The sequence below is a fragment of the Variovorax sp. 10N412 genome (assembly GCF_056394985.1).
In genome coordinates this window covers 109,526-162,683 of sequence record NZ_JBFTIO010000005.1, presented here as the reverse complement: position 1 = coordinate 162,683, position 53,158 = coordinate 109,526, and the positions used below count along the sequence as shown (strand labels likewise).

General features: G+C 68.1%; 58 protein-coding genes (2 of these 58 cut by a window edge). 29 read left to right on the top strand and 29 right to left on the bottom strand.

The features are described 5' to 3' along the window. Window positions 1-62, top strand: the 3' portion of a protein-coding gene (locus AC1DJH_RS14870; RefSeq protein ID WP_478186146.1) for a DUF2272 domain-containing protein. Its footprint begins 811 nt before the window's first position; 62 of the gene's 873 nt are visible here — the last part of the coding sequence; its start codon lies off the left edge, out of view; it ends in the stop codon at window positions 60-62. Window positions 63-87: 25 nt separating this feature from the next. Here AC1DJH_RS14870 and AC1DJH_RS14865 read toward each other — a convergent pair whose 3' ends face one another. The 6 genes from AC1DJH_RS14865 to AC1DJH_RS14840 all read right to left on the bottom strand — a co-directional run bounded on the left by AC1DJH_RS14865 (window position 88) and on the right by AC1DJH_RS14840 (window position 4,544). Continuing rightward, window positions 88-336 (bottom strand): DUF3297 family protein, encoded by a 249-nt coding sequence (locus AC1DJH_RS14865; protein ID WP_435439288.1) that lies wholly within the window; start codon window positions 334-336, stop codon window positions 88-90. Window positions 337-396: 60 nt separating this feature from the next. Further along, window positions 397-855 (bottom strand): ribonuclease HI family protein, encoded by a 459-nt coding sequence (locus tag AC1DJH_RS14860; RefSeq protein ID WP_478186145.1) that lies wholly within the window; start codon window positions 853-855, stop codon window positions 397-399. Window positions 856-867: 12 nt separating this feature from the next. After that, on the bottom strand, window positions 868-1,335 hold the full coding sequence (locus AC1DJH_RS14855; RefSeq protein WP_478186144.1) for a DUF4124 domain-containing protein: 468 nt from the start codon (window positions 1,333-1,335) through the stop codon (window positions 868-870). 89 nt (window positions 1,336-1,424) lie between these two features. Beyond that, a complete protein-coding gene (locus AC1DJH_RS14850) occupies window positions 1,425-2,351 on the bottom strand; it encodes a Bug family tripartite tricarboxylate transporter substrate binding protein (protein WP_472116150.1) in 927 nt (308 codons plus the stop codon). A gap of 95 nt (window positions 2,352-2,446) precedes the next feature. Next, the gene (locus AC1DJH_RS14845) at window positions 2,447-3,391 is read right to left on the bottom strand and encodes a hydroxymethylglutaryl-CoA lyase (protein ID WP_478186143.1); all 945 of its coding nucleotides are present in this window, start codon (window positions 3,389-3,391) and stop codon (window positions 2,447-2,449) included. Continuing rightward, a complete protein-coding gene (locus tag AC1DJH_RS14840) occupies window positions 3,384-4,544 on the bottom strand; it encodes a CaiB/BaiF CoA transferase family protein (protein ID WP_478186142.1) in 1,161 nt (386 codons plus the stop codon). Before AC1DJH_RS14840 ends, AC1DJH_RS14845 begins: the two co-directional genes overlap by 8 nt. Window positions 4,545-4,676: 132 nt before the next feature. Between AC1DJH_RS14840 and AC1DJH_RS14835 the strand changes: the two genes are divergently transcribed. The 9 genes from AC1DJH_RS14835 to AC1DJH_RS14795 all read left to right on the top strand — a co-directional run bounded on the left by AC1DJH_RS14835 (window position 4,677) and on the right by AC1DJH_RS14795 (window position 12,908). Next, window positions 4,677-5,576, top strand: a complete 900-nt coding sequence (locus tag AC1DJH_RS14835) for a LysR family transcriptional regulator (RefSeq protein WP_478186141.1) — start codon at window positions 4,677-4,679, stop codon at window positions 5,574-5,576. A gap of 47 nt (window positions 5,577-5,623) precedes the next feature. Then, the gene (locus tag AC1DJH_RS14830; protein ID WP_478186140.1) at window positions 5,624-6,364 is read left to right on the top strand and encodes a glutamine amidotransferase; all 741 of its coding nucleotides are present in this window, start codon (window positions 5,624-5,626) and stop codon (window positions 6,362-6,364) included. 126 nt (window positions 6,365-6,490) lie between these two features. Further along, the gene (locus AC1DJH_RS14825; RefSeq protein ID WP_472115753.1) at window positions 6,491-7,123 is read left to right on the top strand and encodes a CDP-alcohol phosphatidyltransferase family protein; all 633 of its coding nucleotides are present in this window, start codon (window positions 6,491-6,493) and stop codon (window positions 7,121-7,123) included. A gap of 26 nt (window positions 7,124-7,149) precedes the next feature. Further along, window positions 7,150-7,725 (top strand): glutathione S-transferase family protein, encoded by a 576-nt coding sequence (locus AC1DJH_RS14820; RefSeq protein WP_472115755.1) that lies wholly within the window; start codon window positions 7,150-7,152, stop codon window positions 7,723-7,725. 95 nt (window positions 7,726-7,820) lie between these two features. Next, entirely contained in the window at window positions 7,821-10,226 is a 2,406-nt protein-coding gene (locus tag AC1DJH_RS14815; RefSeq protein WP_472115758.1) for a penicillin acylase family protein, read from the top strand. A 34-nt stretch (window positions 10,227-10,260) separates the two neighbouring features. Continuing rightward, on the top strand, window positions 10,261-10,905 hold the full coding sequence (locus AC1DJH_RS14810; protein ID WP_472115761.1) for a histidine phosphatase family protein: 645 nt from the start codon (window positions 10,261-10,263) through the stop codon (window positions 10,903-10,905). A 66-nt stretch (window positions 10,906-10,971) separates the two neighbouring features. Continuing rightward, on the top strand, window positions 10,972-11,934 hold the full coding sequence (locus tag AC1DJH_RS14805) for a DnaJ C-terminal domain-containing protein (protein ID WP_472115764.1): 963 nt from the start codon (window positions 10,972-10,974) through the stop codon (window positions 11,932-11,934). A gap of 2 nt (window positions 11,935-11,936) precedes the next feature. Continuing rightward, window positions 11,937-12,260 carry a chaperone modulator CbpM gene (locus AC1DJH_RS14800; RefSeq protein ID WP_472115767.1) on the top strand — a complete coding sequence of 108 codons (324 nt, stop codon included), beginning with the start codon at window positions 11,937-11,939 and terminating at the stop codon, window positions 12,258-12,260. A gap of 135 nt (window positions 12,261-12,395) precedes the next feature. Next, complete coding sequence (locus tag AC1DJH_RS14795) at window positions 12,396-12,908, top strand: MerR family DNA-binding protein (protein WP_472115770.1); 513 nt, start codon at window positions 12,396-12,398, stop codon at window positions 12,906-12,908. Here AC1DJH_RS14795 and AC1DJH_RS14790 read toward each other — a convergent pair. Then, window positions 12,892-14,634 carry a dipeptidase gene (locus AC1DJH_RS14790; RefSeq protein WP_478186139.1) on the bottom strand — a complete coding sequence of 581 codons (1,743 nt, stop codon included), beginning with the start codon at window positions 14,632-14,634 and terminating at the stop codon, window positions 12,892-12,894. The genes AC1DJH_RS14795 and AC1DJH_RS14790 overlap by 17 nt on opposite strands. A 59-nt stretch (window positions 14,635-14,693) precedes the next feature. On the opposite strand from AC1DJH_RS14790, the gene AC1DJH_RS14785 reads away from it, so the two are divergent. Continuing rightward, window positions 14,694-15,272, top strand: coding sequence for a DNA-3-methyladenine glycosylase I (locus AC1DJH_RS14785; protein WP_435439298.1), 579 nt, complete (start codon window positions 14,694-14,696; stop codon window positions 15,270-15,272). A gap of 77 nt (window positions 15,273-15,349) precedes the next feature. On the opposite strand, the gene AC1DJH_RS14780 is transcribed toward AC1DJH_RS14785, so the two are convergent. The 3 genes from AC1DJH_RS14780 to metE all read right to left on the bottom strand — a co-directional run bounded on the left by AC1DJH_RS14780 (window position 15,350) and on the right by metE (window position 19,183). Next, window positions 15,350-15,697, bottom strand: a complete 348-nt coding sequence (locus AC1DJH_RS14780; RefSeq protein WP_478186138.1) for an alpha/beta hydrolase — start codon at window positions 15,695-15,697, stop codon at window positions 15,350-15,352. 208 nt (window positions 15,698-15,905) lie between these two features. Further along, window positions 15,906-16,769 carry a hypothetical protein gene (locus AC1DJH_RS14775; protein ID WP_478186137.1) on the bottom strand — a complete coding sequence of 288 codons (864 nt, stop codon included), beginning with the start codon at window positions 16,767-16,769 and terminating at the stop codon, window positions 15,906-15,908. Between the two features lie 59 nt (window positions 16,770-16,828). Then, the gene (gene metE / locus AC1DJH_RS14770) at window positions 16,829-19,183 is read right to left on the bottom strand and encodes a 5-methyltetrahydropteroyltriglutamate--homocysteine S-methyltransferase (protein WP_472115784.1); all 2,355 of its coding nucleotides are present in this window, start codon (window positions 19,181-19,183) and stop codon (window positions 16,829-16,831) included. A gap of 100 nt (window positions 19,184-19,283) precedes the next feature. Here metE and AC1DJH_RS14765 point away from each other — a divergent pair, with 100 nt between their 5' ends. After that, window positions 19,284-20,210 carry a LysR family transcriptional regulator gene (locus AC1DJH_RS14765; protein ID WP_472115787.1) on the top strand — a complete coding sequence of 309 codons (927 nt, stop codon included), beginning with the start codon at window positions 19,284-19,286 and terminating at the stop codon, window positions 20,208-20,210. 167 nt (window positions 20,211-20,377) lie between these two features. Then, complete coding sequence (locus AC1DJH_RS14760) at window positions 20,378-20,599, top strand: hypothetical protein (RefSeq protein ID WP_472115790.1); 222 nt, start codon at window positions 20,378-20,380, stop codon at window positions 20,597-20,599. On the opposite strand, the gene AC1DJH_RS14755 is transcribed toward AC1DJH_RS14760, so the two are convergent. Then, on the bottom strand, window positions 20,539-21,210 hold the full coding sequence (locus tag AC1DJH_RS14755; RefSeq protein ID WP_472115792.1) for a DUF1345 domain-containing protein: 672 nt from the start codon (window positions 21,208-21,210) through the stop codon (window positions 20,539-20,541). The genes AC1DJH_RS14760 and AC1DJH_RS14755 overlap by 61 nt on opposite strands. Before the next feature lie 177 nt (window positions 21,211-21,387). Between AC1DJH_RS14755 and AC1DJH_RS14750 the strand changes: the two genes are divergently transcribed. Continuing rightward, entirely contained in the window at window positions 21,388-21,546 is a 159-nt protein-coding gene (locus tag AC1DJH_RS14750) for a hypothetical protein (protein ID WP_435487723.1), read from the top strand. A gap of 12 nt (window positions 21,547-21,558) precedes the next feature. Here the strand turns inward: AC1DJH_RS14750 and mmsB are convergent, their stop codons facing one another. The 5 genes from mmsB to AC1DJH_RS14725 are packed head-to-tail and all read right to left on the bottom strand — an operon-like array spanning window position 21,559 to window position 26,740. Then, window positions 21,559-22,455, bottom strand: coding sequence for a 3-hydroxyisobutyrate dehydrogenase (mmsB, locus tag AC1DJH_RS14745; RefSeq protein WP_472115797.1), 897 nt, complete (start codon window positions 22,453-22,455; stop codon window positions 21,559-21,561). 33 nt (window positions 22,456-22,488) lie between these two features. Further along, complete coding sequence (locus AC1DJH_RS14740; RefSeq protein WP_478186136.1) at window positions 22,489-23,604, bottom strand: enoyl-CoA hydratase/isomerase family protein; 1,116 nt, start codon at window positions 23,602-23,604, stop codon at window positions 22,489-22,491. Between the two features lie 27 nt (window positions 23,605-23,631). Further along, a complete protein-coding gene (locus AC1DJH_RS14735; RefSeq protein WP_472115802.1) occupies window positions 23,632-24,786 on the bottom strand; it encodes an acyl-CoA dehydrogenase family protein in 1,155 nt (384 codons plus the stop codon). Further along, window positions 24,783-25,196, bottom strand: coding sequence for a lysozyme inhibitor LprI family protein (locus AC1DJH_RS14730; protein WP_472115805.1), 414 nt, complete (start codon window positions 25,194-25,196; stop codon window positions 24,783-24,785). The genes AC1DJH_RS14735 and AC1DJH_RS14730 overlap by 4 nt, the downstream gene beginning before the upstream one ends. Beyond that, a complete protein-coding gene (locus AC1DJH_RS14725; RefSeq protein WP_478186135.1) occupies window positions 25,193-26,740 on the bottom strand; it encodes a CoA-acylating methylmalonate-semialdehyde dehydrogenase in 1,548 nt (515 codons plus the stop codon). The genes AC1DJH_RS14730 and AC1DJH_RS14725 overlap by 4 nt, the downstream gene beginning before the upstream one ends. Before the next feature lie 169 nt (window positions 26,741-26,909). On the opposite strand from AC1DJH_RS14725, the gene AC1DJH_RS14720 reads away from it, so the two are divergent. Continuing rightward, window positions 26,910-27,803 (top strand): LysR family transcriptional regulator, encoded by an 894-nt coding sequence (locus tag AC1DJH_RS14720; RefSeq protein ID WP_472115811.1) that lies wholly within the window; start codon window positions 26,910-26,912, stop codon window positions 27,801-27,803. A 9-nt stretch (window positions 27,804-27,812) separates the two neighbouring features. On the opposite strand, the gene AC1DJH_RS14715 is transcribed toward AC1DJH_RS14720, so the two are convergent. The 5 genes from AC1DJH_RS14715 to AC1DJH_RS14695 form a co-directional block, all read right to left on the bottom strand. Next, the gene (locus AC1DJH_RS14715; RefSeq protein ID WP_435439312.1) at window positions 27,813-28,136 is read right to left on the bottom strand and encodes a hypothetical protein; all 324 of its coding nucleotides are present in this window, start codon (window positions 28,134-28,136) and stop codon (window positions 27,813-27,815) included. Between the two features lie 16 nt (window positions 28,137-28,152). Beyond that, window positions 28,153-29,229 (bottom strand): DUF4241 domain-containing protein, encoded by a 1,077-nt coding sequence (locus AC1DJH_RS14710; RefSeq protein ID WP_478186134.1) that lies wholly within the window; start codon window positions 29,227-29,229, stop codon window positions 28,153-28,155. Between the two features lie 12 nt (window positions 29,230-29,241). Further along, window positions 29,242-30,636 carry a CoA transferase gene (locus AC1DJH_RS14705; protein ID WP_472116153.1) on the bottom strand — a complete coding sequence of 465 codons (1,395 nt, stop codon included), beginning with the start codon at window positions 30,634-30,636 and terminating at the stop codon, window positions 29,242-29,244. Window positions 30,637-30,731: 95 nt separating this feature from the next. Continuing rightward, entirely contained in the window at window positions 30,732-31,370 is a 639-nt protein-coding gene (locus AC1DJH_RS14700) for a 3-oxoacid CoA-transferase subunit B (protein WP_478186133.1), read from the bottom strand. Window position 31,371: 1 nt separating this feature from the next. After that, on the bottom strand, window positions 31,372-32,184 hold the full coding sequence (locus AC1DJH_RS14695; RefSeq protein ID WP_478186132.1) for a CoA transferase subunit A: 813 nt from the start codon (window positions 32,182-32,184) through the stop codon (window positions 31,372-31,374). 93 nt (window positions 32,185-32,277) lie between these two features. Between AC1DJH_RS14695 and AC1DJH_RS14690 the strand changes: the two genes are divergently transcribed. The 5 genes from AC1DJH_RS14690 (at window position 32,278) to AC1DJH_RS14670 (ending at window position 37,039) form a co-directional block, all read left to right on the top strand. Further along, entirely contained in the window at window positions 32,278-32,844 is a 567-nt protein-coding gene (locus AC1DJH_RS14690; protein ID WP_435487734.1) for a LuxR C-terminal-related transcriptional regulator, read from the top strand. Window positions 32,845-32,982: 138 nt separating this feature from the next. Beyond that, the gene (locus AC1DJH_RS14685) at window positions 32,983-33,129 is read left to right on the top strand and encodes a hypothetical protein (protein WP_472115820.1); all 147 of its coding nucleotides are present in this window, start codon (window positions 32,983-32,985) and stop codon (window positions 33,127-33,129) included. A gap of 348 nt (window positions 33,130-33,477) precedes the next feature. Continuing rightward, window positions 33,478-34,320: a class I SAM-dependent methyltransferase gene (locus AC1DJH_RS14680; RefSeq protein WP_478186131.1), complete on the top strand. Its 843-nt coding sequence runs from the start codon at window positions 33,478-33,480 to the stop codon at window positions 34,318-34,320. 221 nt (window positions 34,321-34,541) lie between these two features. Beyond that, on the top strand, window positions 34,542-36,140 hold the full coding sequence (locus tag AC1DJH_RS14675) for an OpgD/OpgG family glucan biosynthesis protein (RefSeq protein WP_478186130.1): 1,599 nt from the start codon (window positions 34,542-34,544) through the stop codon (window positions 36,138-36,140). 146 nt (window positions 36,141-36,286) lie between these two features. Then, window positions 36,287-37,039: an SDR family oxidoreductase gene (locus AC1DJH_RS14670; protein ID WP_472115829.1), complete on the top strand. Its 753-nt coding sequence runs from the start codon at window positions 36,287-36,289 to the stop codon at window positions 37,037-37,039. Between the two features lie 3 nt (window positions 37,040-37,042). Here the strand turns inward: AC1DJH_RS14670 and AC1DJH_RS14665 are convergent, their stop codons facing one another. Beyond that, window positions 37,043-37,453 carry an FKBP-type peptidyl-prolyl cis-trans isomerase gene (locus AC1DJH_RS14665; protein WP_435439336.1) on the bottom strand — a complete coding sequence of 137 codons (411 nt, stop codon included), beginning with the start codon at window positions 37,451-37,453 and terminating at the stop codon, window positions 37,043-37,045. A gap of 158 nt (window positions 37,454-37,611) precedes the next feature. Between AC1DJH_RS14665 and eat the strand changes: the two genes are divergently transcribed. From eat to AC1DJH_RS14640, 5 genes are all read left to right on the top strand, one after another. Continuing rightward, window positions 37,612-39,054, top strand: coding sequence for an ethanolamine permease (eat, locus tag AC1DJH_RS14660; RefSeq protein ID WP_435495052.1), 1,443 nt, complete (start codon window positions 37,612-37,614; stop codon window positions 39,052-39,054). 17 nt (window positions 39,055-39,071) lie between these two features. Next, window positions 39,072-40,466, top strand: coding sequence for an ethanolamine ammonia-lyase subunit EutB (locus AC1DJH_RS14655; protein WP_478186129.1), 1,395 nt, complete (start codon window positions 39,072-39,074; stop codon window positions 40,464-40,466). Continuing rightward, window positions 40,463-41,251, top strand: a complete 789-nt coding sequence (gene eutC / locus AC1DJH_RS14650; protein WP_478186128.1) for an ethanolamine ammonia-lyase subunit EutC — start codon at window positions 40,463-40,465, stop codon at window positions 41,249-41,251. Before AC1DJH_RS14655 ends, eutC begins: the two co-directional genes overlap by 4 nt. 66 nt (window positions 41,252-41,317) lie before the next feature. Then, window positions 41,318-41,662, top strand: a complete 345-nt coding sequence (locus tag AC1DJH_RS14645; RefSeq protein WP_435486145.1) for a helix-turn-helix domain-containing protein — start codon at window positions 41,318-41,320, stop codon at window positions 41,660-41,662. Next, window positions 41,652-42,905 carry a type II toxin-antitoxin system HipA family toxin gene (locus AC1DJH_RS14640; RefSeq protein WP_435486144.1) on the top strand — a complete coding sequence of 418 codons (1,254 nt, stop codon included), beginning with the start codon at window positions 41,652-41,654 and terminating at the stop codon, window positions 42,903-42,905. The genes AC1DJH_RS14645 and AC1DJH_RS14640 overlap by 11 nt, the downstream gene beginning before the upstream one ends. A gap of 121 nt (window positions 42,906-43,026) precedes the next feature. Here AC1DJH_RS14640 and argC read toward each other — a convergent pair whose 3' ends face one another. Beyond that, window positions 43,027-43,962, bottom strand: a complete 936-nt coding sequence (gene argC, locus AC1DJH_RS14635; protein ID WP_478186127.1) for an N-acetyl-gamma-glutamyl-phosphate reductase — start codon at window positions 43,960-43,962, stop codon at window positions 43,027-43,029. An 82-nt stretch (window positions 43,963-44,044) separates the two neighbouring features. Here argC and AC1DJH_RS14630 point away from each other — a divergent pair, with 82 nt between their 5' ends. Then, the gene (locus AC1DJH_RS14630) at window positions 44,045-44,935 is read left to right on the top strand and encodes a LysR family transcriptional regulator (RefSeq protein WP_478186126.1); all 891 of its coding nucleotides are present in this window, start codon (window positions 44,045-44,047) and stop codon (window positions 44,933-44,935) included. Between the two features lie 69 nt (window positions 44,936-45,004). Here AC1DJH_RS14630 and AC1DJH_RS14625 read toward each other — a convergent pair whose 3' ends face one another. Next, window positions 45,005-45,583 (bottom strand): dihydrofolate reductase family protein, encoded by a 579-nt coding sequence (locus AC1DJH_RS14625; RefSeq protein WP_478186125.1) that lies wholly within the window; start codon window positions 45,581-45,583, stop codon window positions 45,005-45,007. A gap of 218 nt (window positions 45,584-45,801) precedes the next feature. Between AC1DJH_RS14625 and AC1DJH_RS14620 the strand changes: the two genes are divergently transcribed. Then, window positions 45,802-46,071 carry a hypothetical protein gene (locus AC1DJH_RS14620; protein ID WP_472115852.1) on the top strand — a complete coding sequence of 90 codons (270 nt, stop codon included), beginning with the start codon at window positions 45,802-45,804 and terminating at the stop codon, window positions 46,069-46,071. A 17-nt stretch (window positions 46,072-46,088) separates the two neighbouring features. Here the strand turns inward: AC1DJH_RS14620 and AC1DJH_RS14615 are convergent, their stop codons facing one another. Together AC1DJH_RS14615 and AC1DJH_RS14610 are read right to left on the bottom strand one after the other, a co-directional pair. After that, window positions 46,089-46,445, bottom strand: a complete 357-nt coding sequence (locus AC1DJH_RS14615) for a hypothetical protein (RefSeq protein ID WP_478186124.1) — start codon at window positions 46,443-46,445, stop codon at window positions 46,089-46,091. 84 nt (window positions 46,446-46,529) lie between these two features. Further along, the gene (locus AC1DJH_RS14610) at window positions 46,530-46,805 is read right to left on the bottom strand and encodes a hypothetical protein (RefSeq protein WP_472115857.1); all 276 of its coding nucleotides are present in this window, start codon (window positions 46,803-46,805) and stop codon (window positions 46,530-46,532) included. 417 nt (window positions 46,806-47,222) lie between these two features. Here AC1DJH_RS14610 and AC1DJH_RS14605 point away from each other — a divergent pair, with 417 nt between their 5' ends. Then, complete coding sequence (locus tag AC1DJH_RS14605; RefSeq protein WP_478186123.1) at window positions 47,223-48,491, top strand: HAD family hydrolase; 1,269 nt, start codon at window positions 47,223-47,225, stop codon at window positions 48,489-48,491. 27 nt (window positions 48,492-48,518) lie between these two features. Here AC1DJH_RS14605 and AC1DJH_RS14600 read toward each other — a convergent pair whose 3' ends face one another. Genes AC1DJH_RS14600 through AC1DJH_RS14590 form a run of 3 tightly spaced genes read right to left on the bottom strand, consistent with a single transcriptional unit; the run spans window position 48,519 to window position 52,455 of the window. After that, a complete protein-coding gene (locus tag AC1DJH_RS14600) occupies window positions 48,519-49,931 on the bottom strand; it encodes a c-type cytochrome (protein ID WP_472115864.1) in 1,413 nt (470 codons plus the stop codon). After that, window positions 49,928-51,700, bottom strand: coding sequence for a GMC family oxidoreductase (locus AC1DJH_RS14595; protein ID WP_472115867.1), 1,773 nt, complete (start codon window positions 51,698-51,700; stop codon window positions 49,928-49,930). Before AC1DJH_RS14595 ends, AC1DJH_RS14600 begins: the two co-directional genes overlap by 4 nt. A gap of 14 nt (window positions 51,701-51,714) precedes the next feature. Then, window positions 51,715-52,455 carry a gluconate 2-dehydrogenase subunit 3 family protein gene (locus AC1DJH_RS14590; protein WP_472115870.1) on the bottom strand — a complete coding sequence of 247 codons (741 nt, stop codon included), beginning with the start codon at window positions 52,453-52,455 and terminating at the stop codon, window positions 51,715-51,717. A 154-nt stretch (window positions 52,456-52,609) separates the two neighbouring features. Between AC1DJH_RS14590 and AC1DJH_RS14585 the strand changes: the two genes are divergently transcribed. After that, window positions 52,610-53,158: the 5' portion of a peroxidase-related enzyme gene (locus AC1DJH_RS14585; protein WP_435439353.1), read on the top strand. The gene runs 33 nt beyond the window's last position; only the first 549 of its 582 coding nucleotides appear in the window; the start codon lies at window positions 52,610-52,612; its stop codon lies beyond the right edge, outside the window.

The following is a 53,158-nucleotide window of genomic DNA, read 5'->3' as shown; positions in this document are numbered from 1 at the left end:
CAGGCTGCATCGATCGCCACATGAGCCGCCAGCCTTGGTCGCTGTTGCTGCAGTGGCGCTGATCGATTGAAAAAACGGCTTGCTGGCTTACTTGTAGAACGCTTCTACGGTGCCCTTGAGCTTGAGCAGCAGGGGCTTGCCCTTGCGGTCGACGGTCTTGCCGGCGGGCACCTTGACCCAGCCTTCGCTGATGCAGTATTCCTCGACGTCGAGGCGTTCCTTGCCGTTGAAACGAATGCCGATGTCGTTCTCGAAGGCGGCCGCCAGGTGGTGCGGGCTGCGCGGGTCGCTGGAGAGGTGGTCGGGAAGGGGTGGGCGGGAAGTGGCTTCTGTCATGGCGCGTGATGATAGGGGCTCCCGGGCGCCCTGCCGCGCGAGGGCTGTCCATCTGCCCTTCTATCGACGCTTCTTCTGGGGCCGCGGCGGCGGCTTGGGTCCGAAGCCCAGCGCCCCACGGGCGAGCGCATCGGCCTCTGCGTTGCGGTGGCGCGGAATCCAGTGCACGCGCGCGTCGTCGAACCCGCCGAGCAAGGCGCGCGCCTCGTCGAACAGGCCGGCCAGGCGGGCGATGGGTCTGGCTTGGGGCCCGACGAGCTGTTCGACCAGCGTGCTGTTGTCGCTGTACGCCCGCACGGCGGTCGCGCCGCGCTCACGCAGGTCTTGCAGCGCCAGGGTCAAAGCCAGCAGTTCGGCCTCGTTGTTGCAGCCGGTGGTGTGCGTGGCCCGCGAGAGCGTGTGGCGCGTGCCGTCGGGCGCGGTGATGACGGCGCCGACGCCCATGCGGCCCGGGTTCGGCATGGCGCTGCCGTCGCAGTACACGGTCCACGGCGTGCCCGCAGGCACGGTTTCGCTCATGCTGCGTGCCGCTCAGCAGTTGCTGCGCTGGATGCCCGCCAGGTTCTGGCAGGGCCGCTTGCCGGGGGGCGGCCCGGGGTCGCGCAGGTGGGGTGGCGGCCGGCGGACGGGCCGCACGCGGTCGTCATATGGGTCCGGGCCCAGGATGTAGACGGGCGGCGGGTCTGCCGCGGGCTGGGTGTCGGCGGGGTAGCGCGGGATGACGGCAGGGCCGGAAGGCGGGTTGGGCGGGTTGCCGGCGACCTGGCTGGGCGGCGGCGGCGCAGCGACGGGCGCCGGCGTGTAATCCCGGCGCGTTTCATCGGCCGGCGGCGGCGTGAGAATCTGCACGGGCCGCGCCTGCTTGCTCCCGGGCGGGCAGGCGACGTTGGTGTACGAGATGGCCCCGCTGGCATCCGTGCACCGAACCACGTCCGCGTGCGCGCCCAGCGCGGCGCCGAAGATCGACAGGAAAAAAGCCAGGGAGCGCATCGGTCGCATGGGGTGGGGGGTGACGAGAGTTGCGCCAACTGTAGCCGCAGCGCACCCGCCCGGCGAGCCTTGCGCGCACGCCCCCACGCGGTGCATCGTCATTCGGGCTCGATGCCGGCCGCGCGAATCACCCGCCCCCACTTCTGCGATTCGGCCGCCTGGAACTTCGCCAGCCCTTCGGGCGTGCTGGTGACGGCCTCGCCGCTGGTGGTCGCCTGGTAGGCCGCCACGGCGGGCGCGGCGGAGACCTTGATCATCATTTCATTGAGCTTTTGCGTGACGGCGGCGGGCACGCCCGGCGGCAGGTAGACCGCCGTCCAGTACGACATGTCGTAGCCCTTCACGCCGGCCTCCTCCACCGTCGGCAGCGCCGGCACCGCGTCCAGCCGCTTGCTGCCGCTGACGGCCAGCGCGCGCAGCTTGCCGCCCTTGACCTGGGGCAGCGCGGTGGGTGCATCGGCGAACATGAAATCGACCTGCCCGCCCAGCAGGTCGGTGATGGCCAGCGGGTTGCTTTTGTACGGCACATTGACCACGTCGATGCCCGCCATCTGCTTGAGCAGTTCGCTGGCCACGCGGCTCGACGAGCTGCCGCTGCCGAAGTTGAGCTTGCCGGGCGCCTTCTTCGCCGCGGCAATCAGCTCGGCCACGGACTTGATGGGCGAATCGGCGTTCACCAGCAGCAGCATGTGGCCCTTGGACAGCAGCGTGACCGGGGTGAAGTCTTTCACCGGGTCGTAGGGCAGCTTCTTGAACAGGTGCTCGTTGGCCGCGTGCGTGGTGTTGGTGGTCATGAGCACCGTGTAGCCGTCGGGCGCGGCCTTGGCCACGTACTGCGCGGCGATGAAGCCGCTGGCCCCTGCCCGGTTGTCCACGATGACGGGCACCTTGTACTCGGCGCCCAGCGCCTGCGCCATGCTGCGCGCCTGCTGGTCGGTGCCGCTGCCCGCGCCGAAGGGCACGACGATGGTGATGGGCTTGCTTGGGTACGCCTGGGCGTGCACGGGGCCGGCGGCCAGCGCCATCGCACAAAGCGCCGCCGGCGCAACCAGTCGGAAGAAGAAAGTCGGCACGGTATGGTCTCCTGTGGAATGTCTTTTTTCTGGTTTCTTCGCCCGGCTCAGCGCCGGAACCTGGCCAGCGTGCCGGCCCGCATGAGCTTGCCCGGCAGCGGGTGGCCGACGATCTCCTCGGCCAGCCGTGCGCAATCGATGAGCGCGTCGAGGTCCACGCCGGTCTCGATGCCCATCTCCTCGCACATGAAGGCGAGGTCTTCGGTGCAGATGTTCCCGGCCGCGCCGGTGTGGCCCGCGAACGGGCAGCCGCCCAGGCCGCCGCAGGCGCTGTCGAAGGTGTCGATGCCCATCTGCAGGCCCATGAGCGCATTGGCCATGGCGGTGCCGCGCGTGTCGTGCAGGTGCAGGCCCAGCCGCAGGTCGGGCCAGCGCTCGCGCACGGCACCGACCACCGAGGCGATGGCGTTGGGCTGGGCCCAGCCCACGGTGTCGGCGAGCCGGAGAATGGGCAGGCGCAAGCCGAACTCGGCCATCACGTCGAGCATCTGCGCCACGCGCTCGACGACCGTGGCAGGAGAAATGGCACCTTCGAGGTTGCAGCCGAAGGCCGTGGTGACGATGCCGCGCGTGACCGGAATGCGGCGGTCTACACAGTAGGCGAGCGTTTCGCGCTGGGCGTCGCGCAGCGCGGCCAGGCTCTTGCCGCTGTTGCGTATCGAAAAGGCCTCCGACGCGTTGGTGGTGATGGCGCCTTCGATGTCGAGCTGCGTGCGCATGGCGCGCTGCATGCCGCGCAGGTTGAGCCATATGCCGGTGTAGCGCACGCCTTCGCGCTTGCGGATCGACTGGGCGACCAGCTCGGCATCGGCCATGCCGGGCACGCGCTCCGGGTTGACGAAGGACACGCACTGCACCTCTTCGAGCCCCGTGCCGGCCAGCGCCTCGATCAGGCGCACCTTGTCGGCCGAGGCAATGTGCCGGGCCTCCATCTGGAAGCCCTCGCGCGGGCCTTCCTCGTGCAGACGCGCGCGTCGTGGAAGGTCAGACATTCGCATCTCCTTGCCGTGGCTGTTGAACGGGTGCGCCGAACTCCGCGTTGTGCTGGCCCAGCCGCGGCGCGACCACGCGGTGCGACGGGCGCACGCCGTCGATCGACAACGGCAGCGCGGTCAGCCTGAAGTCTTCGCCCGGCACGGCCTGCAGCATGCCCAGCGCCTCGACCTGCGGATGCGCGATGGCCTCGGGCACGGTGTGCACCGGCGCGCAGGGCACGCCGGCCGCAGTGAAGCGCGCGGTCCACTGCGCACGGGTCTGCGCGCGCAGCAGCGGCACGACCTGCGCGAACAGTTCGGCCTTGTGGCGCAGCCGCAGCCGGTTGGTGGCAAAGCGCTCATCGGCGGTCCAGTCGTCGCGCCCGAGCTCGTGGGCGAACTTGGCGAACAGCCGGTCGTTGCCGCAGCACACCAGCAGCGGCGCGTCGGCGGTGTCGAAGGATTCGTAGGGCACGAAGCCCGGATGGCCCGAGCGGTGGCGCTCCGGCAGGCGGCCTTCGTTGGCATAGGCATCGGCCTTCTGGCCGGTCCAGACCAGCGCCGTTTCGAGCAGCGATGCGCTGACCACGCCGCCCTTGCCCGTGACATGGCGGCGCTGCAGCAGCGCCAGCGCGCCGATCACCGCCCACATGCCCGTGCCCTGGTCGCACACCGAGGCGCCGGTGCGCATGGGCGGATCGTCCGGGCCGCCGTTGATGCTCGACAGGCCGCTGAAGGCCTGGATCAGAGGCTCGTAGCCCGGCTGCATGGCGAGCGGCCCGGTGTGGCCGAAGGCGGAGATTTCGCAGTAGACCAGGCGCGGATGGCGCGCGCACAGCGTGGGACCGTCGATGCCCATCGATCGCGTGACCCCGGGGCGCAGGTTGTGAACAAGGATGTCGGCCTGCGCGGCAAGCCGCTCGAACGCCGCCATGCCCTCGGCGCTTTTGAGGTCGATGGCGACGGACTTCTTGCCACGGTTGAACACATGAAAGTTGAGCGCGTCGCCATGGCGAAAGGCAGGCCCCATGTGGCGCGCGTCGTCGCCGCCCTCTGTGCGCTCGAGCTTGACGACGTCGGCCCCCAGGTCCGCGAGGATCGCGCCGGCGAACGGTCCGGCCAGCACCTGCCCGAGTTCCACCACCCGGATGCCTTCCAGTATTTTTTGCATGTCTCGAGCCCTGGGCCGGGCCTTTCCCGTTGTTCGATGGCCGCAAGTCTGGTCTCCGGCCATTGATCTGGGAAGACGAATATTTGTATATCTGTGATAACTTGAACGGATCAATCCCGACGGGCCGAGTCCATGCGAATCGACATCACGCTGCAGCAACTGGAGGCCTTCGCCGAGGTGGCGAAGACCTTGAACTTTCGCGCCGCCGCGCTCGCGCTGCACGTGTCGCAGCCCGCGCTGAGCCGCACGGTCCGGATCGTCGAGGAACTGGCCGGCGCGCGGCTGTTCGACCGCGACACGCGGCACGTGGCGCTCACGCCCGCAGGCCGCGAGCTGCTGCCGATCGCGCTGCGCATCCTGGAGAACTTCCACAGCTCGTTCAGCGAGCTGTCGCAGTTTCTGGAGGGCCGCAGCGGGCACCTCACCATCGCCGCGCTGCCCTCGACGGGTGTTGCGTTGCTGCCCCATGCGATCGCCGCGTTTCGCCAGAGCCACCCGCAGGTGACGTTCTCGCTGATCGAGGGACCGGCCGACCAGGTGCGCTGCGCGGTGGACGAGGGCCGCGCGGACTTCGGCATCACCGTGCGCCCCGCGCCGCAGGAGCCCATGCTGTACCGCCACCTGATCGACGACCCCTTCGTGCTCCTGTGCCGGCACGACGATGCGCTGGCGGGCAGGGCCTCGGTGGCATGGTCGGTGTTTGCGACACGGCCTTTCATCGCCAGCGGTTTTCACAGCAGCATCCGCCCGATCACCGACGCGGCCTTTCTGCAGCGCGGACTGCAGGTGGTGCCGGCGCTGGAATACCCGAGCGTGGCCGCGGCCGGCGCGCTGGTCGCCGCGGGACTGGGCATCACGGCGCTGCCGCGGCTGGCGCTGCAGCTCACGCGCAACGACGACCTGGTGACGGTGCCGCTGCAACGGCCCGCCATGTCGCGGCCCATCGGGCTGGTGACGCGGGCGGGCCGGTCGCCGTCGCCGGTGGGGCGGGCGTTCATGGACCTGCTGCTGCACAGCGGCACCCGGCGCTGAACCCGAGCACTCAAGTTGGGCCTTCAGGCTGCGGCATGATCGCGAGCATGCAGAACACGCCCCCTCATCCGCTCGTCATCGTCAAGGTCGGAAGCACCTTCGAAGCCCTTCGCGCACAGCGCGGTGACTTCGAACACTGGATTGCCGACGGGCTCGGCACGCAGGCGCTGCCGATCGTGGTGGTCGACCCGCGCCGGGGCGACACCCTGCCCGATGCAGGCGCGGTGTCGGGCGTGGTGGTGACGGGCTCGCATGCGATGGTGTCGCACCGCGAACCCTGGAGCGAAACCACCGCCGCCTGGCTCGCGCAACTGGTGGCGCGCCACACGCCGGTGCTGGGCATCTGCTACGGCCACCAGCTGCTGGCGCACGCACTGGGCGGAGAGGCAGGCAACCACCCACAGGGCGCGGAGGTCGGCACCGTGAGCGTCACGCTCGACGACGCCGCCGCCACCGACGAACTGATGCGCGGCATGCCCGCGCAGTTTGCGGCGAACGTGGTGCACTGGCAAAGCGCGCTGCGGCTGCCCGAGGGCGCGGTGCGGCTCGCCGGCAACGACCACGAGCCGGTGCAGGCCTTTCGCGTAGGCGACAACGCCTGGGGACTTCAGTTCCATCCCGAGTTCGACGCCGACACCATGCGCGCCTACATCGACATGCTGGCCGAAGAGCTGCGCCGCGAGGGCGCGGACCCGTCCGCGCTGCGCGAGCGCGTGACGCCGACTGACGCGGCGGCCGGACTGCTCGGGCGGTTCGCGCGGATCGTCGAAGCGCACCAGGGCGTCTGACCGGGCCTGCAGCGGCGGGCCCGGCCGCCGCGGCTCGCCGGCTTTTCGTCGGACCGCGACTACAAAAGGCGCCCCGCGCTTGGGTTAAGGTGCGGTCCATTCACCGTTTCCGAGACCTCCCCCTTCATGACCACGCCTTCCCCCGTGCGCAAGCACTTCTCGATGATCCGGGAGTTCCACCTGGCCGATGTATTCACGCTCGGCAATGCCGCATGCGGGGTGGGCGGTGTGTTCCTGGCGATGGCCTACATGGCGAGCCAGTCGCTCACGCAGTTCCTGTGGGCGGCGGCACTGGCACCGGCGGCCTTCATCTTCGACGTGTTCGACGGACGCATCGCGCGCTGGCGCCAGACGCAGTCGGCGCTCGGGCGCGAGCTCGATTCGCTGGCCGACATCATCTCCTTCGGCGTGGCGCCCGCCGCTCTGGGCTTCGCGGCCGGCCTGAACGGCGGCTGGGACTGCGCCATCCTGGTCTACTTCGTGTGCTGCGGCGTGAGCCGGCTCGCGCGCTACAACGTGACGGCCGAGTCGCTGTCCGAAGGCGCGAACAAGGTGAAGTACTTCGAGGGCACACCCATTCCCACCAGCGTGGTGCTGGTCGGCGTGCTGGCGTACGCGGCCTGGCAGGGCCACATCGGCAGCGCGCTGTGGGGCGGCGCATGGGTCGTCGGGCCGTGGCAGTTGCATCCGCTCACGCTGATGTTCGCGTTGTCGGGCACGCTCATGATCAGCAAGACCTTGCGCATTCCCAAGTTCTGAGTTTTCACGACGAAGGAGACAGGCTCATGAAGCTGTATTTCGACCCGCACAGCCGCTCGCAGGTGGCCAAGTGGATGCTCGACGAGGCAGGCGTCGACTACGAGATCGTCACCACGCTCATCAAGGACCAGGCACACAAGAAGCCCGAGTTCCTGCAGATCAACCCTGCCGGGAAGCTGCCCGCGCTGGTCGACGGGCGCACGCGCGTCTTCGAGAACGCGGCCATCTGCATGTACGTGGCCGAGAAGTTTCCCCACACGCGGCTCGCACCGCCGGTGGGTTCGCCCGAGCGCGGGCGCTACCTGTCGCTGATGGTCTATTCGACGTCGCAGCTGGAGCCCGCGATGGGCGACAGCCTGATGAAGATCCGCAGCAACAACAGCGCGCGCGGCTGGACCGATTTCGAGCACGCCAAGGATGCGGTGGAGCGCGAACTCGGCGAAGGGCCGTACCTGTTCGGCGCGCGGTTCACCGCGGCGGACGTGATGATCGGCTCCATGTTCATCTGGCACCGCGCGTTCGGCGGGCGCTCGAACCGGCCGAAGATCGACGCCTACATCGACCGGCTGCAGGCCCGCCCGAAGGGCATGAAGTTCGGCTGAACAGCGCGCGGCGTGCCGCAACGGTGACAGACGCGGCGGCGGGCACGCCCTTTAATCGGCTTGCCGATTTTTTCAAATAACAACACGCCCGCACCATGACACCCAAGAAGACAAGCTCCTTTCCCCGGTTTTCTCTGACGGTTCTTGCCGTCGGCGCAGCCACCCTGCTGGCCGCCTGCGCCAGCGCGCCGCCGCCCGGCGGGCGCAACGTGACCATCGAGCGCACCACCTTCGGCATCGCGCACATCACGGCGCCCGACTACGAAGGCCTGGCCTACGGCAGCGCCTACGCGCACGCACAGGACAACGTCTGCCAGACCGCCGAGCACCTGCTCACGCTGCGCGGCGACCGTTCGCAGTTCCTGGGCGCGCAGAACACCGGCGAGCTGGGGCTGGGCCGCATGCCGAACGCGCAGATCGACCTGTTCATCCGCTACCACATGGACGACGCCGCGCTGGCACGCGCCGGCGCCACCACCGGCCCCGACGTGAAGGCCGCGCTGCGCGGCTACGTGGCGGGCTACAACCGCTACCTGCAGGACGCCGGCCAGAACGGTTTGCCGGCCGCTTGCCGCGGCAAGCCCTGGGTGCGGCCGATGACCATGGCGGACCTGTCGCGCGCCACGGAGCAATCGATGATCCAGGGCGGCCTGGGCGCGCTGGCCGGCGCCGTGCTGGCCGCCGTGCCGCCAGCACCGGGCGCCAGGACCAGCGCTGCGCCCGTCGACCTGAAGGAAGCCGTGGCCGAAATCGGCCGCCACAGCTTCAACGCCAACCCCGAGGGCGGCGAGATGGGCTCCAACGGCTGGGCCTTCGGGCGCAACGCCACGCCGGACGGCAAGGGCCTGCTGCTGGGCAACCCGCACTTCCCGTGGAACGGCACCAACCGCTTCTGGCAGATGCACCTGACCATTCCCGGCCAGCTCGACGTGATGGGCGCCACCGGCGGCCTGAGCCCGGTGGTGTCCATCGGCTTCAACAAGGACGTGGCCTGGACGCACACGGTGTCCACCGGCAAGCGCTTCACGCTGTACGAGCTCAAGCTCGACCCCGCCGACCCAACCGTGTACTGGGTCGACGGCCAGCCGAAAAAGATGGTCGCGCGCACCGTGGTGCTGCCCGACGCCGCCACCGGCGGCAGCGGCGCGCCCGCGCAGCACACCTTCTACGCGACCGACTGGGGCCCGGTCATCTCGCTGCCGCGCGCCGGCCTGGGCTGGACCGCGCAGAAGGCCTACGCCATCCGCGACGCCAACACGCTCAACGTGCGATCGGCCGAGAGCTGGATGAAGATGGCCCTGGCCCGCAATGTGGGCGAACTGCGCGCCGCCATGGGCAACCAGGGCATGCCGTGGATCAACACCATCGCTGCCGACCGCGACGGCAACGCCATGTACGCCGACCTGTCGGTGGTGCCCGACGTGTCGGCCGACATGCTGCGCGCCTGCGCGCCCTCGCCCGCCGCCGCGGCGCTGCTCAACGCGGCCGGCCTGCCGGTGCTCGACGGCTCGCGCAGTGCCTGCGCCTGGAACCGCGACGCCACGGCCGCCGCGCCCGGCATCATCGCGCCGGCGCGCATGCCGGTGCTGGTAACGCCCGACTACGTGCAGAACAGCAACGACAGCTTCTGGCTCTCCAACCCGAGCGTGGCGCCGATGGCGGGGGTTTCTCCGCTGGTCGGCCCCATCGGCGTGCCGCAGCGGCTGCGCACGCGCAGCGCCATCATGGAAATCGAAGGCCGCCTTGCCGGCAGCGACGGCCTGGCGGGCAACCGCATGGGCGCGACCGAACTGCGCAGCGTGATCTTCCGCGACAGGAACCTGGCCGGCATGCTGGTGATGGACGACCTGCGGGCCGCCTGTGCCAGCGCGGGCACCTCGCTCAGCGTCGAGCAGGCGCAGGGCTGCCGCGTGCTGACGGCGTGGGACCGCACCAGCAACGCCGATTCGAAGGGCGCCGCGCTGTTCCGCGAGTTCTGGCGCAAGGCCAAGGACGTTCCTAAGGTGTGGCGCCAGCCCTTCGACCCCGCACAACCCGTGACCACGCCGGCCGGGCTGGACATGGCCACGCCCGCCACGCGCGAGGCCGTCTTCAAGGCGGTCGGCGACGCGGTGACCACGCTGCGCACCGCCGGCTTCGCGGCCGACGTGGCGCTGGGCGTGCCGCAGTCGCGCCTGGTGCGCGGCCAGCAGATCGCGCTGCACGGCGGCGACGAGTTCGAGGGCGTGCTCAACAAGCTGGAGTCGCAGGGGCAGTCGCTCATCGATCCGAAGGGCTACAACGTCAACTACGGCAGCAGCTACATCCAGGTCGTGACCTTCGACGCGAGCGGCCCGGTGGCCCAAGGTCTGCTCACCTACGGCCAGAGCAGCGACCCGGCTTCGCCGCGCGCCTACGACCAGTTGCCGCTGTTCGCGGCCAAGCAGTGGCATCCGCTGCCGTTCCACCCGGCCGACGTGCAGGCGCAGCGCGAAGGCAAGCCGCTGCAGCTGGCCTACTGAGCCGGTACTGAGCGGGCCTATTGATTCGGAATCCATGTCCACACAGAACCCTTCCTCCCACACCGCCGCAGGCGGGCTCGACCAGCTGGTGCGCCTTGCGCAGGCGCAGCCGCTCGCGCCGGCCTGCGACCACTTCTACTTTCTGCGCCACGGCCAGACCGGGCGCAACGCGCTGCGCGTGTTCCAGGCGCCCGACGAGCCGCTGAGCGAACTGGGCCTGCAGCAGGCCGCGCGCGCCGCCGAGCTGCTGGCGGGCGAGCCGATCCGCACCATCGTGTGCAGCGACGCGCGGCGCGCCTTCGACACCGCGCACACCGTGGCCGCCGCGCTGCGCCTCACCCCCACGGCGCATGAAACGCTGCGCGAGCGCAACTTCGGCGCGCTGATCGGCACGTCGTCGGCGAACATCGACTGGGCCTGCGAGCCCGAGGGCGGGGAAACGCTGGCGCAGTTCGTCAGCCGCAAGCGCGCCGCGCTCGACGCGGCGCTGCAGCAACCCGCGCCGGTGCTGGTGGTGGCGCACGGCGGCACGCTGTATGTGCTGGCCGCGCTGCTGGGAGTGCCGGTCGATTTCACGGTGCTTGGCAACGCGCAGCCATTGCGTTTCCAGCGCACCGGCCCCACATGGGCGGTTACGCCGCTGCTGCGGCATGCAGACGGCGAGGCCTCCCTGGCGTAAAACTGCCCCCAAGCCCACAGCGCCCGGAACCCGCCAAGCCGTCCACCCAACGAACAGCCACACACCATGGATTTCAAGGACTACTACAGCGCTCTGGGCATCGAACGCACCGCGTCCGACGACGAGGTGCGCAAGGCCTACCGCAAGCTCGCGCGCAAATACCACCCCGACGTCAGCAAGGAGCCCGACGCCGAGAAGCGCATGCGCGACATCAACGAGGCGAAGGACGTGCTGGGCGACAAGGAAAAGCGCGCCGCCTACGACGCCCTGGCCGACCGCGTGGCGCGCGGCGGCAGCCCCGAAGGCGGTTTCCAGCCCCCGCCCGGCTGGGACGAAGGCTACGAATTTCACCGCGGCCCGCGCCAGGGCCCGGCCGACCATGCGGACTTCAGCGAGTTCTTCGCCTCGATGTTCGGCGACGCCGAGCGCCGCGGCGCCGCGCGGCAGAACTTTCGCGCGCGCGGCGAAGACCACCACGCGGCCATCGAGATCTCGCTGGAAGACGCGCTCAACGGCGCCGAGCGCGAGATCACGCTGCGCGCGCAGACCGTCGACGCGCAGGGCCATCCGAAACTGGAGAACCGCACGCTCAGCGTGAAGATCCCGCCGGGCATGCACCCGGGCCAGTTCATCCGGCTCGCGGGGCAAGGCATGCCCGGCCACGGCGGCGAAGCCGCGGGCGACCTGTACCTCGAGGTGCGCATCGCGCCGCACAAGCTCTACCGCGTGGAAGAACGCGACCTGTACATGACGCTGCCCGTCACGCCCGCCGAGGCGGCGCTGGGCGCGCAGGTGGAGGTGCCCACACCCACCGGCGGCGTGGTCGAGGTGACCGTGCCGCGCAACGCGCGCAGCGGCCTCAAGCTGCGCCTGAAGGGCCGCGGGCTCGCGGGCAAGACGCCCGGCGACCTGTACCTGCTTCTGGACATTGCGCTGCCGCCCGCCGACAGCGAAGACGCGCGCCAGGCCTATGAGCAGTTGGCCAAGGCCACGGCATCGTTCAACCCACGCCAGCATCTGGGAGCCTGAGCATGGTGAATTTCACCCTCACAACCGCCACCGCCATCAGCGCCTCGCAACCGCTGGCGGCCGCCGAACTGGCGCACGCCGTGGGCGCGGACACCGCCTGGGTCGTGCAGCTGGTCGAGGTCGGCATCCTGCACATCGAGACGACCGAGGCCCAGACCCCGCCCGAGCGCTGGCAGTTCTCCAGCGCCGACCTGCAGCATGCGCTGGAAGCGCGCCGGCTGGAGCGCGATTTCGGCGTGGGGCTCGATGCGGCCGCGCTGATTCTCGATCTGCAGCACGAGGTGCGGCGGCTGAAGGCCACGCTGCAGGCACGCGGCCTGCGGTAGGCCGACCGAGGTTCGTCCCAGTCCTCCTTCGTCGCCCTCGCATTTCCCTCCAGCCGCCAAGGGAAAGGGGGCCGACCGCTTGACCTTGACACCGTGCGAGGCCGAACACTCCGAAGCTCTTCAACAGGAGGTCGGATGAACCCTTGCACCCATGCACCACAGCGGCGTTCGGAATTGCCCGAACCGGCAACCGTGCCACGTACCCCGGCACGTCGCCTGGGGATCGGCATCGACGAGCTCATGGCGCGCGCGGGCGTCTCGCAAAGGCTGGTTCGCCAATGCGAGGCGCGCGGCCTGATTGCGACGGACGAGCGGGCCGGTGCCGCCGGGCCCCGCTACACGCTCGAGGACATCTGCGTGCTGCGCTTTGTTCGAAGAGCGCACGCCCTGGGCTTCGGGATGGACGAAGTCGCCCGCCTGCTCGCCCTTTGGCAGGATGCGCATCGCGCGAGCTGCGACGTGAAGCGCATTGCCGTGAGCCGGACCGAGGACCTCGAATTGCAGATCGAGGCGCTTCAGACGAAGAAACGGCTGCTGGAGCGCCTGGCGGACCTGTGCCTGGGCGACCACCAACCCGCGTGCCCCATCCTGGACGAGTTGCTGGCGCTGAAGGGATTTGCCTGCGGGCCGCTCAGTCCATCTGCTTGAGGTTGCCAATGCGCACCAGCATCTCGGTGAACATCTGCATGTCGGCGTCGAGGTCGGGCACTTCCTTGTATTCCTTGGCGTTGTGCGCCGTGTACTTCTTGCCAGGCATCGCGGGCCCGAAGTTGATGGCGTTGGGCATCAACTTGGCCGTGGTGCTGCCGGCCGTGGGCACGGGTTTGGCTTCCAGTCCGGTGGTGTCGCCGTAGATGTTCAACAGCGTCGAAAGCCACGCGCCCCGGGGGTCGCGCGCCATCCAGTTGCCCTGGTCGTAGGCCACTTCGAGCTTCACGCCGTTCGTGCTCGCCCACGCGTCGATCTTCGCGCTGACCTGCGCCTTCAGCTCCTCGGGCGTGCGGCCGCGCGGCATGCGCACGTTGACCGTCACTTCAAGTTTGCCGTCGCTGCCCGTGCGAACGAGATTGGGCGAGAAGGTCAGCGGGCCCATGAAGTCGTCGGCGTAGCCCAGCCCCATCTTCTCGCCGAGGTAGCCGGTGCCATAGAGCGCGTCGATGTACTTCGCGGCCTTCAGGTAGTGGTTGGCGGCCAGCGGCACGCCCGACTCCTGCAGGAACAACGCGAGGCGGGGAAGCGGGTTCACGCCTTCTTCGGGGCGCGAGCCATGCGCCGAGACGCCGGTGACCTTGATTTCGATGGCGTCGGCGCCGCGCGCAATGTCGATGGCGAACTTGCCGCCCTGACCTTCGTACGTCTGCAAGAAGGTGGACTTGGCGGCTTCGAGCTTCGCCGCCGCCGCGGCGAGGTCGCCGCCCTTGAGCGTGGCGGTGGCCGTCTGCGAAATGGCGTTGGCCGATGCCGCGCCGGTCATGGCCGTGATGGCCGTCGATGCGCCGTCTGCCTGCTCCGCCGGGAACAGCACCTTCAGCGCGCCCGAGCCCTTCTCGGCCACCACCGCCGGATACTTGCTGTCGAGCACGATGTTGTAGGCCGGCAGCTGGGTCCTGGTGCGGTAGTACTGCATGGCGTCGCCGCCGGTTTCCTCGGTGGTCTCGATCATCAGCCGCACGCTGCGCTCGATCGGCAGGCCGCTGTCTTTCACGGCCTTCATGGCGTAGAGCACGGCGGCGATGGAGCCCTTGTCGTCGATGGTGCCCCGGCCGTACAGGAAGTCGCCCACACGGGTCATCTTGAAGGGGTCGAGCCGGGTGCCGTCGTCGAGCACCCATTCGGACAGCACCGCGGGTACCACGTCGGCGTGCGTGAGGATGCCGAATTCTTCGCTCCCCATGCCCTTCAGGCTGACTTCGAAGATGCGGTTGTCGACGTTGCGGTACGACAGGCCGAAGTCGCCCGCCATCTTTTCGACCAGCTTGCCGAACTCGGCGATCTGCGCGCTTTCGTGCGGCGGCACCTGCACGTTGCGCACCGTCGGAATGGCCACCATGGTGCCGATGCTCGCGATCACGGCCTGCTGGTTCTGCAGGCGGTTGTACAAACCGAGCAGGCGCGCGATGTTGACGAGGTCGTCTCCGGCGAGCGGTTTCTTCGCCCGGTACGCGGCCACGCCGGGTTGCAGCGCGGGATGGGCCTTGGCGGCCTGAGCGAGAAAGGCGTTGAAATTCGCGGGCCGCCTGCCGCCTTGCCATGCGGCGGCAAGCTGGTCGAGTTGGGGCTTTCTGAGCGTGTCGGCGTGCACGGGCGCACCAAGGCCGAGCACGGCCACGAGACCCATCGACAGGGTCGACAATGGAAATTGAAAATGCGGCATGTAGCTGACTCCCTCAATGCTGAACACCACCCGACGATAGCCGAGCAACGAACCGAACAATGAGCAACAGCACCGACAAGATCCGCTGCGCCTGGGCCCAGACCGACCCGCTGCTGGCGGCCTACCACGACGCCGAATGGGGCGTGCCCGAGCACGACAGCCGCGCACTGTGGGAAAAGCTCATGCTCGACGGCTTCCAGGCCGGGCTGTCGTGGCTCACCATCCTGCGCAAGCGGGACGCCTTTCGCAAGGCGTTCAAGGGCTTCGTGCCGGAGAAGATCGTCAAGTTCACCGAGGCCGATGTCGACCGGCTGATGCAGGACGCGGGCATCGTGCGCTCGCGCGCGAAGATCGAGGCCACCATCGGCAATGCGCGCGCCTACCTCGCCATGCAGGCAGCGGGCGAAGACTTTTCTGCGTTCGTGTGGGGCATGGCGGGCGGCAAACCCATCGTCAACCGCACCGGCAGCGTGCCGACGAAAACGCCTCTGTCGGAAGAGATGTCGGCGGCGCTGAAGAAGCGCGGCTTCAAGTTCGTGGGGCCGGTCATCGTCTATGCGTGGCTGCAGGCCACGGGCGTCGTGGACGACCATGCGCCCGACTGCCACCGGCACGGCACCCGACGCAAAGCCCCATGAAAAAACCGGACGCTGCTTTCGCAGGGTCCGGTCTGGGGCGCGTGGCTTGAATCGAAGCGGCTTGCGCCGCCTTCCGATTACAGGCCGGCTTGGCGCGTGAAGGTGCGGGCCTGGGCTTGAGCAGGCACCACGCTGCCGGCGAACGATTCGCGACGCAGGTTCTGGCCAGGAGCGTGGGCAGCGGCCACGGCTTCGGTGCGGATGGTGGCACGGTCGGCCGAAGCGGTCAGGGCGGGAGCCACGGTCGACGACACGCCGTCGCCGTACACGTTGCCGGCACGAGCGGCAGCAACGGCTTGCGGTGCCACGTCGGCACGGCTGTAGCCGGAGGTGATGGCTTGCACGCCTTCGTAGGTTTCTGCGTGTGCGCCAGCGGCGGCGAGCAGGGACAGGGCAGCGGCGGCGAGGATCTTCGAGGTCTTCATATCAATTCCTTATTAACTTGGCTTTTGTGTTGCGCAAGTGTGCACGACGATTCCTAGGGAAAACCCTATTCAATCGAATCGCAGTGTTCACGAAATTGAAACAATGAAGAGGAACTTTCTGACGACGCTAACCCAACTGTCCTTTCGGTATGTCAAACGGTCATGATGCTCCGACCATGCAAGCATTTTTCATGCCATTGAGCGCTACTCAGGACCGCGGCCAGGCGCGCACCAGCGTGCGCAGCGCGACGCCTCCGCTGCCCTTGACCTCGGCGCGGTAGGTGCCCACCAGCGCCTCGCGCTCCGCCGCCGCCTGCGGGTCGTTGCGCCACGCCAGCAGGGCGGCCACGTCGGCATCGGGCAAGGCCGCCAACAGCGCCTGCGTGATCTGCTTTTCGAACTCGCGCGCCACGGTCATCAGGTTGCGCGGTCGCGTGGAGGTGACGCCACGCGACCACAACGTGTCCAGCGCCATGTCGAGCGTGCTGTCGGGCAGGCCGCTGAGTTGGCCGCCGTTGCCGCGCGCCAGTTGCTTGACCACCGCGCTCATCAGCAACTGGCTGGAGAAGTCGATCTCGCGCACTTCGCCCACCGCCATGCGCTCGAGCAGCTCGGTGCGGGCCGGGTCGGCGGGGCGCGCGCGTTCGCGGTTGAAGAACTCGGCCTTGCCGGCTTCGCTCATGGCGGCGTAGTCGGTGCGCAGCTTCGCCAAGCGGGCCACGGCAGCCCGCACTTCAGGGCTGGGGGCGGCGGCGCCCTTGCCTGCGGCATCCACTTCCTGCTGGATGGCTGCCACCGACGCCTTGGCATTGAATGCGCGCGAGGCGGCCGCGTCCAGCGCCTTGAGCGCCTTGCCGGCAATGGCCGCGTCGTCGGGGTCCAGCAGTTCCTTCGCGCCGCGCGCGACGGCGCCGGGCGCATACGACGCCTGGTAGCGCGCCGGCACGCCTTCGAACTGCAGCAGCGCCTCGGCACGGCTTTGCGCCCAGCCCACCAAGGGGGCCAGGAACAAAAGGACAAACAGGGAGCAACGAGGCGCGAAGAGCGAAGAAAGGCGGTTCAGTGCAAGCATGGCGCCATTATTGGCGCGCATGCATCGGCAGTGGAATTGGCCCCGAGGCCCTCGGGCCGTCAGGCCCCCGCGAGTTCCTTGCGCAGCAGCTTCGCTGCCGCAACCATGTTCGACAGCGCCGCCTCGGTCTCGGGCCAGCCTCGGGTCTTCAGGCCGCAGTCGGGGTTGATCCACAGGTTCTGGTGGGGCACCACGGCCGCGGCCTTGCGCATGAGGCGCACGATCTCGTCGACCGACGGCACGCGCGGCGAATGGATGTCGTACACGCCCGGGCCGATCTCGTTCGGATAGCGGAAGCCCCCCGCGTTGTTCTGGCCGCCCGATCCGCCGAACGCGCGCAGCAGCTCCATGTCGGAGCGGCTGGTCTCGATGGTGATCACGTCGGCGTCCATCGCCGCGATCTCCGGCAGGATGTCGTTGAACTCTGAGTAGCACATGTGCGTGTGGATCTGCGTCTCGTCGCGCACGCCCGAGGCGCTGATGCGGAAGGCGCGCGTGGCCGACTTCAGGTAGGCGGGCCAACCGGCGCGGCGCAGCGGCAGGCCCTCGCGGATGGCGGGCTCGTCGATCTGGACGATGCCGATGCCCGCGCCTTCGAGGTCGACCACCTCGTCGCGAATGGCCCAGGCGATCTGCTCGCAGGTGGTGGCGCGCGGCTGGTCGTCGCGCACGAAGGACCATTGCAGGATGGTCACAGGGCCGGTCAGCATGCCCTTCATCGGCAGCTTCGTGAGGCTTTGCGCATACGCGGTCCACTCGACCGTCATGGCGGCGGGGCGCGCCACGTCGCCGAAGATCACCGGCGGCTTCACGCAGCGCGAACCGTACGACTGGACCCAGCCGTTGGCGGTGAAGGCGAAGCCGGCCAGCTGTTCGCCGAAGTACTCGACCATGTCGTTGCGCTCGGCCTCGCCGTGCACCAGCACGTCGATGCCCAGTTCTTCCTGCTTGCGAACCGCCAGCGCGATTTCGGCGCGCATCTTCTCGCGGTAGCCGGCGGCGTCGAGCTCGCCGCGCTTGAAGGCAGCGCGCGCGGCGCGGATGTCCGCCGTCTGCGGGAACGAGCCGATGGTGGTGGTCGGCAGTGCGGGCAAAGCGAAGCGCGTGCGCTGCACCGATTGGCGTTGCGTGAAGACCGACGTGCGGGCGTCGTCGCCCACCACGCTGCGCGCCAGGCGCAGTGCCACGTCGGCGCGGTGCACGCGCAGGCTGCTGCGGCGAGCGGCGACCGCAGCGCGGGCGGCCCTGAGTTCTTCGGCGACGGCGGCTTCGCCGCCATCGAGCACGGCGCGCAGCACCCGCAGCTCGCCGAGCTTCTCGACGGCGAAGGCGAGCCACGATTTCAGCTCGGCGTCGAGCTTCGCCTCGGCCGCAAGGCTGAACGGCACATGCAGCAACGAGCACGACGGCGCGATCCACAGCTCGCCCTTGTGCTTTTCAGCAACCGGCTTCAGCTTGGCCAGCGCGGCGTCGACGTCGGTGCGCCAGATGTTGCGCCCGTCGACCACGCCGACCGACAGCACCTTGTGCGCCGGCAGCCAGTCGGCCACGCCCGTCAGCTCCTGCGGCGAACGCACGGCGTCCACGTGCAGGCCGGCCACCGGCAACTGGCAGGCCAGGCGCAGGTTGTCCGACAGCGGCGAGAAATAGGTGGCCAGCAGCAGCTTGGGCGCGCTGCGGGCGAGCTGCCAGTAGGCGCGCTCGAAGGCGTTGCGCCAGGCCTCGGGCAGGTCGAGGCCGAGGATGGGCTCGTCGATCTGCACCCACGCCACGCCCTGCTGCTTCAGGCGCGCGAGCACCTGCTCGTACACGGGCAGCAGCTGGTCGAGCAGCGAGAAGCGGTCGAAGCCGGCTTCCTTCTCCTTGCCCAGGTACAGGAAACTCAGCGGCCCCAGCAGCACGGCCTTGACCGCATGGCCGGCCTGCTGCGCCTGCGCCACTTCGTCGAACAGGCGCGTCGATGCGAGCTTGAACTGCGTGGCCGCGTTGAACTCGGGCACCAGGTAGTGGTAGTTGGTATCGAACCACTTGGTCATCTCCAGCGCGAAGGTGCCTTCGTTGCCGTGACTGCAGCTTTCGTCATGCACGTGGCCCACTTCGTCCTCCACGCCGCGCGCCATCTTGAAGTAGCGCGACAGCTCGGGCTCGTCGCCGCGGAAGTCGAAGCGCGCGGGCTCGCAGCCCAGCAGCTGGACGTGGTTGGCCACATGGTCGTAGTACGCAAAATCGCCGACCGTCACGAAGTCGAGCCCGGCGTCGCGCTGGGCCTGCCAGTGGCGCGCGCGCAGTTGCTCGCCGACGGCTTCGAGCGCGGCGCGGTCGATCTCGCCGCGCCAGTGCTGCTCCAGGGCGAACTTCAGTTCGCGTTGGGCGCCCATGCGCGGAAAGCCGAGGGTGTGGATACGGGTCGTCATTGCAGGTGGTCCGGTCGCTGATCTTGGGAATCCACGATCGTCTGCGTTTACGGAATATGATTCAAACGAAACCTTTTGCCCGTTCGCTTGAATCATTTTCATGTTGCAGTCCGTCCTTGAAATACGTCATCTGCGCACGCTGATCGCGCTGCGCGACACCGGCAGCCTGGTGCGAGCGGCGCAGCTGCTCAACCTCACGCAGTCGGCGCTGTCGCATCAGATCAAGCTGCTCGAAGACCGCTATGGCGCCCAGCTGTTCGAGCGCAAGTCGGTGCCGCCGCAGTTCAGCACCACCGGCCTGCGGCTGCTGCAGCTGGCCGACACCGCACTGCCGCTGATCGAGGAAGCCGAGCGCGATGTGGCGCGCCTGGCGCTGGGGCGCAGCGGGCAGTTGCGCATCGTGGTCGAGTGCCACACCTGCTTCGACTGGCTGATGCCGGCCATGGATGCGTTCCGCCAGCGCTGGCCCGAGATCGAACTCGACATCGTCTCGGGCTTCCACCCCGACCCCATTGCGCTGGTAATGCAGAACCGCGCCGAAGTGGCCATCGTGTCGGAAGAAGACCCCGACGAAACGGTGGACTACCACGCGCTGTTCCGCTTCGAGATCATGGCGCTGCTGGCCAACGACCACCCGCTCACGGCCCGCGCGCACCTTACGGCGCGGCACTTCGCCGACCAGACGCTGATCACCTACCCCGTGCCCGACGAGATGCTCGACATCGTGCGTCAAGTGCTCGCGCCCGCCGGCGTGAAGCCCGCGCACCGGCGCACCACGGAACTCACGGTGGCGATGCTGCAACTGGTGGCCAGCGGGCGCGGCGTGGCGACGCTGCCGCTGTGGGCGGTGCAGAACTACCTGGACCGCGGCTATGTCACGGCGCGGCGCGTGGGCGCCAGGGGGCTGACGGGACGGCTGTACATGGCATGCACGCAGGGCACGTCGGGGCAGCCGTGGCTGGCGGACTTCGTGCGGATCACGCGGGAGAGTTGCTTCAAGAGCCTGCCGGGGATCGAGCTGCTGTAGAGGTTGGTTTCTCGGTCTTGGTCTTGGTCTTGGTCCTGGCTCCTTCCCCCTCTGGGGGAAGGCCGGGATGGGGGCGCGCCTCGAACAAGCGCCATGCTTCATTCCACGCCGTCGAGCCCCCACCCTGGCCCTCCCCCAGATGGGGAGGGAAAACTTCCTGGAACCGCGTGCCCACCGACAACCGCACCATGTTCTGCGCGGCGGATGAACTGCCCGTCGACCGTGAGCTTGAACGGCAGCTCGGCCAGGTCGTCGTCCGCCCAGGCAGCGGGCGCAAGGCACAGCAGTGCGACGGCGGCGAATCGGTGGCGCGCGCGTGCCATGGCGCTCAGAACAGGCTCGCGCCGATGTTGATGAGCAAGGCCAGCACCGTCGTGTTGAACAGGTAAGCCAGGATGCAATGCACCGAGCCGATGCGCCGCATGGGCTTGGAAACGAAAGCCACGTCGGCCGTCTGCCCCGACGTGCCGATCACCGCCGAGAAGTAGAAGAAGTCGCCGTAGGTCGGCGCGTCGTCGTCCGGAAACTGGATGCCGGGCTTGCGCCCCTGGCTCGTGACGGCGTAGTAGTCGTGCGCATAGTGCAGCGTGAACATCACCTGCGTGAAGGCCCACGACGACACCACGGTGAGCCCGGCCAGCGCGACGTGCGCTATTTTCTCCAGGCCGTGCATGTCCTTCACTACCGCGAGTTCGCCGCCGATCGCCGCCAGGCTCGCAATGGCCGACACCACCACCAGCACGAGGATGACGGTCTGCCCCTCGTCCTGCAACTTTGCGCGCACGCGCATGAGCTGCTGCGTCGAACGGGTCATCATCACCGCGGCCAGCAGCACGTACAGGCAGGCGCCGGTGTTCCAGGCGATCAGCAGGCGCGTGACTAGGTGCGCTTCGTTGGCAGACGGCAGCAGCACACCCACCGCGATGGCGATGGCCGCGGCAATGAACAGGCGCGGGCGCACGACCATCTGGCGCAGGAGTCGGTGTCTTGGAAGTTTCATGAAGGCTTGGGGGTCCTGGGAGCGACACGCCGGCGTTGCGGCGGCAGGAAGGCCTGCCCTTCGACTGTCGGCGAAGCTGTCTTGCGGCGACCTGACGAAGAGGGCTTTTTACGGGCCGCTTCGAGCATCCCTCACGAAAGCCCCCGTCGCCAGCGCTGGCGGGGGGTACAGTCGGGAATGACTCCAACACCGCCCGCCGTCTCCAGCCCGCCCCCCGCGGCTGCGCCCGAACCCATCACCGAGACCCAGGCGTTCACCCGTGCCTGGGTCCTGTTCTTCGTGCTGTTCGTCGTGGTGATCGGCATCCTGTGGGGCCTGAAGGCCCACTTCGGCTGATCGAGCGCAGCTTCAGGAAGGCTTCTGCACCAGCTTCAGCACGCTCGAGAAATCGAGTGCGCCATGGCCCGCGAGGCTGTGGGCCGCATACAGGCTGCGCGCCAGCCCGCCCAGGGGCGTCGCCGCGCGCACGGCGGTGGCGTTCTCTTGCGCCAGCCCCAGGTCCTTGAGCATCAGATCGGTGCCGAAGCCGCCCGCGTAGTTCTTGGACGCCGGCGACGTTTCCATCACGCCCGGCATCGGGTTGTACTTTTCCAGCGCCCAGTTGCCGCCCGAGCTGCGGCGCATGATCTCGCTGAGCACTTTGGGGTCGAGTCCGTTGGCCACGCCCAGCGCCAGTGCCTCCGACGTGCCGATCATCAGGATGCCGAGCAGCATGTTGTTGCAGATCTTCGCCGTCTGGCCCGCACCGGCCGCGCCGGCGTGGAAGATGTTGGCGCCCATCTTCTCGAGCACCGGGCGTGCGCGCTCCAGGTCTTTGGGGTCACCGCCGACCATGAAGGTCAGCGTGCCCGCAATCGCGCCGCCGGTGCCGCCCGACACGGGCGCATCGATCATCGCCACGCCCTTGGCGGCGGCCGCTTCGGCCACCTTGCGTGACGTGGCCGCGGCGATGGTGCTGCTGTCGATCACCAGCGTGCCGGCCTGGATGCTGTCGAGCAGGCCGGGCTTGCCCGCGCCGCCGAGGAACAGGCCCTCGACGTGCGCGCTGGCCGGCAGCATGCTGACGACCACCTCGGCGTCGGCCACCGTCTCGGCGGCCGACTTGGCAATGGGCAGCCCTGCGGCAGCGAACTTCTTGCAGGCCTCCGCCGAGAGGTCGAAAGCGCTGAGCGTGTGGCCGGCCTTGAGCAGGTTCAGGGCCATCGGGCCGCCCATGTTGCCCAGGCCGATGAATGCGATCTTCATGTGTTTGTCTCCGTCGTCTTTATGAATGCAGTGTCAGACCAGCGATGCGAGCTCGGCCGGCATCTCGCCGCGCGGGCGCAGGTGGTCTTCGATGAAGGCGGGCGTGATCTCCTCGAGCGTGGCCGGACTCCAGCGCGGGTTGCGGTCCTTGTCGACCAGCACCGCGCGAATGCCTTCGGCAAAGTCCTTGTGCGCACAAAAGCCCAGCGACGCCCAGTACTCCAGGCGGAACACCTCGGCCAGCGACATGCGGTACACGCGCTGCCAGAGTTCGAAGCTCAGCGCGGCCGAGCTCGGCGCGCCCTTGGCGAAGGTCTTGGCCGCGGTCTGCAGCCAGGCGTCGTCGCTCTGCAGTTCGCGCAGACGCTTCGCGATGTCGAGCAGGTCGTCGCCGGCCATCAGCGCATTGATGGTGTCGTAGTGCTCGCGCACCTTCGACACCGGCATTTCCGCGCCCTCGCCCGCCTTGGCGAGGATGCGCGATAGCGTGGCGCGGTCGGCCTTGCCTTCCCCGGCCCAGGTGGTCGAGGCGATGGCGTCGATCACATCGCCCTTGCGCTCCTGCGGCACCAGCACGTCGGCCAGCCCGCAGAAGATGGTGTCGTGCGCGTTGATGTTCGCGGCCGTCAGCGCCAGGAACAACCCGGTGCGGCCCGGCGTGCGGCGCAGGAACCAGCTGCCGCCCACGTCGGGGTACAGGCCGATGTTGATCTCGGGCATGGCGATGCGGCTTTGCAGCGTCATCACGCGGTGCGACGCGCCGGCCAGCAGGCCCACGCCGCCGCCCATCACGATGCCGTGGCCCCAGCACAGGAAGGGCTTGGGGAAGGTGTGGATCAGGTGGTCGAGCTCGTACTCTTCGCGGAAGAAGTCTTCGGCGTAGGTGTTGCGCTCGGGGCCGCAGTCGAGCAGCGTCTGGTAGAGCTGGCGCAGGTCGCCGCCGGCGCAGAAGGCCTTCTCGCCCGCGGCCTGCAGCAGCACGCCGACGATGCCGGCGTCCTGCGCCCACTCGCGCAGCTTGGGCGTGAGCAGGCGCACCATCGCCACCGAGAGCGAGTTGAGCGAGGCCGGCGAATTGAGCGTGGCCACGCCGAAGCGCTGGCCGCCAGCGGTCTTGATTTCGTCGAAGAGAACTACGTTGTCGGTCATTGTTTTCAGGTCCTGGATGCGGCGCGTTCAGCGGATATCGCTGTCGCCTTCCAGCAATTTTCGCGCAACGATGACGCGCATGATTTCGTTGGTGCCTTCGAGAATCTGGTGCACGCGCGCGTCGCGCACCAGGCGCTCCAGAGGGAACTCGCTCAGGTAGCCGTAGCCGCCGTGCAGCTGCAATGCGTCGTTGCAGACGTTGAAGCCTGCATCCGTCGCGAACCGCTTGGCCATCGCGCAATAGGTGCTCGCGTCGGCATGGCCCGCGTCCAGCTTCGACGCGGCCAGCCGCACCATCTGCCGCGCCGCGACCAGCTCGGTCGCCATGTCGGCCAGCTTGAACTGCAGCGCCTGGAAGCTCGCGAGCGGCTTGCCGAACTGCTGGCGCTCATGCAGGTAGCGGCGCGCCGCGTCGAGCGCGCCCTGCGCCGCGCCCACCGAGCAGGTTGCGATGTTGATGCGCCCGCCGTCGAGCCCCTTCATGGCGATGCGAAAGCCCTCGCCCTCCTTGCCCAGCAGGTTCTGCGCAGGCACGCGCACGTTGTCGAAGTTGATGGTGCGCGTGGGCTGGCTGTTCCAGCCCATCTTGTGCTCCTTCTTGCCGTAGCTGATGCCCGGCGCATCCGCCGGCACCGCGAAGGCCGAGATGCCGCTCGCACCCGCGCCGCCCGTGCGCGCCATCAGCACCAGCACGTCGGTGGCGCCCGCGCCCGAGATGAAGGCCTTGCCGCCGTTGATGACGTACTCGGCGCCCTGCAGTTCGGCGCGCGTCTTCAGCGACCCAGCGTCCGACCCGGCACCCGGCTCGGTGAGGCAGTACGACGCCAGCTTGCGCCCGCTCGTCAGGTTTTCACCCCACTGCTGCGCCACCGCATCGGTCGCCCAGGTGCCCAGCATCCACGTCGCCATGTTGTGGATCGTGATGAAGGCCGTGGTCGACGGGTCGACCGCGGCCATCTCCTCGAACACCAGCGCGGCATCGAGCCGCGGCAGGCCGAGGCCGCCCACGCGCTCGGGCGCATAGAGCCCGCAGAAGCCCAGTTCGCCGGCCTTGGCGATGGCTTCCTTCGGGAAGATGGCTTCCGCATCCCACCGCGCCGCGTGCGGCGCAAACTCGGCCCGGGCAAAGTCGCGCGCGGTCTGCGCAAAGGCGTTCTGTTCTTCCGACAGTTCGAAGTTCATTGCTCGCGGCCCTTCCAGCGCTCCAGTTCTTCGGTCCGTTTCCGGGTCGATTTCTCCAGGCACGCGTTGAATACCAGCGGCCAGATGGAGCCGCCCTCGTTCGCTTTGGCAGCGCGCTTGCAAGCGGGGTCGCGGCCCTTGAGCCAGGCCCGTTGCTCGTTGCGCAGCGCGACGCGCATCTGCGGCGAGAGCGTGTTCATCACCTCGCCGTACCGGATGTTGAGCACGGCATCGGCCGCGCGAAAGTCGCGCACCGCGCAGTCGTTCATCTGCAACTGGTTGCCATTGGGGTTGCAGTCGACCGGGTCGGCCGCGGCGGCGGCCTGCGCCCCGCCGGCGAGCAACGCAACCGTCGCCACCGCGCCCCAGGCCGCACTGCGCAGCCCGTGCCTGCGAAACCCATGCCTCATTTGAGGCTGATGGTGGTGTTGACGCCGTGCGAGACGGTGCTGTCGTCGAACCAGCGTGCCGTCACGGTCTTGGTCTGCGTGTAGAACATGATGACCTGCTTGCCGTACGGCCCCAGGTCGCCGAGCTTCGAAGCGCGCGAGCCGGTGAACGAGAACATCGGCACCGGCACCGGGATCGGCACGTTGATGCCGACCTGGCCCACGTCGATGTCTTCCTGGAAGCGGCGCGCCGCGGCGCCCGACTGCGTGAAGATCGCCGTGCCGTTGCCGTTCGGGTTGCTGTTGATCAGCTCGATGGCTTCGTCGATGGTCTCGGCCTCGGCCACGCACAGCACCGGGCCGAACACTTCCTGCTCATAGATCGTCATGCCAGGCTTCACGCCGGTGAAGATCGTCGGGCCGACGAAGTTGCCCTTCTCGAAACCGGGCACGGTGGGCTTGCGGCCGTCGAGCACCAGCTTGGCGCCGTCGGCCTGGCCGCGTTCGATGAGGCTGTTGACGCGGTCGTAGGCGGCGCAGGACACCAGCGGGCCCACGTCCACGCCCTTCTCGGTGCCGGCGCCGATCTTCAGCGTCTTGGCCTTGGCGATGAGCTCAGGCACCCAGTTGCGCGCCTCGCCCACCAGCACCGCCACCGACACCGCCATGCAGCGTTGGCCGGCCGCGCCGAAGCTCGCGCCGGCGATGGCGTTGAGCGTCTGCTCCTTGTTGGCGTCGGGCATCACGATGGCGTGGTTCTTCGCGCCCATCATGCATTGCGCACGCTTGCCGGCCAGCGTGGCGCGGTTGTAGACATGCGTGCCGACCTTGGTCGAGCCGACGAAGCTGATCGCCTTGATGTCCTTGTGGTCGCAAATGCCGTTGACGATGGCTTCGCCGCCGTGCACCACGTTCAGCACGCCGGGCGGAATGCCGGCTTCGAGCGCCAGTTCGCACAGGCGCATGGTGACCATCGGGTCCTGCTCGGAGGGCTTGAGCACGAAGGTGTTGCCGGTGACGATGGCCATCGGGAACATCCACAGCGGGATCATGGCGGGGAAGTTGAACGGCGTGATGCCGGCGCACACGCCCAGCGGCTGCAGCAGCGTGTAGGTGTCCACACCGTTGGCCACGTTGTTGGCCAGCTCGCCGAGCTGCAGGTTGCCGATGTTCGAAGCGTGCTCGACCACTTCGAGGCCGCGGAACACGTCGCCTTCGGCGTCCGGCAGCGTCTTGCCCTGTTCGGCCGTGAGGATCGCGGCCAGCTCGCCCATGTTCTCGCGAATGAGCTGCTGCAGCTTCAGGAAGATGCGCGCGCGCGTGCCGATGGGGGTCTTGCGCCAGGTCTTGAAGGCTTCCTTGGCGGAGGCGACGGCGGCGTCCAGTTCGGCCGGGGTCGCGAACGGCACGCGGGCCAGCACCTGCTGCGTGGCCGGGTTGACGACGTCGCGCCATTCGGTGGTCTTGGACTCGACGAGCTTGCCGCCGATCAAGAGCTTGACGGTGGCGACCTGGGCGGTCGAGGCTCGGGGCTTGGCGGCGGTGGTGGTGGTGGTGGCGTCCATGTGTTTTGTCTCCTGTGATCCTGTAGGTCCTGCAAAAGCGACTACCGGTCTGGCCGGTTCAGCCGTGCATCCTAGCTTTGCAGATTTGCCATGACAATAGACAAATATGCGCGGGTGCTTTGCAAAAATGCAGAGTCCAGCCCCCAAGCAATCGGAGACACGCACGCACATGGACTGGGACAACCTGCGCTACTTTCTGGAGCTCGCCCGCTCGGGCACGCTGATGAGCGCAGCGCGGCGGCTCGAGGTCGACCACACCACCGTGGCGCGCCGCATCCAGGCGCTCGAGAAAGAGGTGGGCGCTCCGCTCTTCTCGCGCGAATCGGGCGGCCACCGGCTCACCGAGGCGGGCCGGCGGCTGCAGCCGCAGGTCGAGGCGATGGAAAGCGCTTTCCGGGCGGTGGAGAGCACGGCACCGGCCTCGCAGGAAGGGCTGTCGGGCCTGGTGCGCATCGGCGCGACGGAGGGCTTCGGCACCGTGGTGCTGGCGCCGCAGCTGGCGCTGTTCGCGGTGCAGCACCCCAAGCTCACCATCGACCTGCTGGCCATGCCGCGCCTGGTGCACCTGTCGCGGCGCGAAGCCGACATCGTGATTTCGCTCGAACGCCCGGCGCGCGGCCCGGTGGTCGTCAGCAAGCTGACCGACTACACCCTGCGGCTCTACGCCTCGAAGAAGTACCTTGCCGCGCACAAGCCGATCAGGACGCGCGAAGACCTGCGCGGCCACACCTTCATCAGCTACGTGGACGACCTGCTGTTCAGCAAGGAGCTTCAGTACCTCGACGAACTGCACCGCCCCGACAGCTTCGCCCTGCGCAGCACCAGCGTGCTCGCGCAGCACAGCGCGGTGGCGGCGGGTGCGGGCATTGCGGTGCTGCCGGCCTTCATTGCGGAGAAAGACAGCGCGCTCGAGCCGGTGCTGCCGGGACAGGCCAACTTCACGCGCACGTTCTGGATGTCGATGCCGGCGGAGACCAAGCACCTGGGGCGCATGCAGGCCATCTGGGAGTTCCTGCGCGAGACGGCGCAGGCGCAGCGAGCGCTGCTGTTGCCTGACGCCTGACACCCGCGGTCAGCGCCGCGGCGGGGCGATGTCCGGAAAATTCTGCGCCACGAAATCCACCACGAAGGCCTGCGGGTCCACGCGCTGGTTCTGCGTTTCCGCATGGTCGAGGTAGCGGCGCCAGAAATGGCGGATCTTGTCGGGCACGTCGTCGGCAAAGCCCATCTGCGCGCCGACCATCTCCTGCCAGGTACCGCTGGCCATGAAGGTCTGCGCGAGCCTGGGCTCCAGGGCTTCGAGCGTGGCCCGTTTCTCGTCGTCGAGCTGGTCGATCGCGTCCAGCACCAAGCAATCCACCAGCCGCAACAGCGGCCTTCCTTCGTATCTGCTCATCGTCCGCTCCTACGGCTCAGGAAAACATGCGCTTCCAGAGGCCGGGTCGCGGCGCCGGTTCGGCGGCTTCGGACTCGGCCTGCTCAAGCAATTCGATCAGTCCAGGCAAGCGCGGCTTCTTGAGCCGCCGCGCATACGCGAGGTAGCCCTCCTCCTCGTCCACGGTGTAGAGCTGCGGCGGCATCGGCAGGCCGGCCACACTGCCCAGCAGCACGCGCAGAGCGTCGAGCCGGTTCATGCGAATGGCGCTCATGAGAGCGGTCTCGCCGAGCGAGGGAACGATCTCGTTCGCGCCCGCAAGGCCCGCGGCCAGCAGCGGGCCGATGGCGGCGGCGTCGCCGGCGACGGCCGCCGCACCCAGTGCCTCGAGCGCGGTCAGTTTCCCGGGCGAGAGGCTGGCCTTGTACGCGTCGCCGCGCTTGTCGTTCTCGTCGCGCGCGTCGCCGCCGGTCATCGTCATGAAGTCGGTCACCAGCGCCACCGGCTCGCCCGCCGCATCGAGCGCCCAGAAGCTGGGGTAGCTGCCGTCGCCCCAACCCGAGCGGAAGATCACCGTGTTGCTCGCCGAGCCTGCGCCCAGCGGGTAGTGGTCGACGGTATCGGCGTCGCCCATCTCGCCGGCGAGCACGTCGTCGTAGTAGCTCACGTAGTCGGGATCGGCCGCTTCGCGCTGGTCGCGCTCGGCCATGGCGGCGGCGGCGTCGGTGTCCATGAAACAGCCGACGCCCGCATCCACCGGGTAGCCGTAGAACTCGCCCTCCCCCAAGGTTTCGAGCGTCTCCGGTGACTGTCCCTCGAGCAGCGCCATCTCCCAGCGCAGGTCTTCGGCGCGCACCCCGACGCGCTCACGCAGCCACAGCACCGCCAGTGCGTGATCGCCCCGGTCGTGCAGCACCTCGACGGGGAAGGCGCCGCGTTGCGGCAGTTCGCGCGCAAAGGGCGCTCGCTCGGGCTGCACCAGCGGATCGCACGCCACGATGCGCCCGCTCGTGAGGTTCAGCGGGCCGCAGGGCTTGCGCTGCAGATGGCGCGCGCGCAGCGCCTCGTCGTCGAGAAAAATGGCTTGCAGGTTGTCGATGTCGAAATAAGGCATGCGCCCAGTTTCTCACTCCCGCACATCGGCCGGCCACACGGCCGGATGGCTGCCTGGCGGCATCGAAGCGCGCGGCCATGCGGCGGGCGTGCGCGACAGCTGTGCGCCATGGCGCAGCGCGGCGAGCTTGCCAAAGCCGGAGTCCGAGGTTTCGACATAAGGCTGCAAGTCGGGCCTTGCGATCGACAGCCCGCCGGGCAGGCGCCCCAGGCTGCGCAACCACTGCCCGGTTTGCGCCAGCGACACCTGCACGTGCCAGCTGCCGCCCTCCTGCTGCTGGCGCCACAGCGCGGCGGCGGCGCCGAAGGCGATCAGGTAGCCGGTGGCCTCGTCGAGGATCTGCATGGGCAGCGGCCTGGGTTTGCCGTCGCCTGCGGCCTCTCCCTCGGCGTGGTTGAAACCCATGGCCGTCTGCACCAGCGAGTCGAAACCGCGCCGGCCGGCCCACGGCCCCTGCGTGCCGTAGGCCGAGAGCGACACGCACACGATGCCGGGCCGCAGCCGCGCCAGTTCCGCCGGCCCGAAGCCCAGCGACGCGACACCGCCGGGCCGGTAGCCCTGCACGAAGACATGCGCGTCGGCGGCAAGTTGCCGCAGCGCCCCACGGCCGTCGTCGGTGCGCAGGTCCACATGCGCCGACAGCTTGCCGCGGCTGGTATCGGCGATGGACTCGATGTTGGGCAGGTGCGGTGAATTGACGAGCATCACGTCGGCGCCATATGCCGCGAGCGCGCGGCCGCCCACCGGCCCCGCGAGGATGCGCGTGAGGTCGAGCACGCGCACGCCAGTCAGCGGCCGCTGGTCTTCGCGCAGCGGCGGCAGCAGGCGCGGCGGTGCGTCGCCGATGCGTTCGATGCTGAAGAGCGGTTGCGCCGCAACGGCCTGCCCCTGCGGCGTGGCGTCCCATTCGTCGAAGCGGCGCAGCGCGGTCGCGACCAGCCCTTGCGCGGCGGCAGCGTTCTCGAAATCCTGTGCGCGCCAGGTGGCCATCGCGGCTTCGGCGTCGGCACGCGTGCAGGTCGCGGGATCCAGCTTCATCAGCCGCAGCGCGCCCTCGCGGTGGTGCGCAAAGTTGGCATGGATGCGCACCCAGCCGTCGGCACAGCGGTACAGCCCCGAGAAGGTGTCCCACAGCTCGGGCACGCGGCCGTCCAGGCTGAACCAGCCGCAACAGTCGAGCGCTGCGTGCTGCATGTCGACGCCGACCTGCTGGCGCGCGGTGCCGCGCAGGTGGCCCAGTTCGCACGCCGCGAGCGCCGCCGCCGCGATGCTGCTCTGCGCGGCAGTGCCGACCGCGAAGGAAGACGGCAGCACCGGCTCGGCACCCGAGAGCCGCGCGAACGACAGGGCATCCGGCGGCAGGCCCGCCTGCCGCCAGATGCCGCCCAGAACTTCCATTGCGTCCATTGCCATCTCCTTCTCTCCTTCTCCGCCTCTCCAAAACGAAAAGGCAGGGCCCGCTCTCGCGGCCCTGCCCTTGGTGTGTCGTCGGGTTCGCAGCCTTACTGGATCAGCTTGGCGCCGGTCTTGGCCTGCAGCGCGTCGAAGGTGACGCCGGGCGCGAGCTCGACGACCTTCAGGCCCTCGGGCACCACGTCCATCACGGCCAGGTCGGTGATGATGCGGTCGACCACACCCACGCCGGTCAGCGGCAAGGTACAGGCTTCGAGGATCTTCAGGTCCTCGGTGCCGTCTTTCTTCTTCGCCACGTGTTCCATCAGCACGATCACGCGCTTCACGCCGGCCACCAGGTCCATGGCGCCGCCCATGCCCTTCACCATCTTGCCGGGGATCATCCAGTTGGCGAGGTCGCCCTTGGCGCTCACCTGCATGGCGCCCAGAATCGACAGGTTGATCTTGCCGCCGCGGATCATCGCGAAGCTGTCATGGCTGCCGAAGATGGCCGAGCCGGGCAGCGTGGTCACGGTCTGCTTGCCGGCGTTGATGAGGTCGGCGTCGGCGTTGTCTTCGGTCGGGAACGGACCGATGCCGAGCATGCCGTTCTCGCTCTGCAGCCACACTTCCTTGGTGCCGGTGTGGTTGGCCACCAGCGTCGGAATGCCGATGCCCAGGTTGACGTAGAAGCCGTCTTCGAGTTCTTGCGCGGCGCGGGCCGCCATCTGGTCTTGGGTCCAGGGCATCTCAGACTCCTTCTTTCTTGTTGGCGGGCACTGTAGGCACGGGCACGTCGGAACTGGCGGCAGCCTGCGCGATCACGGCCTGGGCTTCGACCTTGGCGGCGGCGGCGTCCACCGGTGCGGCGGCGCTCACGGTGCGCTTCTCGATGCGCTTCTCGGGCGTGGCGTTGAGCACGATGCGGTGCACGTAGATGCCCGGCAGGTGAATGTCGTCGGGGGCCAGCTCGCCCACTTCGACGATCTTCTCGACCTCGACGATGCACACCTTGCCGGCCATGGCGGCGGCCGGGTTGAAGTTGCGCGCCGTCAGGCGAAAGCGCAGGTTGCCCGACTTGTCGGCCACGTCGGCCTTCACCAGCGCCACGTCGGGCACCAGCGAATGCTCCATCACGTAGGTCTCGCCGTTGAACTCGCGCAGCTCCTTGCCCTCGGCCACTTGCGTGCCCACGCCGGTCTTGGTGAAGAAGGCCGGAATGCCAGCGCCACCGGCGCGCAGCTTTTCGGCCAGCGTACCCTGGGGCGTGAATTCGAGCTCGAGTTCGCCGGCCAGGTACTGGCGCTCGAACTCCTTGTTCTCGCCCACGTAGGAAGCGACCATCTTCTTGATCTGGCGCGTTTCCAGCAGCTTGCCGAGGCCGAAACCGTCGACGCCCGCGTTGTTCGACACCACGGTGAGGTTCTGCACGCCGGTGTCCTTCAGCGCGTCGATCAGCGCCTCGGGAATGCCGCAAAGGCCGAAGCCGCCGACCGCGAGCATCTGCCCGTCGGCGACGACGCCCTTGAGTGCCGCTTCTGCGGAGGGATAGATCTTGTTCACTCGGGCTCCTTGATGGATGAATGGGAGTGGGTGGGAAAGCCTTGAACCATACTACGTACCCGAATACGTAGTATTTCGTAATGGTGACCCCTGATGCCTGAGATCGACTATCGGCTGGCTTTCGACCACGCGCCCGTGGGCATGGTGGTGTCGAGCAACCGCACCATCGTCGCCTGCAACCTGCGCGTGTGCGAAATATTCGGCGCAACGCCCCCGGCGCTGGTGGGGCATTCGTTCAGCATCCTCTACCCCAGCGTGGCCGAGTTCGAGCGCATCGGCAAGCGCATGGAGCCCTTCCTGAACGCCAGCGGCCACTACGCCGACAACCGCATGATGAAACGGCTGGGCGGGCTGCACGGCGCCATGGCCGGCGAGACCTTCTGGTGCCACGTCACCGGCCACGCCATGAACCGCGAGGCACCGCACGAGGCCGGCATCTGGACCTTCGAAGACCTGGGCTCGCGCCGCGCCGTGAAGGCCGAGCTCACGCCGCGCGAACGCGAGGTGGCCGCCCAGGTGATGCGCGGGCTCACGTCCAAGGAAATCGGCAAGGCGCTGGGCATCAGCCACCGCACGGTGGAGCTGCACCGGGCGCGGCTGATGCGCAAGTACGCGGCAGCGACCACGGCGGAGCTGGTGCAGAAGCTGATCGCGGGCTGAGCGCGCGGGCGCGCAGCGCGGGGATCGTTGCAAAAACGGAAACGCCGTGTCCGTGAAAGGCGTGCGTCGGAGCCGCTGTGGAAGCCTATCTTGGAGGCATGCGGGCAAGCCGTCCGCACATCGTCCAAGGAGTCCGAAATGTCCACATCCCTTCATTCCGAAAAGAGCCTGCTGCTGCAGACACAAACGACTGTCGCGCGTGCGCATGCGCTGGCCGTCCAGAAGCTGCCCGTGGCGCTGACGCTCTCGGCCATCATCCTGTCCATCGTCAACGTCAGGCTGTAGCCGCATCAAGGGGCCGAGGACGGGGCGAGCCAGCCGCCCGTTGACGAGGCGCTCAAAGCCTGCGACCACGACGCGGCCAAGGCCACGCGCCGGCTCGGTGTTCACCGCAACACCGTCTACCGCCACCTCGCGCGGGAGCGCGGCACACCGTCCGCGCACTGGAAGACGCCGGCCAACCGCCGGGCCAGCAGGTCCATCGCAGCGGGCACTGCAACGCTTCAATTGCTCATCAGGCTATAGCGAGGCATTCGTGGATGCGCGCTGCGCCACTGCGGGCACAACCAAAGACTGACTTGCCCCGCCTTGCCGCAGCAGCCAGACTCGACGCATGGCTTTGCTGCAGCATTCATGACCCTTCCCAAACCCGTGCGGGGCCTGTCGGCCGTTCCCTCCACCTTGCGGATTCCCCTGGCCGCGCGCGCGTCGGGCGACCGCATGTTTCCCCAGGTGGCCGTGCGCGACGCCTACTCCGCCGGCATCCTCGAACGGATCCGCGACGATGGTCAGGCGCTGCCGGAAGAGCGCATGACCATCTACAGCATCCTCTCGCGCACGCGGCGCCTGCGCGGCCTGGCGCAGGAGTTCCTCAAGCGCCACCCCGCCGCGCGGGTGGTGAACATGGGTTGCGGGCTGAGCCACTACTTCCAGTGGCTGGACGACGGCAGGTGCCGCATGACCGACGCCGACCTGCCCGAGGTGCTCGAACTGCGCCGCGAGCTCATCCCCGAGACGAACGGGCGCCACGACCTTCGCGAACTCGACCTGACCGCGCCCGACTGGTGGGAGCAGCTGGGCCTGCCGGAGAACCGCAATGGCCCGCCCGTGTTCCTCTTCACCGAGGGCGTGCTGATGTACCTGGAACCCGCGCAGGTGCGGGCCGTGCTCGCCACCTTCGGCCAGCGGGCGCCCGCGGGCTCGGTGCTGGCCTTCGATGCCATGTGCTGGCTCGGGGTAGGCCGCGCGCAGCAGCACCCCTCGGTGCGCACCACCGGCGCGGAGTTTCGCTGGGGCGTGCGCCGCCCGGCCGAGCTGACGCAGCCACACCCGCGGCTGCAGCTGACAGCCACCTACCGCCTGCTCGAAGGCATGGGGCTGTCGTACACGCTGTTCGCGCCGATGGTCATGATGCTTCTCGGCGTCTCGCTGTATGCGGTCTACGCGCTGAGGGCATCCGACGGCGGCGATACATAAACGCACAATTCTCCGGATTGGCGGCTTTGTCCGGCCCGGGGTGCGCGGAATGGCTGACGCGCACGGCTTGCGCGGGCCTTCAGACTGTCTGCTCTTCCCGGTCACGGAAAGTCCTTAGCGCCACTTGCTGCATTAGGATCGTTCCGAAGCTCGCCTCCCAGGCTGGGCCATGCCGTTTCCCTTTTCCCAGACTCGCAAGATTCGCAACCCTCAAGAACCACATGCTTGATCGCCGATCCTTCCTTGCCGCCGGTGGCGCAGCCGCCGCACTCGCCGCACTCGGACTGCCCCAGGAGGCGCTGGCCGCCAACGGGCTGCAACTGAGCCAGCCCACGCCCTTTTCCTTCGACGCACTGGTCGCGCAGGCCAAGTCGCTCGCGGCCAAGCCCTATGTGGCGGCCGTGCCGCTCGCGCCCGACGTGCTGGAGCGCATCGACTACGACGCCCACGGCAAGATCAAGTTCGACCCGGCCAACGCGCTCTTCCGCGACGGGCCGGGCGCGTTCCCGGTCACCTTCTTCCACCTCGGCCGCTTCTTCCAGACCCCCGTGCGCATGCACGTGCTGGAAAACGCCGACGGCGACGCCTTCTCGCGCGAGGTGCTCTACAACGCCTCGTACTTCTCGATGCCGCCCGACAGCCCGGCGCGCGCACTGCCGCCCGGCGCGGGCTTCGCGGGCTTTCGCCTGCAGGAAAGCCGCCTGGGCGACCAGAGCAAGCTCGACTGGCAGAAGAACGACTGGGTCGCGTTCCTCGGCGCCTCGTACTTCCGCGCCATCGGCGAGCTCTACCAGTACGGCCTGTCTGCGCGCGGCGTGGCGCTCGACGTCGCGGTGCCCGACAAGGCGGAAGAATTCCCGACCTTCACGCGCTTCTACTTCGAGACCCCGGCGGCGAACAACACCACCTCGATGACGGTCTACGCGCTGCTCGAAGGCCCGAGCGTCACCGGCGTCTTCAAGTTCATCATGCAGCGCAACAAGTCCGTGATCATGGACACCGACGCGCGCATGTTCCTGCGCCGCGACGTGTCCCGCCTGGGCCTGGTGCCGCTCACGTCGATGTACTGGTACTCCGAAACCATCAAGCCCACCGCCATCGATTGGCGCCCCGAGGTGCACGACTCCGACGGCCTGGCGATCTGGAACGGCGCGGGCGAGCGCATCTGGCGCCCGCTCAACAACCCGACGCAGACACGCGCGTCCGCATTCGCAGACACCAAGCCGCGCGGCTTCGGCCTGTTGCAGCGCGACCGCGCCTTCGACCACTACCAGGACGGCGTGAACTACGAGAAGCGCCCGAGCCTGTGGATCGAACCGCTGGGCGACTGGGGCGAGGGCTCGGTGCAGCTCATCGAGATTCCGACCGACGACGAAATTCACGACAACGTGGTCGCCTTCTGGGTGCCCAAGGCAGACGCCAAGGCCGGCGCCAGCTACAGCCTGCAGTACCGCCTGCACTGGACCGACCAGGAGCCCTTTCCGTCGCCGCTCGCGCGCTGCGTGGCCACCCGCATCGGCCGTGGCGGCCAGCCGGGCCAGCCGAGGCCGCAGGGCGTGCGCAAGTTCATGGTGGAGTTCATCGGCCAGCCGCTGACCACGGTGCCCTTCGGCGTGAAGCCCGAGGTGGTGCTGACGGCGGCGCGCGGCAAGTTCTCGTACATCTTTGCCGAGGCCGTGCCCAACGGGGTGCCAGGGCACTGGCGCGCGCAGTTCGACTTCACGCCCGAAGGCAACGAGCCGATCGACATGCGGCTGTATCTGAAGAATGGGGATCAGACGTTGACGGAGACCTGGTTGTATCAGTACCAGCCGGGGTGATGCGGCCAGAGGTTCAACGCTGAGCCGCATTGTTGGCAATTGGTGAATAGACAAATGCCGCCCGGCGTCTTGGTGCGAACGGGTACTGCACCCAAACTTCCTTGCATCGGCAACGCCGCTCCGCGGCAACCTTCAAGGAAGAAATCATGACCCTCAAGCTCAACGACAAGATCGCCCTCGTCACCGGCGGCACCAGTGGCATCGGCCTGGCCACGGCGCAACGCTTCGTGGCCGAAGGCGCCCACGTGTTCATCACCGGCCGCCGCAAGGCCGAACTCGATGCGGCCGTGAAGGCCATCGGGCGCAATGTGACAGGCGTGCTGGGCGACGTGTCGAAGCTCGACGACCTCGACCGCCTCTACGCCACCATCCAGAAAGACAAGGGGCGGCTCGACGTGCTGTTTGCCAACGCGGGCGGCGGCAGCCTGCTGCCGCTGGGGCAGATCACCGAAGAGCACTTCGACAAGACCTTCGACACCAATGTGCGCGGCCTGCTCTTCACGGTGCAGAAGGCGCTGCCGCTGATGGCCAAGGGTTCGTCGATCGTGCTCAACGCATCGATCACCAGCGTCAAGGGCACGGCGGCCTTCAGCGTCTACAGCGCGACCAAGGCCGCCGTGCGCAGCTTCGCGCGCAGCTGGACAGTGGACCTGAAGGACGCAGGCATTCGCGTCAATGCGGTCAGCCCGGGCGTGGTGCCCACCGCAGGCTATGACCTGCTCGGCCTCACGCCGGAACAGATCAAGGGCTTCATCGACGTACAGGCGCAGAACATTCCGCTGGGCCGGGTCGGCACGACCGACGAGATCGCCAAGGCCGTGGTGTTCCTGGCCTCGGACGACAGCAGCTTCGTCAACGGCATCGAGCTGTTCGTCGACGGCGGCATGGCGCAGATCTGAAGATCAGCGCTTGGCGACCGACACGAGTTCCACTTCGAAGTTCAGCGTCGCGTTCGGCGGAATCACGCCGCCCGCGCCGCGCGCACCGTAGGCGATGGACGGCGGGCAGGTCAGCTTGGCCTTGCCGCCGGGCTTCATCTTCTGCACGCCTTCGGTCCAGCACGGGATCACGCCGTTGAGCGGGAACTCGGTGGGTTCGCCGCGCTTGTAGGAGCTGTCGAATTCCTTGCCGGTGTCGGGGAAGGTGCCGCGGTAGTGCACCTTGACCACGTCGGTGGCCAGCGGCGAGGCGCCGGTGCCTTCCTTGAGCGACTGGTAGATCAGGCCGCTGGGCGTGGTCACCGGGGCGGACTGCGCGAAGGCAGCGGGAACAGCAAGAACGGACACGAGCGCGGCACAGAAAAAAGACTTCACGAAACACCTCGAAGGTTGAGAGACCCCGATTATGGCCAGCGCCCGCACCACCCCTGTAAGGGGATATTCGGTGCCCGCGCCCCTGCATGGCCCCTGGTGGAACAGCCCTTGCTTTGCTGAATGTGCACTGTCACTATTCACGAAGAGAGGAAAGCCCCATGCATTCCACCGAAGCCACGCCGGGCCCATCGACCCGACCGACCGGAGCCGCCGCACACACCGGCACGGGCCATCTGAAAAAGGTGCTCGGTCCGTTCCAGCTCTGGGGCATCGCCGTGGGCCTTGTCATCTCCGGTGAGTACTTTGGTTGGAGCTACGGCTGGAACACCGCCGGCACGCTCGGCTTCCTGGTCGCCACGCTGCTGGTGGCCACGATGTACACCACCTTCATCTTCAGCTTCACCGAACTGTCGACCGCCATACCGCACGCAGGCGGGCCCTTCGCCTATGCGCGGCGCGCCTTCGGGCCCACCGGCGGCTTCGTGGCGGGCTTTGCCACGCTCATCGAGTTCGTGTTCGCGCCGCCGGCCATCGCGCTGGCCATCGGCGCGTACCTCAACGTGCAGTTCCCGGGCATCAACCCGAAGTGGTTCGCGCTGGGCGCCTATGTGATCTTCATCGGCCTGAACTGGGTGGGCGTGGGCATCGCGGCCGCCTTCGAACTCTTCGTGACCGTGCTGGCCATCTTCGAGCTGCTGGTGTTCATGGGCGTCGTCGCGCCGGGCTGGACCATGGCCAACTTCGTGGCCAACGGCTGGGCCGGCGGCAGCGTGCTCAACGGCGCGGCCATCTCGGGCATCTTCGCGTCCATCCCGTTCGCGATCTGGTTCTTCCTGGCCATCGAGGGCGCGGCCATGGCGGCCGAAGAGGCGCGCGACCCGCACCGCACCATTCCCATCGCTTATACGACTGGCATCGTCACGCTGGTGGTGCTGGCCTTCGGCGTGATGATCTTCGCGGGCGGCGTGGGCGACTGGCGCAAGCTCGCCAACATCAACGACCCGCTGCCGCAGGCCATGAAGGTGGTGGTGGGCGACAACAGCGGCTGGCTGCACATGCTGGTGTGGATCGGCCTGTTCGGGCTGATTGCGTCGTTCCACGGGATCATCATGGGCTACTCGCGCCAGATCTTCGCGCTGGCGCGCGCGGGCTACCTGCCGCGCTACTTTGCCGGCCTGAGCCCGCGCTTCGACACGCCGCACCGCGCGCTGCTGGCCGGCGGCGTGATCGGCGTCGTTGCCATCTTCAGCGACGAGTGGGTGCAGTTCGGCGGGCAGACGCTCACCGCCAACATCGTGACCATGGCCGTGCTCGGCGCCATCGTCATGTACCTGGTCTCGATGGCCGCGCTGTTCAAGCTGCGCCGCACCGAGCCGAACCTGCTGCGCACCTACCGCGCCCCCTTCTACCCCGTGTTCCCGGCCATCGCGCTCGGCCTGGGCGTGGTCTGCCTGGGCGCGATGGTGTGGTTCAACTTCATGCTGACGGTGCTGTTCCTGGTGCTGATGGCCGCGGCCTACGGCTACTTCCTGCTGACCTCGGCGCAGCGCAAGGCGGCGGCGCCCGACGAGATGCTTTCTTCATCGGCCACCAACGCCTGAACGGCGAGCGAAAGACGATGCGCTATCGCACCACCATCGCCGGCCAGGTCTTCGGCTTCGACGACCTGAAGCAGGTCATGGCGGTGGCCAGCCCCGCACGCTCCGGCGACTACCTCGCGGGCGTGGGCGCGGCCACCGCGCAACAGCGTATGGCCGCGCGCCATGTGCTGGCCGACACGCCACTCAAGCAGTTCCTGACGGAAGCGCTGATTCCCTACGAGAGCGACAACATCACGCGGCTCATCATCGACAGCCACGATGCGCAGGCCTTCGCACCGGTGTCGCACCTCACGGTGGGCGACTTTCGCAACTGGCTGCTGTCCGAAGCGGCCACCACCGCCACGCTCACCGCACTGGCACCCGGCCTCACGCCCGAGATGGTGGCGGCCGTGTCCAAGCTCATGCGCAACCAGGACCTGGTGTCGGTCGCGAAGAAGTGCACGGTCGTCACGCGCTTTCGCGACACCATCGGCCTGCCCGGCCACCTGGCCGTGCGGCTGCAGCCCAACCACCCGACGGACGACCTGCGCGGCGTGGCCGCCTCCACGCTCGACGGCCTGCTCTACGGCGCGGGGGACGCGGTGATCGGACTGAACCCCGCCTCGGACAGCATGCCCGTGCTGGGCCAGCTGCTGCGCATGCTCGACGAGGTGATCCAGCGTTTCGAGATCCCCACGCAGAGCTGCGTGCTCACGCACGTGACCAACACGCTCAAGCTCGCGGAAGGCGGTGCGCCGGTGGACCTGGTGTTCCAGTCGATCGCCGGCACCGAAAAGGCCAACCTCTCCTTCGGCGTGACGCCCGAGCTGCTCGACGAGGCCTATGCAGCGGCGCTGTCCCTGAAGCGCGGCACCATCGGCGACAACGTCATGTATTTCGAAACCGGCCAGGGCAGCGCGCTCTCGGCCAACGCCAACTTCGGCGTCGACCAGCAGACCTGCGAAGTGCGCGCCTATGCACTGGCGCGGCGCTACAAGCCCTTTCTCATCAACACGGTGGTCGGATTCATCGGGCCGGAGTACCTGTACGACGGCAAGCAGATCATTCGCGCCGGGCTCGAGGACCACTTCAGCGGCAAGCTGCTGGGCTTGCCCATCGGTTGCGACATCTGCTACACCAACCATGCCGAGGCCGACCAGGACGACATGGACACGCTGCTGGTGCTGCTGGGCACGGCGGGCATCAACTTCATCATGGGCATTCCGGGCGCGGACGACGTGATGCTCAACTACCAGAGCACCTCGTTCCACGACGCCCTGTTCATGCGCGAAACGCTGGGCCTGAAGCGTGCGCCCGAGTTCGAGGCCTGGCTGCAGCGCATGCAGATCACCGACGGTGCGGGCCGGCTCGCGCCGCCTTCGTCGAACCGGCTGCTGGCCGACATGAGCGGGCTGGCCGCGCTGGCGTCATGAGCAGCGAACCGGTCACCCCCAACCCCTGGGCGCAGTGGCGCTCGGCCACCCCCGCACGGCTGGCGCTGGGCCGCGCCGGCGCCGGCATGCCGACCGACGAGACGCTGCGCTTCGGCTGGGCGCATGCGATGGCGCGCGACGCGATCCATGCGGCCCTGGACGTCAATGCGCTCCACGCCGCACTGACCGCCCAGCACTGGCAGGTGGCACGCGCGCGCAGCCAGGCGGCGGACCGCACCGAATACCTGCGCCGCCCCGACCTCGGCCGCCAGCTCGATGACGGCGACGCCACGCGACTGCTCGGCGACCGGCGCTACGGCTGCGACGTCTGCGTGGTCGTCGGCGACGGCTTGTCCTCCCTGGCGGTGGCGCGCCACGCCGTGCCGCTGCTGGCCGCCCTGCGTGCGCAACTGCCGGCGCACACCAGCTTTGCGCCCGTGGTCATCGCCACGCAGGCCCGCGTGGCACTGGCCGACGAAGTGGGTGAGCTGTTCGGCGCGGCACTCTCCGTGATGCTGATCGGCGAGCGCCCGGGCCTGAGCTCGCCCGACAGCCTGGGCATCTACCTGACCCATTCACCGAAGCGCGGCCGGCATGACGCCGAACGCAACTGCATCTCCAACGTGCGCCCCGAAGGGCTGTGCTACGAGGCGGCCGCGTTCAAGCTGGCCTGGCTGATGCGCGAGTCGCTGCGACGGGGGCTGACCGGCGTCGGGCTCAAGGACGAGAGCGATCTCGCGGTGCTGCAGCAGCGTGACACGGGGGCGCCGGGCTTGGCCGGATAGAGGCCTTTCAACATCGATAAATATCCAATAAAATGACTCTTAAGCCGGTTAATAGTCATTTTATTGATGTCAAAAAGCAGCCATAGCCTTTCCGCTCTGCCCTCGCAGACGGTCGAGCCCATTGAAAGGCTCGGCTTGCGCCTTCGCGCGCACAGGGTGCACCGCGAATGGACAATCGCTGAAATGGCCGAGCGGCTGCTGTGCTCCCCCAACACCCTGCGCGCCCTCGAATCGGGCAAGCCCGGCACCAGCATCGGACTGCTGGCCCATGCGCTGTGGCTTCTGGGCGAGATCGATTCACTCGACGGCGTGGCCCCGGCCCCCGCAGGGCTGGCCGCGAAACGCCGTGTACGCAGGTCGGCCGTGCAAGGCGCCGCCGGTGTGATTGCGGAGAACGAGCGTGACTTCTGACAACGACGAGGGCGAGCGCCGCATCTACGTCGGCCTTGCGCACCACACGGGCGAGCAGGTGCAACCGGCCGGCCTGATGAAGGTCGCTCGCCGCGGCGTCGTGGAGTCGGGCGAATTCGCCTACGGCCGTCGCTATCTCGAAGACCCCGCTGCCGCGCCGCTCAACCCCGAGCACCTGCCGCTGCGCGACGCCGCCTTCGTGCTCGCCGAACGCCGCATCCGCGACGGTGGCGCCATGCCGCTCACGCTGCGCGATGCACTGCCCGACAGCTGGGGCCGCAAGGTGCTTGAGATCCGCCAGGGCAAGCCGCTTTCGGACATCGATGCATTGCTCCTGACCAACGAGGACCGCATCGGCGCCATGGTGTTTTCCGAAGCGTTGCCCATCCGAAGCGAGGAGCCGCCGGTCACGCTCTGGTCGCTCCAGGAACTCGCCGAAGCCTCGCGCCGCGTCGAGCACGGAATGGACATCGGCCCCGACATGCATCTGTTACTGCGCGGCGGCAGCCTGGGCGGGGCACGCCCCAAGTCGGCCTTTGCGCACGAGGGCCGGCGCTGCATCGCCAAGTTCGCATCGCGCGGGGATGACCACGACGTGGAAGTGATCGAAGCGGCCACGCTATGGCTGGCCGATGCCTGTGGCATCGAAGTCCCGCCCTTTCTTCTGCAACCCCTTGCGTCAGGGCACGCCTTGCTGGTCGAGCGCTTCGACCGCGCGGGGCCGGTGACCGACGAACGGCGTTTTCACTACCTCTCGGCCTCGGCGTTGCTCGATGTGCCCTATGAATCGAGCCGGGGGAGCTACGTCGAGCTGGCGCAACTGCTGCGGCGCATCTCGCGGCAGCCGCAGGAAGACCTGGCCGCGTTGTTCCGACGCATGGTGTTCAACCTGGCGGTGGGCAACAGCGACGATCACGTCAAGAACCATGGCGCGTTGCGGGGAGAAGACGGACGGTGGCGTCTGGCGCCTGCCTTCGACCTCGTGATGCAGCTGGGCGGCCACACCGGTTATCAGGAGCTCGCCATTCTTCCGGGGCAGCACGCGTCGAGCCTTGCGCTGGCGCGTGACGCGGCACCGCACTTCGGGCTGACGGCTGTCGTGGCGGAAGAAGTCATCGTTGCGATTGGCGAAACGGTTGCACTTCATGCAGCGGCCAGTGTGGCGTCTGCCGGCGGGAATCAGGCGCTCGTACGGCGCGTTGCGAGCTTCATCGAGCAGCAGGCTGAACGCATCGGGGCTTAGGGCTGGTTCGCGGCTTTTGGTGAGGACGCCGGCTTCGGACGGCCGCTCTTGGGCTGGTAGATCTGAGCAGCTTCGGTCTGACCATGCTCTCGGCATCAACGCTTCGAATTCACAACGTGGGCTATGAAGCCCTCGCCATCAGTCGCAGGTTCTGCACGGCCGCGCCCGCTGCCCCCTTGCCCAGATTGTCGAGAACCGCGCTCAAGACGATCTGGCCTGTGCGTTCATTGCATGCGACGGCCAGGCTCATGTCGTTGGAGCCGTTGTGGACTTGCGGGTCCAGTTCGGTCAGGGGCGCGGCAGACGACATCGGCAGCACATGCACGTGCGCCGCATCGCGATACCGCGCCACCAGGCATTCGTGGATGCGCGCGCCCGAAGCATCGGCGGGAAGCATGCGCGCGTGCAGACCGATGGTGAGCACGATGCCCTGCCGGTAGCTGGCATAGGCCGGCACGAAGAGGGGCCGCTGCGCCAGGCCCGCATACAGCTCGATTTCCGGCACGTGCTTGTGCTCGAGTGCCAGGCCATACACCTTCAACGAATGCGCCGCTGCCCCCGCTCCCGCCTTTGCGCCGGCCTCGTACGCTTCCGCCCCCGCCCTGCCCTGGCCCGAATAGCCCGAGACCGCATGAATGACAAGCGGATAGTCGGCGGGCAACAGGCCCGCATCCGTCAACGGTCGCAGCAAGGCGACCGCCGCGGTGGGATAACAGCCCGGATTCGTCACCCGTGCTGCCGAGGCGATGCGTTCGCCTTGCCCTGCATCGAGCTCCGGCAGGCCGTAGACCCAACCCGGGCTGGTGCGGTGCGCCGAGCTGGCGTCGATGACGCGCACCAACGGGTTTTCGATCATCGCCACCGCATCGCGCGCCGCGGCATCGGGCAGGCACAGGATGGCGATGTCGCACGCGTTGAGCGCTGCCCGGCGGGCAGCCGTGTCCTTGCGCAGGTTGGCAGGCAGTGTGCGGATGCGGAATTCGCCGCCCCGCAGGCGGTTCTGCAGGTCGAGCCCGGTGGTGCCTTGGTCGCCGTCGATGAAGATATTGAGGTCCATGGGGAGCGATCGTAGGCATTCGGCTTCGATGGCTCTAGATAAAAATAAGCAACACCAAATTAAGAAAAGTTAAATTAGCGGCATGCGTGAACTCAGCCTCGACCACCTGCGCACCCTGGTTGCCATCGCCGATCTCGGCTCCTTGGCCAATGCCGCGCGCGCCCTTCACCTGGCCGCCCCCACCGTCACCGTTCAGATCGCGGAACTCGAGTCGCGCCTGGGCGGCCAATTGCTCGTTCGCGGGCGGGGGCCCGCGCAGGCGACCGCGCTGGGCGAGCGTTTCATCGCGCGTGCCCGCAGGCTGCTGGCGGACGCGGACGATGCGGTGGAAGACGTCAGGCGCCAGCTCGCTGGCCAGACGGGCCGCGTGCGGGTGGGCGCCTCGACGGGCGCCATCGCGCACCTGCTGCCGCCCGCGCTCCAGCGCCTGGCCAAGAACCATCCCGGCATCGACGTGAACGTGCAGGTGCTGACCTCCAACGACAGCATGGCCCGGCTCGCGGCGGGCAGCCTCGACCTTGCGGTGGTGGCACTGCCGCAGGCGCCGGTGCGCGGCGTGCATGTCACGCCCCTGCGGCGCGAGGCCGTCGTCGCCTTTCTGCCGGCCGACTGGAAGGCACCGAAGCGGCTGACCGCGCAGTGGCTGGCGCAGCACCCGCTGATCATGAACGACGCCTCCACGCGCCTGTACCGGCTGACTGCGGAATGGTTTTCCGCGGCGGGCGTGCATTGCCGGCCGCGCATCGAGCTCAACTACAACGATGCGATCAGGACGCTGGTCGCCGCCGGCTACGGCGCGGCCTTGCTGCCGCAGGAATCGCACGAGCCCGCGCGGGACCCGCGCATCGCCGTTCGTCCGCTGAGCCCGGCACTGTGGCGCCAGCTGGGCCTGGCAGTGAGCGACCGCGGCGCCAGCGGGCCGACGCGTTTCGTCCTGGATGCGTTGCTGCCTGAAAAGAACTCGGGCACATAGGTCCGCGCTGGGCCGCACGGCAGCCCGCTGAGGGCGACGCAACATGGCACCGCTGCGATGTCGGATGGACTAGCCGGTCTTCAAGGGCCCGGCGACCTCGTATGCATTCAGAACAATGCCCGACGGCATTGCTTTCGTCGTGACGAGTTCGAGGGAACGTGCCGGCGTGCCCTCCGCGAAGAAGCGTTTTCCGGTGCCCACCAGGACCGGATAGACGATCAGCAAGACCTCGTCCGCAAGCCCATGTTCAATGAGCGCAGAGGTCAGCGTGGTGCTACCCCACAGCACGAGGTTCGGCCCCGCCTGCGACTTGATGCGGCGCACGCCTTCGACGATGTCCGGCCCCACGCCTTCGAACGGCCCCCATGCAAGGCTTTCGGGGCGATGCGTCGCGACAAATTTCGTCGCCGCGTCCAGGCTGTGCGCCATCGGTCCGCCGGGTGCCTTCGGCCAGTAGCCCGACCACATGTCATAGGTGCGGCGGCCTAGCAGCAGATCGAAGGGGCTGCCCTGCGCGGCGAGCACCTCATTCAGCCCGGCGGGGCTCCGGTAGGGCGCGGTCCAGTCGGCGTACGGAAAGCTGTCTTCCCCGGAGCTTTGAATCACGCCGTCCAGCGAGATGTGCGCCATGATCTTGAGCGTTCTCATGCGGGTCCCCGTGCTTGGGTTGGGAGGTGCGGCTCGGTGTCCCCGGCGAGGCAGTCGCGGTGCCGGCAGCGTGCTGCGGATGGTAGTGGAGCCCGGCGGCGGCGTCGACAGCCACCGGCGAAAAACGCCTACAGCGCAAGGCATCCGCCGCGTACGCCGGCGTTCGCGCAAGCGGCTAGTGTCGATGGCACAAAACCACTCCAACACAAGGACGTCTCATGAAGCTCTCTCGCACTCTGCTCGCGCTTACTGTTGCTGGCGCGTTCCTCTCCATGGCCGGCGCAGCCGAAGCCAAAGGCTGCATCAAGGGCGCCGTGGTGGGCGGTGTCGGCGGGCACGTCGCAGGGCATCACGGCCTGATCGGCGCGGCGGGCGGCTGCGTGGTCGGGCGGCACATGGCCAACAAGAAGGACAAGGAAGCGGAAGCAGCCGCCGCGGCCCAGCGCGCGCCGGCAGACGCCTCGGCCCACGCCCCCGCCCGGCAGTAGGCAGGCGCAGGCGCGCGTCAGACGCGAAACCAGATCCTGCCCGTCACGTACAACGCGTAGACCAGCGCCAGCACGAGCCACAGCAGGTAGAACATGTTGGCCCAGTAGTCGGAGGCATGCGCGGCCAGGGTGTAGGCGTGGACCTGGCAGGCCCTGCCCACGCAGGGCACTTCGGCGCGAACCAACGCGCGCAAGAGTGCGAACACGAAGTAGCACGACAGGCTGGCCGTGACGACGAAACCGAAGGGCCCGACGAAGCCTTCGGTGCGTTGGTCGTTCTGGTCCCTGTAGCCTTTGCGAAGCATGTTCTGCCCGAGGCGGTACCAGACAAAGCCGACCAGCAGCATCAGTGAGTAGTAGACGAGGGAACGCATGCCGGGGATTGTCCATGGTGCATCGCCCGTTGCCCATCGCAAATGACGGACTGCGAATCCGCAGCCCGTCAGGTCGGCCGCCGGCTACGTGCCGGCGCCGCCCTCGGGCGCGTTGCGCCGCGCCGTCTCGCTCGCCTGGAACAGCTCGCCGGCCTTGCGCGCCAGATCGGCCGCAAGCCAGAGCATGTTGTCCAGATGCCGAGGCCCTTCACCGCTGCACCAGTCGATGTCTTCCCCGTGGCAGGCCCACAGGAGCGCTTCGAGCTGAGAGAGGGTGTTTTCGAGAAGATCCGACGGGTCTTGGGCGTTTCCGTCGGGGGATACCGGCGTGCGAGGCCGGGCTATAGTCTTGGTAGCCATTTTTGTGCGGTCCTTTAGAGGTAAGTGCACTTCTTTGGTTAGACGGTCGGGGTGCTACTAACACCCTGGCCGTCGCCTTTGATACCTCGCATTTGCATCGCTGCTTTCGCACCGACAACCTGCCGCGAGGCAAGCAGCCTTCAAACATGCAATGGGTGTGTGTGTAGCGCCTTCCTTGTCCCCTAGTTGGGGTAGTGAGTGACAGGGGCATTCACTGTAGAGAACAGCGCGGGCCTTGTGGCCGCCGCGTGCGGCATCAAGTCTCGATTCCCGCCAACAAATGCAGCTTCCGCCGTGCGACGTGAACGCATGCAGGCCGCGCAGCCTGGCACGGCTGATGCGTAGGTCGCTGCGGAAGTGTCACGGGCGTTGCATACGCTCGGCGCTCCTTATCTGCAACACAACAACAGGGAACGCATGCAACGCAGACTCGCCCTTCTCACCCCCATGGCCGCCGCGCTCGTCGCCTCAGGCTGCGCCAGCTTCTCGCCCGGCAAGAGCCAGGCCCTGGCCCCAGGCCAATGGGACGCCTTCAACCGCGCGCAGATCGAAGGCCTCATCGCCAGCCTCGGCAAGGGCAGCCCCGGCTACAACGCCGCCAAGCCGCCCTACGTGGTGTTCGACTGGGACAACACCAGCGTCTTCCTCGACATCGAAGAGGCCTCGCTCATCTACCAGCTCGAGAACCTGGTCTTCGGCGCCACGCCCGCGCAGCTCGAGGTGGCGCTGCGCAAGAACATTCCGAAGAAGGACTTTCTTCCCGCCTTCAACAACGCGGCCGGCCAGGCCGTGAACATCGACCGCGTGGTGCCCGACATCGTGGCCAGCTACACATGGCTGTACCGGAACTACAAGGGACTGAAGGGCGACCAGTCGCTCGCGGTGGTGGCCATGAGCCCGCACTACGGCGCCTTCACCACCAAGGTGCGCTACCTGTACGAAGCCATCGGCGACACCTTCGACCACGACACGGCCTACCCCTGGGTGACGTACCTGTTCGCCGGCATGACCGAGGCGCAGGTGCGCAAGCTCACGGCCGACACGGTGGCCTGGCAGCTGAAGGAGCCCGTCGCCAAGGTCAAGTGGACTTCGCCCACGGCGCTGCCGGGCCGCGCGGGCGTGGTGTCGGTCAGCTGGAAGAACGGCCTGCGCCTGCAGCCCGAGATGCAGGACCTGTACGCCGCCTTTCGCAACGCGGGCTTCGACGTGTGGGTGTGTTCCGCATCGTTCGTCGACGTGATCAAGGAAATTTCTTCCAACCCCGCCTTCGGCTACAACAACCCGCCCGAGCGCGTGCTGGCGATGGAGCTGGAGCGCGACGCCCGGGGCCTGATACAGCCCGAGTTCCGCCGCGGCTACGACCAGACCCAAGGCCCGGGCAAGACAAAGAACATCCAGCGCTTCCTGGTCAGCAAGTACGGCTACGGCCCGAGCTTCGTGGCCGGCGACAGCGAAGGCGACCAGAACATGATGGCCGACTTCGCCGACACGAAGAAGGTGCTGATCGTCAACCGCCTGCGCGACCCGAAGACCGACATCGGCAGGTTCTCGGCGATGGCGGTGCAGAACTACGGCAAGGCCGACACGCGCTACCTGCTGCAGGGGCGCGACGACAACACCGGCGCGTGGGTCGCCTCTCAGCTGCACACGCCGCTGGGCGCGTCGGCGGGCAAGGCGCTGAAGTAGCGGCCGGTGCCCTGCCCCCGCGGCCTGCTACGGGCTCTTGGCTACCGGCTTGATTGACTCGCGCACCTTGGCCACCTGCGCGGTCGTCACGGCCTCGCCCTGGTTGCCCCAGCTCGACCGCGCAAAGCTCAGCACGCTGGCCACGTCGGCATCGGTCAGGCGCCAGCCGAAGTCGGGCATGGCGATGGGCGACGGCGCCTGCGCGGTGCTGGGCATGGCCGAGCCCGCGAGCACCAGGCGAATGAGCGAGGTCGGGTCTTTCGCGTTCACCACGCTGTTGCCGGCCAGCGCCGGAAAGGTCTTGTTCGCGCCCGTGCCGTCGGAGCGGTGGCAGGCGTTGCAGTTATTCAGGTAGACCATCGCGCCGCTGTTGCCCTCGACCGTGCCGTTGCGCAGCGCCAGCGAGCTCGGGTGCTGCGGTGCGGCCGCGACCAGGGAGGTCTGCGACGGTGCACTCTGCACACCTTCCTTGGCGCCGAGCGACTGCAGGTACGTGGCCACGGCCTTCAGGTCCTGCGTGGACAGGTGCTGCGTGCTGTTCTGCACCACGTCGACCATCGCGCCGAAGGCGGCGGTGTGGCCGGTGCGCCCGGTCTGCAGGTACTGCACGATGTCCTCGGACGACCACTGTGCCATGGTCGGCCGGTCGGTGTGGCGCAGGGGCTGCGCGTACCAGCCGTCGATGATCGCGCCCGACAGGTACACCTCGCCCTTGCGGTCGCTGGCCGCCTTCACGCCGCCGAGCATGCTGCGCGGCGTGTGGCAGTCGCCGCAATGGCCCAGGCCCTGCACCAGGTAGGCACCGCGGTTCCACTCGGCGTTGCGCGCGCTGTCGTTCTGGTACACGCCCTTGTCGAGGTAGATCCAGTTCCAGCCGATCATCAGGCTGCGCATGCTGAAGGGCCACGGCAGGTCGGTGGCCGGCGGCTTCTGCGCGACGGGCTGCACGCCGTTGCGAAAGAAGGTGAACAGCGCATGCATGTCTTCGTCGTTCACGCGGGCGAACGACGGGTACGGCATGGCGGGGTACAGGCGGTGGCCGTCCCTGGCCACGCCTTCGCGCAGCGCGCGGGCGAACTCGGCCTCGGTGTAGGCGCCGATGCCCGCTTCGGGGTCGGGAGAGATGTTGGTGGAAACGATGGTGCCGAACGGCGTCTTCATCGGCAGGCCACCACCGAAGGCGGGCTTGCCCGGCGCGGTGTGGCAGCTGACGCAGTCGCCGGCGCGCGCGAGGTAGCGGCCGTGCTCGAGCACGGGGTCTGCGGCGGCGGACGCAGGGGCTGCGGCAGTGACCGGCGCTGCCGGCGTCGCGGCGGCAGGTGCGGATGGCGCCGATGCGGCCTCGGCAGGCGCATCGCTCTTTTGCGCCACGGCCCATGCCCCTGCGCACAGCAACACGACGGCCGCGGCGATGCCGCCGTACACACGACGCGCGCTCATGCCAGCGCCCCCGGGCTCTTCAGATACTGCTCGCGGATGGCCTTGGCCGCCCAGTACGCCAGCGCACCCACCATGCCGGTCGGGTTGTAGCCGAAGTTCTGCGGGAAGGCGCTCGCGCCCATCACGAATACATTGGGTACGTCCCACACCTGCAGGAAGCGGTTGACGGCGCTGGTCTTCGGGTCGGTGCCCATGGGCGCGCCGCCGGTGTTGTGGGTCGACTGGTAGAAGCGCACGTCGTAGTGGGCGTCGGGCTTCTGGAAGTTCAGCTTCATCTGCTTCGGCCCCATGGCCTTGGCGATCTGCTCGACCTTGGTGCCGATGAATTGCGTCATGGCGAGGTCGTTGGCCTTCCAGTCGAAGGTCATGCGCAGCAGCGGCTGGCCGTGCACGTCCTTGTAGGTCGGGTCGAGGTCGAGGTAGTTGTCGCGGTAGGCCATCACCGAGCCCTGGCTGCCCACGCTGGCCTGGTAGATGTAGTTTTCCTTCACGGCCTTCTTCCAGCCCGCGCCCCACGCCGGCGCACCAGGCGGCAGGCTCATCTGCTGGATCGGCCGCCCGCCGGTGTTGATGGCATTGATGGTGGCGCCGCCGATGAAACCGAGCGGCCCATGGTCGAAGTTGTCGCCGTCGAAGTCGTCGATCACCGAGCCGCTGGCGCCCGCGCCGACGAAGGGGTTCATCGGCTGGTTCTTGTCGAAGAACAGGCTGGCGCCGCCGTTGAGCTGGTAGGCATAGTTGCGGCCCACCACGCCTTCGCCGGTGGCCGGGTCGTACTTCTTGCCGATGTTCGACAGCAGCAGCAAGCGCACGTTGTGGAACTGGTAGGCGCACAGCACCACCAGGTCGGCCGGCTGCTCCACCTCGTTGCCTTCGGCGTCGATGTAGGTCACGCCGGTGGCGCGCTTGCCGTCGGGCGACATGTTCACCCGCAACACATGCGATTTGGTGCGCAGCTCGAAGTTGGGCCGCTTCATCAGCACCGGCAGCAGCGTGGTCTGCGGCGAGGCCTTCGAGTACATGTAGCAGCCGTAGCGCTCGCAGAAGCCGCAGAAGTTGCACGGCCCGAGTTGCGCGCCGTGCGGGTTGGTGTAGGCACGCGACGCGTTGGCGGCGGCCTGCGGGAACGGGTGGTAGCCCAGCTCGCGCGCGGCCTTCTCGAACAGCACCGCGCTGTTGACAGAGGCCAGCGGCGGCAGCGGAAACTCGTTGGCGCGCGCGCCTTCGAAGGGGTTGCCGCCGGGCTGGATCTTGCCGCCGATGTTGCCGGCCTTGCCCGAGGTGCCGCAGATTTTCTCGAACTGGTCGAAGTGCGGTTCCAGCTCTTCATAGCTCACGCCGAAGTCCTGGATGGTCATGCCCTCGGGAATGAACTTCTTGCCGTAGCGCTCTTCGTAGGTGCTGCGAATGCGCAGGTCGCTCGGCAGCGGGCGCCAGTGGTGGCCGTTCCAGTGCACGCCCGCGCCGCCCACGCCGTCGCCGGGCAGAAAGGAGGCGAGCTGCCGGTACGGCACGGCGATCTCGGCCGGGGTGTGGCGGATGGTGACGGTCTCGCGCGAGAGGTTCTGGAACAGCTTGCCGCGGATGCCGTAGCTCAGCTCGTCGGTGATGCGCGGGTAGGCGAAGTCGGGCTGGGTGTCGCGGTTCTCGCCGCGCTCCAGCGCCAGCACCTTGAGGCCGGCGCCGGTGAGCTCCATGCCCATGATGGCGCCGGTCCAGCCGAAGCCGACCAGCACGGCGTCGACACTGGGTTTCCTGATGTTTGCCATGGTGCGTGCGCCCCTCAGCCCTGCGGGCCGGCGATGCTCACCGGCGGCAGGTTGTACTTGACGCCGGGTCGGTCGACCCAGTCGGCGTAGTCGGCGCGCGCGCCGGGGAAGCCGATCATCTTCCAGGCGGCGGCGTTCTTGTTGCCGCCGTGGATGGGGTCGCTGAAATAGCCTTCCTTGGTGTTCTGCAGCAGGAAGCCGAAGAAGTCGGTCGCGCCCACGCCGTCGAGCGTGACGCTGCCGGCCTCCAGGCCCTTGAGTACCTCGTCCTGCTGCGCCGCGGTGAGTTGCGCGAAGGGCTTGTCGGCGAACTGCTTGCGGCAGTACGCGTCGGTGGCCGCGATGCCCGCGCGGTACACCTCGCGTGGCGGCATCTTCTTCTGGTAGCCGAACAGCGGCGACACCTCGACGAACGGGCCCTGCATGTACCAGGTGGCCGCATGGCCGAAGGCGCCTTCCATCTGCCGGTCGATGAACTCGGGCACGCCCGCTTCGATGGCGCCGGGGCCGGTGTCGTCGGAAGGAATGAGCCGGCCCACCGCGGCCTGCACGAAGGTCCATTCGTTGGCGTTGAAGTAGACCGGGGTGTAGGCAGCCGCGGGACTGGGCGAGGCGGCTGGGGCCGGGGCCGATGCAGCGGGCTGCGCCAGCGCCGCCCCTGTGAGGCCACCGGCGCCGAAGGCCGTGGCGGCCGGCACGATGGCGATGGACCGGCGCAGGAAGCCGCGCCGGTCGGAATGCGAGACGTCTTTCATCGCGTTATGTGCGGCATGGGGCCGCGTGTTGTTGTGCGAACGTTCATCATCGCGATACGGCGCGCAACATCTTGTAGGAAAGTGTCTTGCCTATCATGGAAGTCGCGCGACGCCTTTCAAGGCGCTTTCAAACCGACAACCCGACGGAGACAAGATGACTGCAACCCGCTACCCGCTCGCCGAACTGAAGGACCTGCCCGAGGACATCCGCACCGCCATCCTCGCGGTGCAGGAAAAGGCCGGCTTCGTGCCCAACGTGTTCCTCGGCCTGGCCCGCCGGCCTGCCGAATGGCGCGCCTTCTTTGCGTACCACGACGCGCTGATGCTCAAGGAGGAAGGCTCGCTCACCAAGGGCGACCGCGAGATGATCGTCACCACCACCAGCGCGGCGAACCAGTGCCTGTACTGCGTGGTGGCGCACGGCGCGCTGCTGCGCATCTACGAGAAGAAGCCGCTGGTGGCCGACCAGGTGGCGGTCAACTACCGCAAGGCCGACATCACGCCGCGCCAGCGCGCGATGCTCGACTTTGCAATGAAGGTCTGCGACCGCTCGCACGAAATCGACGACAGCGACTTTCCGCCGCTGCATGCCCATGGCTTCGACGACGAGGACATCTGGGACATCGCGGCCATCACCGCCTTCTTCGGGCTGAGCAACCGGCTGGCCAGCTTCAGCGGCATGCAGCCGAACAACGAGTTCTTC

What these genes read in the sequence shown, in the direction of transcription:
- AC1DJH_RS14865 (WP_435439288.1), bottom strand. Translation starts at nt 336, where the DNA reads ATGACAGAAGCCACTTCCCGCCCACCCCTTCCCGACCACCTCTCCAGC.
- AC1DJH_RS14860 (WP_478186145.1), bottom strand. Translation starts at nt 855, where the DNA reads ATGAGCGAAACCGTGCCTGCGGGCACGCCGTGGACCGTGTACTGCGAC.
- AC1DJH_RS14855 (WP_478186144.1), bottom strand. Translation starts at nt 1,335, where the DNA reads ATGCGACCGATGCGCTCCCTGGCTTTTTTCCTGTCGATCTTCGGCGCC.
- AC1DJH_RS14850 (WP_472116150.1), bottom strand. Translation starts at nt 2,351, where the DNA reads ATGGCGCTGGCCGCCGGCCCCGTGCACGCCCAGGCGTACCCAAGCAAG.
- AC1DJH_RS14845 (WP_478186143.1), bottom strand. Translation starts at nt 3,391, where the DNA reads ATGTCTGACCTTCCACGACGCGCGCGTCTGCACGAGGAAGGCCCGCGC.
- AC1DJH_RS14840 (WP_478186142.1), bottom strand. Translation starts at nt 4,544, where the DNA reads ATGCAAAAAATACTGGAAGGCATCCGGGTGGTGGAACTCGGGCAGGTG.
- AC1DJH_RS14835 (WP_478186141.1), top strand. Translation starts at nt 4,677, where the DNA reads ATGCGAATCGACATCACGCTGCAGCAACTGGAGGCCTTCGCCGAGGTG.
- AC1DJH_RS14830 (WP_478186140.1), top strand. Translation starts at nt 5,624, where the DNA reads ATGCAGAACACGCCCCCTCATCCGCTCGTCATCGTCAAGGTCGGAAGC.
- AC1DJH_RS14825 (WP_472115753.1), top strand. Translation starts at nt 6,491, where the DNA reads ATGACCACGCCTTCCCCCGTGCGCAAGCACTTCTCGATGATCCGGGAG.
- AC1DJH_RS14820 (WP_472115755.1), top strand. Translation starts at nt 7,150, where the DNA reads ATGAAGCTGTATTTCGACCCGCACAGCCGCTCGCAGGTGGCCAAGTGG.
- AC1DJH_RS14815 (WP_472115758.1), top strand. Translation starts at nt 7,821, where the DNA reads ATGACACCCAAGAAGACAAGCTCCTTTCCCCGGTTTTCTCTGACGGTT.
- AC1DJH_RS14810 (WP_472115761.1), top strand. Translation starts at nt 10,261, where the DNA reads ATGTCCACACAGAACCCTTCCTCCCACACCGCCGCAGGCGGGCTCGAC.
- AC1DJH_RS14805 (WP_472115764.1), top strand. Translation starts at nt 10,972, where the DNA reads ATGGATTTCAAGGACTACTACAGCGCTCTGGGCATCGAACGCACCGCG.
- AC1DJH_RS14800 (WP_472115767.1), top strand. Translation starts at nt 11,937, where the DNA reads ATGGTGAATTTCACCCTCACAACCGCCACCGCCATCAGCGCCTCGCAA.
- AC1DJH_RS14795 (WP_472115770.1), top strand. Translation starts at nt 12,396, where the DNA reads ATGAACCCTTGCACCCATGCACCACAGCGGCGTTCGGAATTGCCCGAA.
- AC1DJH_RS14790 (WP_478186139.1), bottom strand. Translation starts at nt 14,634, where the DNA reads ATGCCGCATTTTCAATTTCCATTGTCGACCCTGTCGATGGGTCTCGTG.
- AC1DJH_RS14785 (WP_435439298.1), top strand. Translation starts at nt 14,694, where the DNA reads ATGAGCAACAGCACCGACAAGATCCGCTGCGCCTGGGCCCAGACCGAC.
- AC1DJH_RS14780 (WP_478186138.1), bottom strand. Translation starts at nt 15,697, where the DNA reads ATGAAGACCTCGAAGATCCTCGCCGCCGCTGCCCTGTCCCTGCTCGCC.
- AC1DJH_RS14775 (WP_478186137.1), bottom strand. Translation starts at nt 16,769, where the DNA reads ATGCTTGCACTGAACCGCCTTTCTTCGCTCTTCGCGCCTCGTTGCTCC.
- metE (WP_472115784.1), bottom strand. Translation starts at nt 19,183, where the DNA reads ATGACGACCCGTATCCACACCCTCGGCTTTCCGCGCATGGGCGCCCAA.
- AC1DJH_RS14765 (WP_472115787.1), top strand. Translation starts at nt 19,284, where the DNA reads ATGTTGCAGTCCGTCCTTGAAATACGTCATCTGCGCACGCTGATCGCG.
- AC1DJH_RS14755 (WP_472115792.1), bottom strand. Translation starts at nt 21,210, where the DNA reads ATGAAACTTCCAAGACACCGACTCCTGCGCCAGATGGTCGTGCGCCCG.
- AC1DJH_RS14750 (WP_435487723.1), top strand. Translation starts at nt 21,388, where the DNA reads ATGACTCCAACACCGCCCGCCGTCTCCAGCCCGCCCCCCGCGGCTGCG.
- mmsB (WP_472115797.1), bottom strand. Translation starts at nt 22,455, where the DNA reads ATGAAGATCGCATTCATCGGCCTGGGCAACATGGGCGGCCCGATGGCC.
- AC1DJH_RS14740 (WP_478186136.1), bottom strand. Translation starts at nt 23,604, where the DNA reads ATGACCGACAACGTAGTTCTCTTCGACGAAATCAAGACCGCTGGCGGC.
- AC1DJH_RS14735 (WP_472115802.1), bottom strand. Translation starts at nt 24,786, where the DNA reads ATGAACTTCGAACTGTCGGAAGAACAGAACGCCTTTGCGCAGACCGCG.
- AC1DJH_RS14730 (WP_472115805.1), bottom strand. Translation starts at nt 25,196, where the DNA reads ATGAGGCATGGGTTTCGCAGGCACGGGCTGCGCAGTGCGGCCTGGGGC.
- AC1DJH_RS14725 (WP_478186135.1), bottom strand. Translation starts at nt 26,740, where the DNA reads ATGGACGCCACCACCACCACCACCGCCGCCAAGCCCCGAGCCTCGACC.
- AC1DJH_RS14720 (WP_472115811.1), top strand. Translation starts at nt 26,910, where the DNA reads ATGGACTGGGACAACCTGCGCTACTTTCTGGAGCTCGCCCGCTCGGGC.
- AC1DJH_RS14715 (WP_435439312.1), bottom strand. Translation starts at nt 28,136, where the DNA reads ATGAGCAGATACGAAGGAAGGCCGCTGTTGCGGCTGGTGGATTGCTTG.
- AC1DJH_RS14710 (WP_478186134.1), bottom strand. Translation starts at nt 29,229, where the DNA reads ATGCCTTATTTCGACATCGACAACCTGCAAGCCATTTTTCTCGACGAC.
- AC1DJH_RS14705 (WP_472116153.1), bottom strand. Translation starts at nt 30,636, where the DNA reads ATGGACGCAATGGAAGTTCTGGGCGGCATCTGGCGGCAGGCGGGCCTG.
- AC1DJH_RS14700 (WP_478186133.1), bottom strand. Translation starts at nt 31,370, where the DNA reads ATGCCCTGGACCCAAGACCAGATGGCGGCCCGCGCCGCGCAAGAACTC.
- AC1DJH_RS14690 (WP_435487734.1), top strand. Translation starts at nt 32,278, where the DNA reads ATGCCTGAGATCGACTATCGGCTGGCTTTCGACCACGCGCCCGTGGGC.
- AC1DJH_RS14685 (WP_472115820.1), top strand. Translation starts at nt 32,983, where the DNA reads ATGTCCACATCCCTTCATTCCGAAAAGAGCCTGCTGCTGCAGACACAA.
- AC1DJH_RS14680 (WP_478186131.1), top strand. Translation starts at nt 33,478, where the DNA reads ATGACCCTTCCCAAACCCGTGCGGGGCCTGTCGGCCGTTCCCTCCACC.
- AC1DJH_RS14675 (WP_478186130.1), top strand. Translation starts at nt 34,542, where the DNA reads ATGCTTGATCGCCGATCCTTCCTTGCCGCCGGTGGCGCAGCCGCCGCA.
- AC1DJH_RS14670 (WP_472115829.1), top strand. Translation starts at nt 36,287, where the DNA reads ATGACCCTCAAGCTCAACGACAAGATCGCCCTCGTCACCGGCGGCACC.
- eat (WP_435495052.1), top strand. Translation starts at nt 37,612, where the DNA reads ATGCATTCCACCGAAGCCACGCCGGGCCCATCGACCCGACCGACCGGA.
- AC1DJH_RS14655 (WP_478186129.1), top strand. Translation starts at nt 39,072, where the DNA reads ATGCGCTATCGCACCACCATCGCCGGCCAGGTCTTCGGCTTCGACGAC.
- eutC (WP_478186128.1), top strand. Translation starts at nt 40,463, where the DNA reads ATGAGCAGCGAACCGGTCACCCCCAACCCCTGGGCGCAGTGGCGCTCG.
- AC1DJH_RS14645 (WP_435486145.1), top strand. Translation starts at nt 41,318, where the DNA reads ATGTCAAAAAGCAGCCATAGCCTTTCCGCTCTGCCCTCGCAGACGGTC.
- argC (WP_478186127.1), bottom strand. Translation starts at nt 43,962, where the DNA reads ATGGACCTCAATATCTTCATCGACGGCGACCAAGGCACCACCGGGCTC.
- AC1DJH_RS14630 (WP_478186126.1), top strand. Translation starts at nt 44,045, where the DNA reads ATGCGTGAACTCAGCCTCGACCACCTGCGCACCCTGGTTGCCATCGCC.
- AC1DJH_RS14625 (WP_478186125.1), bottom strand. Translation starts at nt 45,583, where the DNA reads ATGAGAACGCTCAAGATCATGGCGCACATCTCGCTGGACGGCGTGATT.
- AC1DJH_RS14620 (WP_472115852.1), top strand. Translation starts at nt 45,802, where the DNA reads ATGAAGCTCTCTCGCACTCTGCTCGCGCTTACTGTTGCTGGCGCGTTC.
- AC1DJH_RS14615 (WP_478186124.1), bottom strand. Translation starts at nt 46,445, where the DNA reads ATGCGTTCCCTCGTCTACTACTCACTGATGCTGCTGGTCGGCTTTGTC.
- AC1DJH_RS14610 (WP_472115857.1), bottom strand. Translation starts at nt 46,805, where the DNA reads ATGGCTACCAAGACTATAGCCCGGCCTCGCACGCCGGTATCCCCCGAC.
- AC1DJH_RS14605 (WP_478186123.1), top strand. Translation starts at nt 47,223, where the DNA reads ATGCAACGCAGACTCGCCCTTCTCACCCCCATGGCCGCCGCGCTCGTC.
- AC1DJH_RS14600 (WP_472115864.1), bottom strand. Translation starts at nt 49,931, where the DNA reads ATGAGCGCGCGTCGTGTGTACGGCGGCATCGCCGCGGCCGTCGTGTTG.
- AC1DJH_RS14595 (WP_472115867.1), bottom strand. Translation starts at nt 51,700, where the DNA reads ATGGCAAACATCAGGAAACCCAGTGTCGACGCCGTGCTGGTCGGCTTC.
- AC1DJH_RS14590 (WP_472115870.1), bottom strand. Translation starts at nt 52,455, where the DNA reads ATGAAAGACGTCTCGCATTCCGACCGGCGCGGCTTCCTGCGCCGGTCC.